Consider the following 56,634-nt stretch of genomic DNA (forward strand, 5'->3'; position numbering starts at 1 on the left):
AGATACGCTGGTCGAGCAGCACGTAGAGGTAGCCGCTGCGCAAGGTGCGCAGGCCCATCCGGGTTTGCGTGACGGGGTCACTGCCGGGACGGGTATCGGGTACCACGGCGCGGCGCAGGGGAAGGATGGGCAGGCCCTGGCGCTGGCAGGCTTTGCACGGGGTAAGGAGGAATTCGACTTCGGCGACGGCGTTGGCAATGTCTTGAGAAATGCTCATGAGGGATTTCAGGCTCGATCAAGATAAGCCTGCACACTAACGAGGAATCAATTCTCAGAGGAGCTGAGCGCTTCCTAAAACATTGTAGGAACTTTCGCCCAGATATTTGCCTTTTGCTGCAACCGCTGATTCAGCTTCTGCACGCTGATGCATGCCGCTTTCGATGACCCTGCAGAGCCACCCGATCCTCATGTTGATTCATCCGGCAAGGGAGGCCCCACTGGTAGATGCAAAGTGAATGTCAAAACGCGCTTGATAATGATTAGTTAGTTGAGGGTCTGCCCAGTTGCGCTACGCTGGAAAAGCATTGCCATGGCGCTTCACCTGCCCGCAGGAGCGCAACATGAACTTCCTTATCGAACAGGCCAGCGTACAAGGACGGCCAAGCTGGCTGGTGCATGCCTGTGGCATGACCTTCACCTTTCCCACCCAGGATTCGGCGCACGACTTTGCCAGCAAATTGGCAGAGCGGGTCGACACCCCCATCAATTGCCGGCGCAAACACTGACGTACTGGAATGCGCAGCCTGCTCGTTTGAAACATGGCCTGCGTCAGTTCAGAGCAACCCAGAGGGGCAGCGTATGAGTGGACGTGCACTGGAACCCATCGATCGCATTACCGAAGTGATGTTCGGCCTGTTGATGGCCACCACCTTCACCGGCACGCTGAGCGTGGCCACGGCCGGCCGGGAAGATGCCCGCCTGATGCTGATCGCGGCCTTTGGCTGCAACCTGGCCTGGGGTTTGGCCGATGCGGTGATCTACCTGTTGCGCACCTGGACCGAGCGGACCCACAGCCGGACCTTGCGGGCCCGGCTGCTCGCCGATGAACAAGGGCAGGAGGGGCGTCGGTTGATTGCCGATGCATTGCCGGCACGCATCGGCGAAGTGGTGGACGAAAACGGGCTGGAGCTGCTCAGGGTCCATCTGCTGCGCAACGGCCAGCAACCGATGCCGGCGCGGCTTGGCCTGCAGGATTTCAAGGCGGCACTGGCGACCTTTCTGCTGGTGGTGCTGGCGACCTTCCCGCTGGTTATCCCGTTCCTGCTGATTGCCCACACCGGCACCGCCATTCGCGTGTCGAACCTGGTCGCCCTGATCATGCTGTTCCTCGCCGGCTGGTTGCTGGCGCGCTACTCCGGGGGGCGCCGAGTGCTCACAGGAGTGATCATGTCGCTGATCGGGGTGGCGCTGATCCTGGCCATCATCGCCCTCGGTGGCTGAGTCAGGCGTCAGTATTTGATGTCCCGGGCGCGTTCGCGACCTTGCTGTTTGGTGTGGCGTTTGTCCTGGCGGCAACCGGCGTTGCTCTGCTGGTCGGCGTGGCGGCAGTCCTGCTTGGTCTGGCGCGCACCCTGGCGGGTTTCCTGGCGTACTTCGCGTGCTTGCTGGCGCCGTTCGGCACGGTCGGTAACGGCCGCCCAACCCTGCAACGTCGTGGCGCACAACAGCACCGCCAGACAAAAACGATAGGCTCTTGAAGTTGCCATGATCGGGCCTCCTGCTGGGTGGGTGGGTTGCTGCGAAGCGGTCAGGGCATGTTTAGTACAGTTGCGTTTCGATAGGCGATTTAGATTTAAAGGCAGTAAGCCTAGTTGCCATTAGTGCGTTGAAATCCAATACACCAAAGTGGTCGAAAATGGCGCCTTTGCTACCCTTACCGCACGGCAGCGACTGCCCGGTTTGCAACTCACCCTTTTCACGCGGTATGGCCAGATGGGGAATGCGATGCGCATGCCATTGTTATGCGTCTTGTCGGTCGTGTTGTGCCTTAACGGTGTTGCCAGCCTGGCGCTGGCCGAGGATGTACCGGCGCCCGACCCGGCGCCTGCGCAAGCCAAGCAGGCGGTGTTCAACCCGGAGCAGCTCGACCAGATGCTCGCGCCGATTGCCCTGTATCCCGATCCGCTGCTGGCCCAGGTGCTGATGGCGTCGACCTACCCGGGCGAGGTGACCGAGGCAGTGGCCTGGTCCAAGGCCAACCCCAAGGCCCAGGGCGATGACGCGGTCAAGCAGGTGGCCAACCAGACCTGGGACCCAAGCGTGCAGTCGCTGGTGGCGTTCCCGCAGGTGCTGGTGGTGCTCGGCCAGGACCCGGTCTGGGTCCAGCGCCTGGGGGACGCCTTCCTGGCCCAACCCGATGACGTGATGGCCGGCGTCCAGCGCCTGCGCCATCAGGCCCAGGCGGCCGGTAACCTGACCAGCAACCAGTACCAGAACGTCACCGTGCAGGCCGCGCCCGCAGCGGCCCCGGCACAGGCCAGCTCAGGTGGTTCGCAGAGCGCGCCGGCCAGCAGCGCCTCGACCAGCACCATCATCATCCAGCCTGCCGACCCGCAGGTGGTGTACGTGCCCACCTACAACCCGACCACCACTTACGGCACCTGGGCCTATCCGGCCTCGCCGCCGGTGTATTACCCACCGTCGCCGATGTACTACGCGGGCACTGCGCTGATGGCCGGGCTGGCGTTCGGCGCCGGCGTGGCAATCATCGACTCGGTGTGGGGCGATTGCGACTGGAACAACGGCGATGTCGATATCGACGTCAATCGCTACAACAATATCAACGGCAACAACCGCATCACCAACAACCAGAACAAGTGGCAGCACAACCCCGCGCACCGCGATGGCGTGCCATACCGCGACAACCGCAGCCGCCAGCAATACGGCCGCCAGCTTGATGGGGCCAGCCAGCGTGCGGCGTTCCGTGGCGATGATGCCCAGCGTGCCCAGGCCCGGGATCGCGCCCGCAGCTCAATGGACCGTGCGGGTATCGAGCGCCCGGCTACCAGCAACCGCGAAGCCCGCGACAGCGCACGCCAGGCCCGCGCCGAAGGCGGTGTTGGCAATCGCATGCAAGGTGCCAACGACAACGCACGCCCTGCCGATCGCCGCGCAGAGCCGCGCAACACGCGTGAAAACACCCGCGACAATCAGCAGGCGCGCAACCAGGTCAACCAACGTCGCCAGGGTGAAGGGCAGGGCCGTCAGATCGCGCAAAACCGACCGAGTAACACGGCAGGCCGGGCCCGCAACAATGCCTTCGACGGCGTGCGCTCACCGTCGCGTACCACGGCGCAGGCCAACCGCGGTCGTACCAGCCAGTCGTTCGCCCAGCGGCCCAGCGCCTCGCGCGCAGCGGGGCAGCAGGTATCCAGGCCCAGCGCCCCGGCGCGTCGCGGTGGTGGAGGTGGCCGTCGATGAACACCAAGACAACCCTTGCTGCGTTGCTGATCGGCCTGGGCATGGCCTGGACAAACCTGGCCACGGCGCAGGAGGCCTTCCCGACGCCGGAGAAAGCCGTCGAATCGTTCGTCCAGGCACTGGGCGTCGAGCACGCCGACGAAGCGCGCCTGACCCAGTTGCTGGGTGAAGACTGGCGCACCTACATCCCGCGTGAAGGCGTGCAGCGCAGTGACGTCGATGCCTTCCTGGAGCAGTACAAGGCCGAGCATCAGATCGACAAGCAGGGCGACAACAAGGCCATCCTCGCCGTGGGCCCTGAGCACTGGACCTTGCCCATCCCCTTGACCAAATCTGCCAACGGCTGGCGCTTCGACCTCAAGGCCGGCAGCGCCGAAATCCGTGCCCGGCGCATTGGCCGAAACGAACTGGCCGCATTGCAGTCGGTGCTCGCCTATCACGACGCGCAGATGGACTACGCCTCCAAGGACCGCAACGGCAACGGCGCGCTGGAATATGCCCAGCAGATCTTCAGCACGCCCGGCAAGCATGACGGCCTGTTCTGGGCAGACGAAGAGGGCGGCGAGATCAGCCCGCTGGGGCCGCTGTTCGGCAAGGACGTGGTGGGTGATGACTGGTACGGCTACCACTTTCGCATCCTCGATGGCCAAGGCCCGTCGGCACCGGGTGGTGCCTACAGCTACCTGATCGGCAACCAGATGAGCCGCGGCTTTGCCCTGGTCGCCTGGCCGGCGAAGTACAACGATAGCGGCGTCATGAGCTTCATGATCAGCCATGACGGGCAGGTGTTCGAAAAAGACCTGGGGCCGCAGGGCGACAAGGTTGCCAAGGCCATGAAACGCTTCGACCCGGATGACAGCTGGAAAGAGGTAGACGTCAGCGCCAGCCAATGACGGCCGGCGCGCGCACCGCCAACGGCAGGCTGAGTGAAAACTACCCGGTGCTGTTCCGCTTTGGTGCGCGTCTGCCTCAAGACAGGTCTGGTCGCACAGTTTTCATTCGGCAATCAGGTAAAAAAGTGTGCAGGTTGAACATGGAAGATTGTGCCGATTGCCTGTAAATTTCCCGTTTCCCGCGCGTGGCAAAAGCGGCCCGCATATTGCTCCCCTAGTCGCAACGACAACCCGGAGCACCGTGCCATGAGCTCACCCACCGAATTCCCGCTATGCGAAGCCCCATCCTCATCGCGCAAGGGGCTGCTGCCCATTGCCATGGTGCTGTTCAGCTTCACCTTCTTCACCGGCACCATGTTCGCCGGCGGCAAGCTGGGCATGGCCTTCAACTTTGTTGACATGCTGTGGGTCGCCGCCATCGGCAACACGCTGCTGGCACTGTATGCTGCGGCCCTGGCTTTCATCGCCTCGCGCAGCGGCTTGAACACCGTGCTGATGGGGCGCTTCTGTTTCGGCGAGGCGGGCAGCCGGCTTTCCGACTTCCTGCTGGGCTTCGCCGAACTGGGCTGGTACGCCTGGGGCACCGCGACCGTGGCGATCGTGCTGGTCAAGCTGTTGGGCCTGGCGGGTGGGTTCACCGTGCCCCTGATGGTGCTGTTCGGCCTGGGCTTCAGCATCACCGCGATCATCGGCTTCAAGGGCCTGGACCTGTTGTCGCGGGTATCGGTGCCGTTGATGTTCGCGTTGCTGGTGGTGTCGATGTACATCGCCACCGCCGATGCCGGCGGCTTTGCCGGCCTGGCGGCGGTGGTGCCCCATGAAACCATGACCTTCTCGGCCGCGGTGACCATGGTCTTCGGCACCTTCGCCAGCGGCGCTACCCAGGCCACCAACTGGACCCGGTTGTCGCGCAGCGGGCGGGTGGCGGTGGTGGCCAGCATGGTCGCCTTCCTGCTCGGCAATGGCCTGATGGTAGTGGCCGGGGCCTGGTGCGCGATGGTCTACCAGCAGGCCGACATCGTCGAAGTGATGATGCTGCAAGGCCTGTCGTTCGCGGCGGTGGTGATGCTCTGCCTGAACCTCTGGACCATCCAGGGGCCGACCATCTACAACGTCTCGGCCGCTGCCTGCCACCTGCTGCGCAGCGAGCGTCGACGCACCGCCACGCTGGTGGCGGCGGCGGTGGGCATCGTGCTGGCGATTGGCGGAATGTATGAAATGCTGATCCCGTTCCTGGTGCTGCTGGGTTCGATCATTCCGCCAGTGGGCGGGGTGATCATGGCGGACTTCTGGTACCGCCACCGCGGCCAGTACCCGGCGCTGGCTTCGGTGCAGCTGCCGCGCTACAACCTCATGGGGCTGGGCGCCTATGCGCTGGGTGCGGTGCTGGCCTACGCCTCGCCCTGGGTCGCACCGCTGGTGGGCATTGGCGCCTCGGCACTGTGCTACATGGTCATGCTCGAACTCAGCGGCCGGCGCCGGGCGCTGGGCCAGGCGGGCGTCGAGCCGTGAGCCTGGCGCTGGACGAGATCCTGCACCTGCCGGGCCTGCAGGAGATGGCCGTGCGTGCCGGCGCGCGTAACCTGCAGCGTCGGGTGCGCTGGCCCTATGTGGCGGAGAACGAAGGCATCGCCGAGTGGGTGATGGGCGGCGAACTGGTGTTCGTCACCGGCATCAACCACCCGCGTGGCGAGGCCAACCTGCTGAGCCTGGTCGAGGACGGCGAGGCTGTAGGGATTGCCGGGCTGGTGATCCTCACGGGCGGCACCTTCATCCAGACCATCCCGCCAGCGGTGATCGCCCGTGCCGAGCAACTGGGCCTGCCACTGATCGAGCAGCCCTATGCCTTGAAGATGGTGATCGTTACCCACCTGATAGGCACGGCCCTGGTGCAGATGAACCAGGTGCGCCGGTCGCGCAACGACATCCTCGGCCAGTTGCTCAGCGGTGACTACCCGAGCCTGGCCATTGCCCGCCAGCGTGCGGCGCACCTTGAACTGGCACTGGATGAGCCGCGTCGCGTGGTGGCGCTGCGCTTGCTGCACGTCGAGCAGTTGTTCGAGCACCATGGCCTGGCCCAGGGCGAGCGCCTCTGGCAGGCTACCCGCCAGGCCCTGGAAGACCAGCTCGAAGCCTGGTGCCGCGTACGACCGGGGACGGTCACCGCACAGTTGCCGGGCGACCTGCAGGTGCTGCTGCTGGAAGATGCCGCCGACCTGCCGCTGACCTTGGCTACACTGCACCGGCAACTGAGCGCGGTGGTGGGGGAGCTGGCGCTGTACATGGGCCTGTCGAGCCTGGCCGGCGATTGCGCCCATTACCGTCAGGCGCTCAGCGAGGCGCGCCAGGCCCTGGACGTGGCGCAACACCTGCACCCGGCCAACGGTTTTTGTGACTTCAGCGAGCTGGGTGTGCTGCGCCTGCTGCAAGGTATCGTCGACCGGTCGCTGATCGATGACTTCGTTGCCCAGACCTTAGGCCCGCTGATCACCCCCGGACGCAAGCAGCCGCATGTGCTGGTGCACACCCTCGACGCCCTGCTCAAGGAAAACGGCAACGGGCTCAAGGCCGCCCAGCGCCTTGGCCTGCACCGCAATACCATCAACCAACGCATTCAACGCATCGAACAACTGAGCGGGCAGTCTCTTGACGACCCGCTGTTCCGCATGAACGCTTCTGTCGCCATGCTGGTATGGCGCATGAACGAAGACCAAGGTAAGGAGTAACGCCATGAACATCATCAATGCCCGCCTGCGTGGCAAGACCGGCCTGTTCCGCATCGAGCTGGACGGCGAGCGCATCGCCGCCATCACGCCGCAGGCCGACGTGGCCGCGCTGGCCAGCCCGGATGACCTGGACGCCCAACAGAACCTGGTGGTGGCGCCCTTCGTCGAGCCGCACATTCACCTCGACGCCACCCTCACCGCGGGCGAGCCGAAGTGGAACATGAGCGGCACCCTGTTCGAAGGCATCGAGCGCTGGGCCGAGCGCAAGGAGATCACCACCCACGACGACATCAAGACCCGCGCCAAGAAGACCATCGGCATGCTGGCGGACCATGGCATCCAGCACGTGCGCACCCATGTCGACGTCACCGACCCCAAGCTCACCGCGCTCAAGGCCATGGTCGAGGTGCGCGAAGAGGTGCGCCATCTGGTCGACCTGCAGATCGTCGCCTTCCCCCAGGAGGGCATCGAGTCGTACGCCAATGGCCGGGCACTGATGACCGAAGCGGTGGCCATGGGCGCCGATGTGGTCGGCGGCATTCCGCATTTCGAGAACACCCGCGACCAGGGCGTGTCGTCGATCAAGTTCCTCATGGACCTGGCCGAGCGCAGCGGCTGCCTGGTGGACGTGCATTGCGATGAAACCGACGACCCGCAGTCGCGCTTCCTCGAAGTGCTGGCCGAAGAAGCGCGGGTGCGCGGCATGGGCGCGCGGGTCACCGCCAGCCACACCGTGGCCATGGGCTCCTACGACAACGCCTACTGCTACAAACTGTTCCGCCTGCTGAAGATGTCGGGCATCAACTTTGTGTCGTGCCCCACCGAAAGCATCCACTTGCAAGGCCGCTTCGACGGTTACCCCAAGCGCCGCGGGCTGACCCGCGTGGCCGAGATCGACCGCGCCGGGATGAACGTGTGCTTCGGCCAGGATTCGATCGTCGACCCGTGGTACCCGCTGGGCAACGGCAACATCCTGCGCATTCTCGAAGCCGGGCTGCACATCTGCCACATGCTCGGCTTTGAGGACCTGCAACGCAGCCTGGACCTGATCACCGACAACAGCGCCCGCACCCTCAACCTCGGCGAGCGCTATGGCATCGAGGTCGGGCGGCCGGCCAACCTGCTGCTGCTGTCGGCGCCGGATGACTACGAAATGGTCCGCAGCCAGGGCCATGCGCTGGTGTCGGTGCGCAACGGCAAGGTGCTGATGCGCCGCACGCCGGCGCAGGTCAAACGGCTTGCCTGACAGCTCGCGCTGCAGATCAGTATCGCGAAAATTGATACCAGCCAGCGTGAAACACGCCTCCTGCGCCTGACGGCTTTGCCGTATAAGGCCTTGATGCGCTATCGACGTCTGGATCTCAATCTGCTGGTCGCCCTCGATGTGCTGCTCGAAGAGTGCAGCGTCAGCCGGGCCGCGCAGCGCCTCAACCTTGGCCAGTCGGCTACCAGTGCCGCGTTGGGGCGCCTGCGCGAGCACTTTCAGGACCCGTTGCTGGTTCCGCTTGGGCGGGGGCTGGAGCCCAGCGCCCTGGCGCGGCAACTGGCGCCCAAAGTGCGTGAGGTACTGAGCCTGGCTGGCGAACTGGTCGAGACCACGACCGGCTTCGACCCGGCCCGTTGCGAGCGCCGTTTCGTACTGGTGGCATCGGACTATGTGGCCGCGACCCTGGTCCCGGCCCTCAGCCGTAACCTGGCGCGCCTGGCGCCCGGCGCAGCGCTGGTGGTGCGCGACCTGCCGTTGCCACGCGACGGTGATGTGGTCGCCGAGGCCCTCGACTACCGCCGCAGCGACCTGGTGATCGTGCCGCAGGCGCGCATCAACCCGCGCTACCCCCACGCGTTGCTGCTCAAGGATGAACTGTGCTGCATCGTCTGCGCCCGCGAGCCCGCCTACCATCAAGGCCTGAACCTGGCCGACTATTGTTGCGCAGGGCACGTGGTGCGCGAGTTCACCGATGGCCAGAACCTCTCGCTGGACACCCAGCACCTGCGCGAAACCGGTATCGAACGGCGGGTCGAGGTGGCCGTGCAGAGCTTCGCCCTGATGGCGGAATTCGTCGTTGGCACGCCGCGCATCGCCACCCTGTTCCGCCGCCAGGCCGAAGCGCTGGCGCGACGTTACCCGTTGCAGGTGTTGCCGTCGCCCGTTGCCTTTCCTTTGGCTTCGCAGGTGCTGCAATGGCACCCGCAGCAGGCCGCCGACCCGGCCCTGGCCTGGCTTCGCCAGCTGCTGGCGGAGCAGGCCCAAGCGCTGGATCAGGGTTGAAGGTCGCCGGTATCGCCGATCAGCCCGAGCGTTTCGATGGCCAGCAAGGCGCAGCGCTCGTCGTTGTCCGATGTGTCGCCACTGACCCCGATCGCGCCCAGTACACGGCCTTCGGCATCTCGCAGGAGAATCCCCCCCGGCATCGGGATCACTTCGCCCGCGGTGAGGCTGTTGATGGCAGCGAAGAATACCGGCATCGCCTGGGCACGGCGGGCCAGTTCGCGGCCGCCGAAACCCATGCCCAGGCAACCGCGGGCCTTGCCGGTGGCAATCTGCGTGCGCAGGAAGCTGGCCTGCTGGTCGCGCAGCACCGCCAGCGGATGGCCGGCGTGGTCGAGCACCGCAGCCGCCACAGGCTGCATGCCCAACGCCCGGGCGTGGTGAAGGGTGGCGAGGGCCAGTTGCACGGCCAGTTCGCAATCGAGGGCGGGCATGTTCACAGGCTCCATTTGCCGAGTTCGGCAACGCGGTCACGGGTATAGAGGTCGGTCCACTTCAGCGAGTTGAAGTCCGACACTTGCTTGGGGTTGTAGGCGGTGCGTTGCAGCCGCACCGGCTCGCCGGCCTTGTACACGGCCTGCAGGCGATCACGGTCCTGGAGGATGCGGATGTCGTCCAGCGGCGAGCCGTCGAGCACCAGCAGGTCGGCCTGTTTGCCCGGCTCCAGGGTACCCAGGGTCTCGCCGCGCGGCATCAGGCGTGCGCCGACATTGGTTGCGGCGAACAACGCTTCGGCCGGCGTGAAGCCCAGGCGCCGCACCAGCAATTCCAACTCGCGGGCATGCCATTCACCGTAGGGTGTGACGGCAAAACCGCTGTCGCTGCCGCAGGCAAAAGGTACGCCGGCAGCCTTGGCGCGCTTGAGCACTGGCGTGCCCAGCTCCAGGGTGCGAGCACAGTAGCCGGCGTAACCGGTGCTGATGGCGGGGTCGTGGGGCTGGCAGAAGTCCACGGTATTCTGCGGGAAGGTCATGGTCGGTGCCAGCACGCTGCCGGCTTCGAGCAGCGCCTCGATGCAGGCGTCGTCCATGTAGAAGGCGTGGAACACCAGGTCGACACCGGCCTTGGCCGCGTACATCACGGCTTCGCGGCCGTAGGCGTGGGTCGCGACGCGACAGCCGAGGCGGTGGGCTTCATCGACCATTTCGCGGGTTTCATCGGCGGTGAAGGCGGCGATAATCTCACCGTTGGGGCGCCGGTGGGTGCCGTCCATGGCGATCTTGATCAGGTCAACGCCATCCTTGGCTTGCTTGCGGATCTGCGCGATGGCGTCACTGCGGCTGGTGACCAGCGCGGCGGTGAAGTATTCCGGTGCGCCAACACGGCTGGGGAACCAGTCGTTGAGGCTCTGCCGGTTGGTGATCACGCGGCTGCTGGCGGCGATGCGCGGGCCCTCGAACAGCCCGGCGTTGACCGTGTTGCGCACGGCGATGCTGAGCTGGCCGCTGTCGCCGGGGCAGACCATCGAGGTCACGCCGGCAGCCAGCACGTGCTGGGCGAAGAACAGCCCGCGCAAGGCGCGGAATTCGTCGCTGGTCCAGATATCGATGTCTTCCTCGCTCTGGGCATTGCCGAACGCCAGGTGGGTGTGCACATCCACCAGCCCGGGCATGACGAAATGCCCTTTGACTTCGCGGTCGCCAGGCCGTGGCGGCGGCGCCTCGCGGGTCGGCCCGACATGGCGGATTACCCCGCCTTCGATGATCAGCGTGTGCAACGGGCGGGCCTGCAGGCCGGTGCCATCGAACAGGGTGGAGCAATGCAGGTGAAGGGCTGCCATGAACGAAACCTCCTCGTCTTGTTGTGTTGCGACAGGCTAGGCCGTGGGCATTGCCCGGCACCAACAGTTGCTGTCGATGCCCTGCCATCGACGCCATCGATAGCTGGCCCCGGCGCGCGCGCAATGAAAAACGGCGCCCGCAGGCGCCGTTTTGTACAGGGCAGTAGGTCAGTCGGTATGACCGCCAAGGGTCTCGGCTACCCAGTCGGCGATGTACTGGCCGGCATTGATGCTGTTGTCGAAGCTGGAATGCTGCACGCCGCCTTCGCGGTCGGTGAAGATCTTCAGCTCGCGCTTGGGGCTGTTGACGAGCTGCTCGTAAGTGCGGTGCGCCCATTTGAGCGGGATCTGCGAGTCCTTCTCGCCATGGGTGACCAGGAACGGCACGCGGATGCGATCGAGCACGCCGTCGAGGTGCACGTTCTCGGCGATGCGCATGAACGCGTCGATGTCCTTCGCCCCCCAGACCCACTGCACGTGCGCCCAGTAGTGGGGCACCGGGAAGTCGCCTTCCTTCTCCAGGCGACGTTTTTGCACATCGCGCCAGTCGTGGTTGGCACCCCACACCACGCCGCAGGCGAAGCGCGGTTCGAAAGCCACCGCGCGCGGGCAGTAATAGCCACCCAGGGACACGCCTTCCATACCGATGCGCCGCGGGTCGACCTCGGCGCGGGTCTCCAGCCAGTCGACCACGCGGCTGGCCCAGTGCTCGCTGTCGTAGCGCGCCGTCAGGCCCTGCAGGCGCAGCGCTTCGCCGGTGCCAGGCTGGTCGATGATCAGCGACGATACCCCGCGTTTGGCCAGCCAGGCGGGCAGGCCGACGCGGTATTTCATTTCCTTGGTCGAATCCAGGCCGTTGACCTGCACCAGCAGTGGCGCCGGGCCAGTCACGCCTTCTGCGCGTACCAGCAAGCCCGAGAGGTGCTTGCCCTCATAAGGGATCTCGACCCGCTCGCAGTTTTCCCTGGCCAGGTCGATACCGCGGGCGAAGGTCTCCAGAAAGCGCTGGTACAGTGCCGTGCGCCCCGGTGCGCCATGGGCCTGCAGGCGTTCGCAGGTGAGGTAGTAGGTGGCGGCGCGGTTGTATTTCTCGCCCGCAGAAAGGCGCCGGCCAGCGGCCTGGTCTTCCTCGGCCAGCGCACAGAGCTTGTCGGCCATGGTTGCCCAGGTTTCCCGGAAGGCTTGGCTACCTGCGGCGTCTGGCTGCCTGGCGGCGTCCTGCAACGGGGCGCACATTTGCTCGATCTCGCCCATGCGGGCGCCCATCTCGATGGCCAGGTCCACCGAGAGGTTCCAGACGTAATTGGTGGGGAAGTAACGGAACATTGTTGTTGTCCTTCTGCGGTCGTTGAGTCCGGCGCCGACGATTGCGGCAGGCACGCAAGGCGCGGTTCGAAGGTAAGGTACGCAGGCAGGGCAGGGCGGGGCCAATCGTGATCGGGGATGCGAGGTATCGCCAAACGCGATGCCCCGGCGCGCGGGCGCCGGCCGGGGCGATGGCTGCGGCTCAGGCGCTGGCGCGAAGCGGTGCCGGCTGCTGCTCGGCGCGCCGGATGAAGTCGCTGATGCGCTCGCGCAGCCAGCGGTGCATCGGGTCGCCCTCCATGCTGCGGTGCCAGAGCATGAACTCGCGCATCACCGGGATCTTCACCGGTGGCGGCAGGATGCGCAGGGGCAGGTAACCGGCGTACAGCTCGGCCAGGCGGCGGTGCATGGTGGCAATCCGTGCGGTGCCTACCAGCAACTGCGGCAGGGTGTTGAAGTCGTTGGTGATCACTTCCAGGCGCCGGTTGAAGCCGTACTGGCTCATGAACCAGTCTTCGATGCTCAAATGCCGGTTGCGGCCAAAGCCCACCGAGATATGCCCCATCTGCATGTACTGCTCCAGGGTCAGCTGCTCGCCGACCTCGGGGTTGTCGCGCCAGACCACGCAGACATGGTCTTCCTCGAACAGCAGTTGTGCCGGGTGGCCGTCGATGAGGTAGCGCTCGGGCACGATCATCATGTCGACCTCGCCGCGCATCAGCAGCTCGGCGCTGCTGTCGCCGGGGCTGATCATTTCGAAGGTGATGTGCGGCGCTTGCTGGTGGATGTTCTGGATGACCTGGGCGAACAGCACGCTGATCAGGTAGTCCGAGGCCACCAGGCGAAAGTGCCGCTTGCTGCTGGCCGGCTCGAACACCGGCTTGGCAGTGATCGAGGAACGGATGGTCAGCAGCACTTCGCGCACCGGCGCGGCCAGTTCCAGGGCGTAGGGCGTGGGCTGCATCTTGCGGCCAACCTGCACCAGCAGCTCATCCTCGAAAAACGTGCGCAAACGGCCAAGCACGCCGCTGGTGGCCGATTGGGTCATGTGCAGGCGTTCGGCGGCGCGGGTGATGTTCTGCTCTTCGAGCAGGATGTCCAGGGCGACCAGCAGGTTCAGATCCAGGTGGTGAAAGCGCATGTGATAGCTCTCGGTTCTTGTAGTTATTTTCGCGATACCTTCCCGCCGCATTGCCGATACGTCAATACCTGCGCGCCCTGCTAGCGGGCCAACGCCAGGCGCCATGGGCTGGCGCGCAGGTATCGCAATTGCCGATGCCTCGCATCCTGAGTCGCGATTGGTCACGCCACCCCGGCACCCAGCAACCTGCACGCCAGTCGAACGGCCGCTGCGCCGCCACGACCCAGAACGGTGACCCTGCCTCGCCGAATAACAATTTCAATGGAGTGGTAGCCATGAATATTCTTGGTCTCGATGCGCTGGTGTTTGGCGTCGACGATATCCAGGCCTGTGCCGATTGCCTGCGTGACTACGGCCTTACGGCCACCCGGCTGGATGCCGACGGTGGCCGCTTCGAGGCGCTGGACGGTACCGCGATCATCATCCGCCGCGGCGACGACAGCAGCCTGCCGCCGGCGCTGGGGCCAACCCCGTCGCTGCGCGAAACCGTCTACGGCGTCGCTTCGGCCGCCGATCTTGCGGCCATCGCCGATGAGCTGGGCCGTGATCGCGAAGTGCGCCGCGATGCCGACGGCGCGCTGCACAGCGTCGACGACCTGGGGTTTGCCATCGCCTTCCAGGTCACTTGCCGGCGTGCCTTCGAGGCGCCAGCCGACCTGACCAACGCCCCAGGCAGCGCGCCGCAACGCCCGCTCAACCAACTGGGCATTACCCTGGACATGCCGGCCCAGCCGCGGACCTTGTCGCACGTGGTGTATTTCGTGCCTGACGCGGCCAAGGGCGAAGCCTTCTACCGTGATCGCCTGGGCTTTATCACCACCGACAGCTTCAGCGGCGTCGGCCCGTTCATGCGCAGCGCCGGCATGGACGACCACCACTGCCTGTTCATGATCCAGACCCCGCCGCACATGCAGGGTTGCGAACACTTCACCTTCCACATGGGCAGCGGCACCGAGGTACTGCTGGCCGGCACGCGCTTCCAGCAGCGGGGCTGGACCAGCTTCTGGGGCCCTGGCCGACACCTGCTGGGCTCCAACTGGTTCTGGTACTTCAACAGCCCGCTGGGCTGCCACATCGAGTACGACGCCGACATGGACAAGCACGATGACGCCTGGGCCGCGCGCGTGGCGCCGATGTCGGCCGACAACTCGCAGCTGTTCCTGTTCAGCTCACGGGAGAAGTGGGCGCCGGGTGGCCCGCCGCCCAAGCAGGCTTGATCCGTGGGCTGCGTGGCGCTGTGTCGGCTGGACGAAGTGGTTGAAGGCCAGGCCCGTGGTTTCGACCCGCAGGGCCAGGGCACGGACAGCCTGTTCGTGCTTCGCCACGGCGGCCAGGTACGTGCCTACCGAAACCGCTGCCCGCACCTGCAGGTAGCGCTGGAGTACCGCAAGGACCGCTTTCTGAGTGCCGATGGCCAGTGGGTCATCTGCTATGCCCACGGCGCGCGTTTCAGGCCCGAGGACGGCACCTGCGTCCACGGCCCCTGCCGTGGCCAGGCCTTGCAGGCGCTGGAACATCAGCAAGTGGACGGCTGGCTGCTATTGCCGCTGGCGCAGCTCGAGCGCTGAGCTATCGCGCTGCGCGATAGGTCGCATCCCGCGACTCGATTGGTCAAAGCCCGGCGCAGCCGGGAAGCTGTGCCCAGCACAGGGAACGGCCGCCGCGCATGCCGGGGCGGACAACAAGAACAAGACGTGAGACATGCCATGAATACTGTGAACAACGTGCTGATCGTGGGTGGCGGGATTGGCGGGCTGTGCGCCGCCATCGCCCTGCGCCGCAAGGGCATTGCCGTCGACCTGGTCGAGCTGAAGACCGAATGGACCGTCTACGGCGTCGGCATCATCCAGCAGAGCAACGTGGTGCGCGAGATGCACCGCCTGGGCCTGCTCGATGCCTATCTTGACGCGGCCTACGCCTTCGAGGACGTGGCCATCTATACCACCGAGGGCCAGCAGCTGGCGCGCATTCCCGGCCAGCGCCTGGCCGGCCCGGATTACCCGGCCAACGTCGGCATCTCACGCCGTGCCCTGCACAAGGTGCTGAGCGAAACCGCCATCGAACTGGGTACCCAAGTTCGCCTGGGCACCTCGGTGGAGCGCTTCGAACAGGACGACAGCGCAGTGGATGTGCTGTTCAGCGACGGTAGCCACGGCCGCTACGGGCTGCTGGTCGGCGCCGACGGGCTGTTCTCGAAAGTGCGCGGCTTGCTGTTCGGCGACCGCTACCAGCCGCGCTTCACCGGCCAGTCGGTGTGGCGCTACAACTTCCCGCGGGCTGCCGGCATCGACCACCTGGCCAACTACCAGGGGCCTTCGGGCAACGCCGGCCTGGTGCCGCTGGCCGATGACCTGATGTACCTGTTCACCACCTCCCATGAGCCGGGCAACCCGTGGATGGAACCCGCCACGCTGGCCGATGGCCTGCGCCAGCGCCTGGCCGGTTTCGGCGGGCTGATCGGCGAGTTGCGCGCGCAGATCGTCGACAGCGCCGACGTGGTCTACAAGCCGCTGGAAGCGGTGTTCGTCGATGAGCCCTGGTACCGCGGCCGCGTGCTGCTGATTGGCGATGCCGCGCATGCCACCACGCCGCACCTGGGGCAGGGCGCCGGCATGGCCATCGAAGATGCGGTGGTGCTGGCCGAAGAGCTTACCGCTGGCGGCCACCTGGAGGCGCAACTGCAGCGCTTCATGGCCCGGCGTTTCGAGCGTTGCAAGTACATCAGCGAGATGTCCCTGCTGGCCGGCGAGAAGGAAGTCCAGCGCGATCCGTCGTTCGACCGCATCGGCCTGGTCAAGCAGATGCTGGAGGTCACCGCGCGGCCGATCTGATGCCGCAGAACCGGCGCTGCCTGCCTGGCTGGCGCGCCCGCTCATACGCCAACACCGACGCACAATAACAAGAAAGAGGAAACCCCGATGTTGACTCGCAAAGGAGCACCCGCACGGCCATTGCCGTCGCTCAAACCCATCAGCCTGGCGCTTTTCGCGCTGGCCGCCAGCCAGGCCCAGGCCTTCGAATTCGCCACCGGCGACCCCGACCTGCGGGTGCGCTGGGACAACACCCTGAAATACAGCGCCGCCTGGCGCACCCAGGATGCCAGCAGCAAGCTCACCGAGGGCCAGGCCGCGCTGAACCTGGACGACGGCGACCGCAACTTCGACAAGGGCCTGATCTCCAACCGCCTGGACCTGCTGTCGGAACTGGACATCACCTACCACAACATCGGTGCGCGGGTCAGTGGTGCAGCCTGGTACGACGATGTCTACAACCAGGGCACCGACAACAACGAGCCCAGCCGCGCCAACAGCTATTCGGTCGACTACGACGAATTCACCGACGACACCCGCACGCTGCACGGACGCAAGGGCGAGCTGCTCGACGCCTTCATCTTCGGCAAGACCGAGATCGGCAACATGCCGCTGTCCGGCCGCCTGGGCCAATACGCCATGCAGTGGGGCGAAAGCCTGTTCTACGGCATGAACGGCATTGCCGGGGGCATGGCGCCGGTGGACGTGGTCAAGGGCCTGTCGGTGCCCAATACCCAGTTCAAGGAGCTGATCCGCCCGGTGCAGCAGATCTCCGGGCAGTTGCAGCTCACCCCGGATGTCTCGGTGGGGGCCTACTACCAGTTCGAATGGGAGGCCAACCGCCTGCCAGCGGCGGGCAGCTACTTCTCCACGGACGACTTCTTCGGCGACGGCGCCGAGCGCATGTTCGTCGGCTCGCCAGTGTTCCCCGGCGGCCAACCGCTGGCGTTCTTCCATGGCAATGACAAGCAAGCCAAAGACTCGGGGCAGGGCGGCCTGCAGGTACGCTGGCGCACCGAGACTGTCGACTGGGGCGTGTATGCCATTCGCTTCCACGACAAATCGCCGCAGCTCAACGTGCGCCCGGACTTCGCCAACCTCGACCCGGTCAGCGGCAAGGCCGGCGAGTTCTACTGGGTGTACCCCGAAGGCATCGAGGCGCTCGGCGCCAGTTTCTCCACCACCCTGGGCAACTTCAACCTCGCTGGCGAGTTGTCCACGCGCTGGAACCAGCCGCTGGCCTCCACCAGCCAGCATGCGCTGGCCGTGGGCGAAGTGATCGACAACGCCGACAACCCGCTGTATGCCACCGGCCGCACGTTGCACGCCAACTTCTCCTGGCTGGCCAGCCTGGAACCGAACTTCATCGCTGCCGAGTCGAGCTTCCTCGGCGAGATCGCCTGGAACCGGGTAATGAGCGTGAGCAAGAACGCCGACGCCGTCGACCCCAATGCCGACCGCGACGCCACCAGCCTGCGCCTGGTGTTCGAGCCGATGTACCGGCAGATCCTGCCCGGCCTCGACCTCTCGGTACCGCTCGGCGCGAGCTACACCAACGGCGCATCGATGGCGTTGGGCACCGGCTTTGGCAGCGATCACGGCGGCGACCTGAACATCGGCCTGAAGGGCAACTACCTCAATACCTGGAGCCTGGGCCTGACCTACACGCACTACTACGGCCCGGAGAACACCTTCCTCGACGCCGACAACCACTACACCTTCGAACAGTCGCTCAAAGACCGCGACTTCATCGCCTTCACCGTCAGCCGCACCTTCTGACCGAGGACTACCCGATGAAACACAACAATAAAGTCGTTTCCCTGCTCACTGCCCTGAGTGCCTCGCTGCTGTTCGCCCACGGCGCCGGTGCCGCGGTGACCGCCGAGCAGGCGGCCACCCTCAAGAGCACCCTGACCCCGCTCGGTGGCGAGCGCGCCGGCAACGCCGACGGCAGCATCCCGGCCTGGAACGGTGGTTACACCAAGGCCGACCCGGCCTACAAGGAGGGCGGCAAGCGGGGTGACCCGTTCGCCAGCGACAAGCCGCTGCTGACCATCACTGCGCAGAACCTGGGGCAATACGCCGACAAGCTGACCCCGGGCGTCCAGGCGATGCTCAGGAAGTACCCGGACAGCTACCGGCTGGACGTGTACCCGACCCACCGCAGTGCGGCCGCGCCGCAATCGGTCTACGACGCCACCTTCGCCAACGCCACCAGCGGCAAGCTGGTGGACGGCCCTGCCGGCCCCATGCCCGAAGGCGCGGCCGGGGGCATTCCGTTCCCGATCCCGGCCAATGGCGTGGAAGCCATGTGGAACCACCTGCTGCGCTGGCGGGGGGCCTCGTGGCACGCCAGCTTCAACCAATACCTGACCACCGCCGACGGCAAGCATGTGCTGACCAACGATTCGCGCGCCGACCTGCAGATGCCCTGGTACCTGCCGGGCGGCGGTGGCGACAAGGGCGTGTTCTGGTCCATTCGCATGACCAACGACGGCCCGCCCCTGCGTGCTGGCGAAGCCATCACCGGGCTGGAGAACCTCAACGCCGACAAAGCCGCCGTGTGGACCTACCTGCCGGGCCAGCGCCGCGTGCGCCGCCTGCCCAACGCTTGCTGCGACACGCCGACGCCGGCCACTGCCGGGGTCATGAGTTTCGATGAACTGTACGTGTTCAACGGGCGCCTTGACCGCTTCGACTGGAAGTTGCTGGGCAAGAAGGAGATGTATATCCCCTACAACGCCAACAAGGTGTTCACCGCCGCCAGCGCCGAAGCGCTGCTCGACCCGCACCACCTCAACCCCGCCTCGATCCGCTGGGAATTGCACCGCGTATGGGTGGTCGAGGCGACCCTGAAGAGCGGCCAGCGTCATGTGATGCCACGCAGCACCTACTACCTCGACGAGGACACCTGGGCCGCCGTATTGGGTGAGCGCTACGACGCCCGCGAGCAACTGGCCAAGGTGGTCTGGACCTCGCCGGTGGTGCTGCCCGACCTGCCTGGCGTAGTGACCCTCACCAACGGTTTCTACGACCTGCTCTCCGGCGCCTGGTTCGCCGGTGACCTGTTCGCCGGCAAGAACGAGCAGTACCGCATCGTGCCGCCGTACAAGGAATCGGTGTTCACCGCCGACGCCATGGCCGGGGAAGGCGTGCGCTGAGCGGGCGCCTTGCGCCCGGGTTTTACCGACAACAAGAACAAAAGGTAGCGTGCGATGAACAAGATGCTCTATGGCTGGCTGCTGGCAGCCTGTTGCGGGCTGCCCCCGGCCTTTGCCGGGGATGGCCTGGAGGTGCTCTCGCAGCCGGCGGTGCAGGGCACCCAGGCGCTGCATGCGGTGCTGCAGGATGTGACGCTGGCCGGTGCGCGCCTGGTGGCGGTGGGCGAGCGCGGCGTGGTGCTGCTCTCCGACGACAACGGTAAGCGCTGGCGCCAGGCCACGGGCGTACCGGTCAGTGTCAGCCTGACTGCCGTGCAGTTCGTCGACGCGCGCCAAGGCTGGGCGGTCGGCCATGCCGGTGTAGTGCTGCACAGCGAGGATGCCGGCGAACACTGGACCTTGCAGCTCGACGGCAAGCGCGCCGCCGCCCTGGAGCTGCAGGCGGCCGAGGCCTCGGCAGACCCACGTCGGGTGTCTGCGGCGCAACGGCTGCAGGCCGATGGCGCGGACAAGCCGCTGCTGGCACTGAACTTCGCCGACGCCCGGCACGGCATGGTCGTCGGCGCCTATGGGCTGGCCCTGAGTACCCAGGACGGCGGCCGCACCTGGGCGTCCAGCATGGGGCTGCTGGCGAATGACCGCGGGCTGCATCTGTATGCGCTGGCGCGTCAGGGCGCCAGGTTGTACGTCGCTGGTGAACAGGGCCTGCTGTTGCGTTCGCCTGATGGCGGCGCCCACTTCGAGGCGCTGCAGGGGCCCTACGACGGCAGCTATTTTGCCGCCACTGTGCTGCCCGGTGGCCGGCTGCTGGTGGGTGGCTTGCGTGGTTCGCTGTTCGCCTCCGATGACGGCGGCGACAGCTTCCAGGCGCTGGCCAACCCGGTTCCGGCATCGCTCAACGGCATGCGCGTCGCCGGGGACCAGCTGTTGCTCGCCAACCAGGCGGGGATGCTGCTGCGCAGCGGCCTCGACGCCTTTGCCGCGCAGCCATTGCCGGTCACCGACGGCCTGCCGCTGACAGCGGCCACCACGGCTGCCGATGGCGCCATCATCGCTGTCGGCATGGCCGGTGCCCGCCGCCTGGACACTTCTTCCCTTTCCACCACGACGGACTGAGCCATGTACGCCATGAATTCACCTGCGCCGTCCAGCGGCCGTCTCGATGACTTCGACAGCACGTCCGGCTCGCTGCTGGAGCGTGCGCTGTTCAACCATCGGGCGCTGGTCCTGCTGCTGTGCCTGGCCGCGACCGTGCTGCTCGGCTGGCAGGCCTCGCGCCTGACCCTCAACGCCAGTTTCGAGAAGATGATCCCGCGCGATCATCCGTACATTCACAACTACCTGGAGCACCGCCAGGAGCTCGCCGGCCTGGGTAACGCAGTGCGTATCGCCGTGGCCAATCCGCGCGGCAGCATCTATGACCCGGGCTACCTGCACAGCCTGCAACAGCTTAACGATGCGGTGTACCTGTTGCCTGGGGTAGACCGTGCGGCTATGAGGTCGCTATGGACACCTTCCACCCGCTGGACCGGGGTGACCGAGGAAGGCCTGGAAGGCGGGCCGGTGATCCCTGACGGCTATGACGGTGGGGTGGCGAGCCTGGCAGCGCTCAAGCGCAACATCGAGCGTTCCAACGAGATCGGTCAGTTGGTGGCCTTCGACCAGCGTTCGAGCATCCTCTACGTGCCGCTGCTGGCGCACACCCCAGACGGCCAGGCCTTGGACTACATCGCCTTCGCCCAACAACTGGAAAACCTGCGCGAGCGATTCCAGGCGCAGGGCGTGGAGATTCACATCACCGGCTTTGCCAAGGTGGTGGGCGACCTGATCGACGGCCTGCGGCAGATCCTGCTGTTCTTCGCCGCCGCCATCGCCATCACCGCCGTGGTGCTTTACTGGTACACCCGCTGCGTGCGCAGCACCGTGCTGGTGGTGGTGTGCTCGCTGGTGGCGGTGATCTGGCAGCTCGGCCTGTTGCCGCTGCTGGGCTACGAGCTCGACCCGTATTCGGTGCTGGTGCCGTTCCTGGTGTTCGCCATCGGCATGAGCCACGGCGCGCAGAAGATGAACGGCATCATGCAGGACATCGGCCGTGGCATGCATCGCCTGGTGGCGGCGCGCTTCACCTTCCGCCGGCTGTTCCTGGCCGGGCTGACCGCGCTGCTGTGCGATACCGTGGGGTTTGCCGTGCTGATGATCATCCAGATCCAGGTGATCCAGGACCTGGCCGTCATCGCCAGCCTGGGCGTGGCGGTGCTGATCTTCACCAACCTGATCCTGTTGCCGGTACTGCTCTCCTACGTTGGCGTCAGTGCCCGCGCGGCGCGGCGCAGCCTGCGTGCCGAACAGGCGCAGGCGAGCGGGGCGCGCAAGCATGCGCTGTGGCGTTTCCTCGACCTGTTCACCCAGCGTCGCTGGGCGGCCGGGTGCATTGCAGTGGCGGCGCTGATGGCCGCTGGCGGCTATGCCGTGAGCCTGCACCTGAAGGTCGGTGATCTCGACGCCGGTGCTCCCGAGCTGCGCGCCGATTCGCGCTACAACCGCGACAACGCCTTCGTTACCCGGCATTACGGTGCCAGTAGCGATGTGTTCGCGGTGATGGTGCGCACCGCGCCCGGTGGCTGTTCGGCCTACGGGACGCTGAAGCGCGTGGATGACCTGGACTGGCAACTGCGCGGCCTGCCAGGCGTGGACACGATCAATTCGCTGGCGCAACTCAACCGCCGGGTGCTGGTCGGCCTCTCCGAAGGCAGCCCGAAGTGGTACGAACTGGTCGACAACCAGGCGACCCTGAACATGGTCACTGCCAACGCCCCCCGCGGCTTGTACAACGACGATTGCAGCCTGCTGACGCTCTACGCCTACCTCACCGACCACAAGGCCGACACCCTGGCGCGCGTGGTGGACAGCGTCCAGGCGTTCGCCCAGGCCAACGACAGCGAGCAGGCCAGCTTCCTCATGGCTGCCGGCAGTGCGGGCATCGAGGCGGCCACCAACCAGGTGGTGAAACAGGCCAACCGCGACATGCTCTGGTGGGTTTATGGCGCGGTGATCCTGCTCTGCCTGGTGACCTTCCGTTCCTGGCGCGCGGTGCTCTGCGCGGTATTGCCATTGGTGCTTACCTCCCTGCTTTGCGAAGCGCTGATGGTCGCGCTGGGCATTGGCGTGAAGGTGGCGACCCTGCCGGTGATCGCCCTGGGTGTCGGTATCGGCGTGGATTACGCGCTGTACGTGATGAGCATCGTGCTGGCCCAGCTGCGCCAGGGCGCGAGCCTGTCCGAGGCCTATTACCGCGCGCTGCTGTTCACCGGCAAGGTGGTGATGCTGACCGGTATCACCCTGGCCATTGGCGTCGGCACCTGGATCTTCTCGCCGATCAAGTTCCAGGCCGACATGGGCGTGCTGCTGGCGTTCATGTTCGTCTGGAACATGGTCGGTGCGCTGATCCTGTTGCCGGCGCTGGCCTACTTCCTCCTGCCGCAACGCCAGACCTGTACGCAGCAGGCTGTGGCGCTTGAACCCACCCTGCGAAAGCGCGAGCAGGACGCCCGCTTTGGCGCGCTCAAGGAGATCAGCCATGGCCGCTGAACGCACTGTCGGCAGCGCCCAGGCGGCGTTGCTGCTGTTTGGCAGCTGCCTGCCGGTACTGGGTGCGGTGCTGATTGCGCCGGTGCTGCCACGCATGCAGGCGCACTTTGCCGAGACACCGGGCGTTGCCGTGCTGGTACCGGTGGCCTTGACGCTGCCGGCCCTGGTGATCGCCTTGCTGGCGCCGCTGGCAGGTGTCCTGGCTGACCGTGTCGGGCGGCGCCCGTTGCTGCTGGCGAGCATGCTGCTGTACAGCCTGTGCGGGGTGTTGCCGCTGTGGCTGGATTCGCTGGGCCTGATCGTCGCCAGCCGCGCCGGTATCGGCCTGGCGGAAGCCGGCATCATGACCTGCTGCACCACGCTGATGGGTGACTACTTCGACGGCCAACGCCGGGAGCGGCTGTTTGCCTTGCAGATGGTGGTCACCTCGTTGTCGGCGGCGTTGTTCATGGGGGTGGGCGGCGCGCTGGGCGAGAGCGACTGGCGCACACCGTTCGCCCTCTACGCCGTGGGCCTGCTGTGCTTGCCGCTGATGGCCATGTGGCTGTGGGAGCCGCGTGCCTGCGCTATTGCGCCCGAAGCGACGGTACGTTCGCGCTTTCCATGGGCTGCCCTGGCACCGTTGTACCTGCTGACCGGGCTGGCCGGCATCAGCCTGTTCATCGTCCCGGTACAGGCCGGCTACGTGCTGCAGTTGTTGCATGTCGATGCCCCTGGGCAAGTGGGCCTGGCCATGGGCGCCAACCAGCTCGGTGTGTTGGCCGGCGCCCTGGCATTTCGCCTGCTGGCGCGCCTGCCGGCGAGCTGGCTGCTGGCCCTGGGGTTCGCCACGGCCGGGACGGGCGGTGGCCTGATGGCCCTGGCGAACAGCCATGCCCTGGTGGTGCTGGCGGTGCTGGTCAATGGCCTGGGCGTTGGCCTGCTGCTGCCGACATTGATCACCCGGGTGATGCAGCAGGTCGGCTTCGAGCAGCGTGGCCGCGCCACGGGCGGGTTCACCGCGGCGATCTTCGCCGGTGAGTTCATCAGCCCTTTGCTGGTGTTGGCACTGACCGCTGGCGTGGCTGCGCAACTGCCCCATGCGTTGCTGCTGGTTGCCTTGGGGCAGCTGGTGCTGGCGCCGGCGTGCCTGCTGTTGATGCGCCGTGCGCGCGCGGCGGCAATGGCCGGTGCCCGATGAGGGGCGGCGCCTTCATCAGCGGACAGAATCTTAGGGTCGACGGTGGCACGACCATCGGCGACGGCAATTGAAAGGAGACAACATGCAAGCGCTTCCTGCATTCAAACGCGTGGTCACTGGCCACGATGCCCAAGGCCAGGCGGTTGTGGCCAGCTGTGGCCCGACGCCGAACAACTTCCCGCTCAAGGCGGTACCCGGCACGCTGTTCTACGAGGTATGGAACAGCAGCGCCAGCCCGGCACTGCTGGATAACGGCGATGACCCTACGGCCCAGCCGCTGCAACTGAGCCCAGGTCCACTGGGCAGTGTGATCCGTGTGGTCGACATCCCGCCGGACAGCGTGCAGAACCAGGTCAGCGCCGAAGCGGCAGCGGCTGCCTTCGCCGAGATCGGCGAAGCCAGTGCCGGGACGGGCAAGGCCGACTCGCGGCATAAACTGATGCACCGCACCCAGACGCTGGACTACGGCATCGTCACCGAGGGCGAAGTGTGGCTGGTGCTGGACGACGGTGAGGTGCATCTCAAACGCGGCGACATCGTGGTCCAGCGTGGCACCAACCACGCCTGGAGCAACCGCAGCGAGCAGATGGCGCGAATGGTCTTCATCCTGCTCGACGGCCGCTATGCAGACGACCTCAAGGAGTTACTGGCATGAAGCTCGCGTCGCTTGACGATGGCAGCCGTGACGGCCGCCTGCTGGTGGTGGCCCGTGACCTTGGGCGGGCCGCCGAGGCCAGCGGCATCGCGGCCACCTTGCAGCTTGCGCTGGAAAACTGGCCGCAGGTCGAAGCCCGCTTGCAGGCGCTGTATCAGCGGCTCAACGATAACGCGGTGGCAGACGCCTTCGACCTTGACCCGACGCGGCTGGCTGCGCCCCTGCCGCGCGCCAGCCAGTGGCTGGACGGCTCCTGCTTCCTCAGCCATGGCGCGCTGATGCAGAAAGCCTTCAACCTCGACCCGATCGAAGGCGTCGAGCACACGCCGCTGATCTATCAGGGGGCCAGTGATGACTTCCTCGGGGCGCGTGCGGACATCCCGTTGCCCAGCGAAGCGCACGGTATCGATTTCGAGGGCGAGTTTGCCGTGCTGCTCGACGACGTGCCCATGGGTTGCCCGGCCGAGCAGGCCTTGCAGCATGTGCGCCTGGTACTGCAACTCAACGACGTCAGCCTGCGCGCGCTGGCGCCGCGGGAAATGAAGACCGGTTTCGGCTTCCTTCAGGCCAAGCCTGCCACCAGCTTCGCGCCGGTTGCAGTGACCCCGGATGAGCTCGGTGAAGCCTGGCGCGATGGCCGGGTGCACCTGCCGTTGCAGGTACAGTGGAACGGTGAGTGGTTTGGTCATCCCCACGGCGGCGCCATGCACTTTGGTTTTCACCAGTTGATCGCCCATGCGGCGCTGACACGGCGCTTGAGCGCCGGCACGCTGGTCGGCTCGGGGACGGTTTCCAATGCGGATCGCAGCGTAGGGTCGGCGTGCCTCGCCGAGCGCCGCGCCATCGAAACCATCGCCTCGGGTGCGCCGCGCACCGCCTTCATGCGCTTTGGCGACCGAGTGCGCATGGAGGCCCGGGGTGGCAACGGTGAGGTGCTGTTCGGTGCCATTGATCAGCGCGTGGTGCGGGGAGGTTGGCCATGCGAGTAATGGTCACCGGTGCCAACGGCTTCGTCGGTCGTCAGCTGGTGCAGCGCCTGTTGCAGGCCGGTGAAGTGCGCGGGCAGCGTATCGAGGCGTTGCTGGTGCTGGACCAGGCACTGGATGGCTTGCCCGAGGATGCTCGGCTGCGCCGCCATCACGGCAGTGTGACCGACACCGCCCTGCTGCGCCGGGTGCTGGCCGATGGTGTCGATGTGGTCTTCCATCTGGTCAGTGTGCCCGGTGGTGCGGCCGAAGCGCAGTACGAACTGGGTTACCAGGTGAACCTGCAGGCCAGCCTGGAGCTGCTCAATCAGTTGCGCAACCCGCGCTGCCCGCCCGTGCTGGTGTACGCCAGCAGTGTCGCGGTGTATGGCGGCGAGCTGCCGGCACGGATGGACGAAGACCAGCCGGCGTCACCGCAGCTTTCCTATGCGGCGCACAAGCGCATGGTGGAAATCGCCTTGCAGGACCTGGCCCGCCGCGGCGAGGTCGATGGCCGCGCATTGCGCCTGCCCGGTATCGTCGCCCGGCCGCGCGAGCCCAACGGTTTGCGTTCGGCGTTCATGAGCGACCTGCTGCACGCCTGCGCGGCAGGGGAGGCCTACACCTGCCCGGTTTCAGCCGACGCATGTGCCTGGTGGATGTCCGCGCGCTGCTGTGTGGACAACCTGCTGCACGCGGCAGAACTGGACGCCCCTGGCAGCCAGTGCATCTGGCAACTGCCGGTGCTGCACTTGTCCATCGCCCAGGTGCTGGCGGGCCTGGCCGAGCGTTTTGGCCAGGCCAACCTCGCGCGCATTACTTTCGACCCCGACCCGCAACTCGAAGCCCTGTTTGGCCGCTATCCGTCACTGCGCAGCCGACGGGCGCGTGAACTGGGCTTTTGCCATGACGGTTCGGTCGCCGGCCTGTTACGCAACGCCCTTGACCTGCCAACGCGGCGCAGCCGCAGCGTGGCCATTAGCAAAGGATTCATCGCATGACCCTGAACAAGCGTCGCCTGCTGGACCTGTCCGTGACCCTGGACAACAACCCTTACACCGATCCGCCGCCGTTGCTGCCGAAGATCGACTACATGGATCACCAGCAAGGCTGGCCGGAAATGGCGGCCATGTTCCCCGGGCTGCGCAAGGAGGACCTGCCGGGGGCTGAGTCGTGGGCCGCGGAGCGCCTGCAGATCACCACGCACAGCGGCACGCACATGGATGCGCCCTGGCACTACGCGTCGACCACCGACGGTGGCAAGCCGGCGTTCGGCATTGACGAACTGCCACTGGAGTGGTGCCTGCAGCCAGGCGTGAAGCTGGACTTTCGCGACTTGCCGGATGGTCACGTGGTCACGGCGGCGGAAGTCGAGGCCGAGCTTGCTCGCATCGGCCATGCATTGCAGCCGTTGGACATCGTGCTGGTAAACACCCGGGCCGGCAGCCAGTTCGGCCAGCCCGGCTACCTGGAGGCCGGGGTCGGCATGGGGCGCGAGGCGACGCTGTACCTGCTGGAGCGGGGCGTGAGAGTGGTTGGCACCGATGCCTGGAGCTGGGACGCGCCGTTCAAGTACACCCGCGAGCGCTTTACTGAAACGGGGGATGCCTCGCTGATCTGGGAGGGGCACAAGGCCGGGCGTGACATTGGGTATGGGCAGATGGAGAAGCTGGCCAACCTTGAGCAACTGCCGGCGTACGGCTTCCTGGTCAGCTGCTTCCCTTACAAGATCCGCCATGCCTCTGCCGGTTTTGTCCGGGCGGTAGCGATCTTCGATGAGGGGGCAGTGCCGTAGTCTGCGGGGAAAGGGCCTAGCGCCCCAGCAACTGCCCCACCAGCCACTGCCCGGCGGGCCCCAGTGCCCGCTGGCGCGACCAGGCCACATCCATGGCCACCCGCCGCGGGTAGCCGGCCATGGGCAACTCCACCAGGCCACTGCCAAAGCGCGCCACCAGTGCCTTGGGCAGTTCGGCCCAGCCGAAGCCGCGCACGGCGAACTCCAGCAAGGTCAGGTAGTCCGGTGCCGACCAGGCCTGGCCGTGGCCGTGGGGCAGGCTCGGGGCGTAGGTCTTGATGTACAGCTGGCGCTCGTTCTCCAGGTGCTCCGGCTGCAACGCCGGCAGCTTCGCCAGCGGGTGTTCACTGCTGGCATACAGGCAGAACTGCGCCTGCTCGGGCAGCCGCGCCACGCTGACATCGGCCGGGTAACGGTCCTGTGCGGCGAGGATGCCGATATGCGCCAGGCCTTGCTGCACCAGGTCGATCACGTCGGCGTCTTCGGAAGGGCCACAGCGCAGTTCGGTGTGCGGGTATTGCTCGGCGAAGCGGCTCATCGCTACGCCCTGGAAGGTCATGCTGTAGCTGTCGGACATCACCACTGACACCAGCGGTTCGACCTGGTCAGCCAGGCGCACGGCCAGCGCATCCAGCCTGGCGCTGGCATCGAGGATCGCCTCGACGTGGTTCAGCACCTGATGGCCGGCCGCATTAAGCGTGGGGTGTCGGCCAGCGCGATCGAACAGCGGGCAACCGATGTCGGCCTCGAAGTTGGCGATGGCGATGCTGATGGTCGACTGGCTCTTGCGCAGCTTGCGCGCGGCGGCGGAGAACGAACCGAGGGCGGCGGCTTCGACAAAGGCGACGAGGGCTTCGGGGGAGTAGCGCATGGGTATCGATAAAAACCATGGATGAATGGCCATGAGTATCGATCCGGTCAACGTGCGAGGCAAGCATGCGCTTGGCAGATGCCCACGTTCCGTGCGGAAGGTGGGCATCGCAGCGCTACGGCCAGGGCTTACTTTGCGCCTGCCACGCTAGCGGCTTCAGCCTGCTCGCGCTGGCGCTTGCGGCCGATCACCAGCACACCCATGGCGGCCAGGGTGCACAGTGTCGCCAGGGGCATCAATGCCAGGGCGTAGCTGTTGGTGGCGTCGTGGATGGCACCGTAGACGTTGACCATCAGGCCGCCACCGATCAGGTTGGCCATGGCGCCGACGGCCGCCAGCCCGGCGGCTGCCGTGGACGAGGACAGCCAGCCGGAGACCAGTGCCCAGAAAGGGCCTTTCATCGAATAGGCACCCACCAGCACCATGGTCAGCATCACTACCGTGGCCGCTAGTGAGGACGTGAACAGGGTCATCAGCAGGCCGGCGGCGATCAGCAGCATGGTCATCGCGGTGTGCCAGCGGCGCTCGCCGGTGCGGTCGGAGCTGCGCCCCCAGATGATCATCGCGACCGAGGCGATGCCATAGGGGATGGCATTGACCAGGCCGATCTGCATGGCGCTGAGGCCGAAGGTTTTCAGCAGTTGCGGCGCCCAGACGCTCATGGTGCTGCCAGCGGCGGAAGCCCCGGAGTAGATCAGCGCCAGTACCCAGATGTCCTTGTGGCGCAGCAGCTTCCACAGCGAGATATGGCCGATGGCGGTCTTCTTGGCGGCCTCGGCGGCCAGCCTTTGGGTGAGCCAGCCACGTTGCTCGTCGCTCAGCCACTTGGCCTGTTCGGGGCGGTCGGTCAGTACGAACAGGCAGGCGATGCCCAGCAGGACTGCCGGTATGCCTTCGAGGATGAACAGCCAGTGCCAGCCGCGCATGCCCATCCAGCCATCCAGGCTCAGCAGCAGGCCGGACAGCGGTGAGCCAATGAAGTTGGCGGCCGGGATCGCCACCATGAACAGCGCCACCATGCGTGCACGGTAGGCAGACGGCAGCCAGTAGGTGAGGTAGAGCAGCACGCCTGGGAAGAAACCGGCTTCGGCGGCGCCAAGCAGGAAACGCATCACGTACAGCGAGTTGGCGCCCTGGACGAACGCCGTACCGGCGGAAATCAGGCCCCAGGTGATCATGATGCGGGCGATCCAGATCCGCGCGCCATACCGTTGCATGGCCAGGTTGCTGGGCACTTCGACCAGGAAGTAGGAGAAGAAAAACAGGCTGCTAGCAAAACCGAAGACCTTGGCCGAGAGTTCCAGGTCGTGGTTCATCTGCAGCGAAGCCATGCCGATGTTGCCGCGATCGATGATCGCGATCAGGTAGCAGATGATCAGAAAAGGCAGCAGGCGCCAGGCAACACGGTGCATGGTGCTGCGTTCGAGGTCGTCCGGCGTGGATGTAGCTGAAGTCATGGTGCTCTCCAATTGTTTTTTTTCTGGAGTGACGCGTGGTGAAGGCGCCGCTTCTCGCAAAGCGGCGCGAGAGGGCTGCAATCAGCTGTCGATCAGGTGGCGGTTGACCACGCAACGCGGGTCCAGGGCGTTGCCCGCCAGCAGGTCCAGAACCTGCCTTACACACACCAGGCCAACACGGTCACGGGCTTCGCTGGTGTTGGCGCCGATGTGCGGGGTGGCGACCAGGGTCGGCAAACCCCACAGCGGGCTGTCGGCCGGTGGCGGCTCGGGGTTGAAGGTGTCCAGGCCGGCACCGGCCAGGCGACGCTCGCTGAGTGCTTGTATCAGGGCGTCGGTGTCGATCAGCTCGCCGCGGGCAGTGTTGATCAGGATGGCGCCTGGACGCATGCGCGCGAGCTGGTCAGCACCGATCAGGCCGTGGTTGGTCTCGGTCAGCGGGCAGTGCAGGCTGATGATATCGCTTTCGGCCAGCAGGCGATCGAAATCTTCTTCGCGCTCGACATGGGCGCGTTCCGGCAGTTGCTTGAGGTAAGGGTCGAACACCTTGACCTTCATTCGCAGCGGCGCCACCAGGTCCATCAGAACACTGCCGATCGAGCCCAGGCCAATCAGGCCCAACGTCTTGCCGGACAGCTCTATGCCGTTGGCCGAAGCCTTGTCCCAGTGACCTTCACGCATACGTGCATCGAGCAAGGCGGTCTGGCGGGCGACGCTGAACATCAGGGCAAAGGCATGTTCGGCCACCGACTGTGCGTTGGCACCCACCGCAATCGACACCGGCACCCCGCGTTCAGCGGCGGCTTGGATATCGATGGTGTTGAAGCCGACGCCGTGCTTGGCGATCAGCTTGAGCTTCGCGCTGGCCTCGATCATCGCGCGGGTCAGGCTGCCCTGGCGAACCACGATGGCATCGGGCTGCTCCGCGCGGATGATGGCCACCAGCTCTTCTGCCGGCAGGTAGGGCGTGGTGGGGACGACCCGGAAGCCCTGGTCGGCGGCAAGTTGCATGGCCTCGGCAGCAAGTTCGGGGCCGGTAATCAGAATGGTACGGGACATCGTGAACACCTTTTTTATTGTCAGGGCAGTCGCTACGGCTCAGGCGGCGATGGAATAAACCCTACCATAATGAAACGGCGTTGCAATGAAATAAATCAAGCGCCCGATAAGCCCATGCTTCTGGCAAAAAAAACCGATTGAAAAAGGAATAATGCAATGCCATTCTAAAAAACAGATTCGGCGGCCGCCGATGACATCGAATAACATCAATAGAGGTATGTCACATGAGCATTGGCTTCCAAGTGCTTGAGCGCACGCGCAAAATTGGCGAAGAGTGGGTTGGCCGCTACCGTGAGGTTCCGGTCGCCAACGTCAGCGATTCGATGAACCGCATGACCGCAGGCGGTGCCCGTCTGCGTCCCATGCATCGTGAAGGTGTGCTGTGTGGCCCGGCCCTCACCGTCAAGGCGCGTCCAGGTGACAACCTCATGCTGCACTACGCCCTCGACATCGCTCAGCCGGGCGATGTGATCGTGGTCGATGCCGGCGGCGACCTGACCAACGCCCTGATTGGCGAAATGATGGTGGCTTATGCAGTCAAGCGCGGTGTGGCCGGCATCGTCATCAATGGTGCCATCCGTGATGCGGCCAACATCGGAGCTGGCGACTTCCCGTTATTCGCCGCCGGTGTGTCGCACCGTGGCCCATACAAGGACGGCCCGGGCGAGATCAACGTGCCGATTGCCATTGATGGTATGGTGATCGAGCCGGGCGACCTGGTGATCGGCGATGAGGATGGCTTGCTGTGCGTCCCGTACGACCAGGTTGCCGATGTCTATGCCCGTGCCACGGCCAAGCATGCTGCCGAAACTGCTCAGATGGAGCACATTGCCCAAGGCACCAACGACCGCTCCTGGGTCATTGAGTCCTTGAAGAAGAAAGGCTGCCTGCTGCCAGTTTGACCCGTTGAACTGCTGCGTACCTTGCGATGGGGTGCGCAGCGGGCGCTGGGCTGGCGCGGGTCTAATGAGGATTCGCAGACTTGACCGATTCACCGTCGTCCCATCGTAACCCGTGGCCTTCGGCCGTCCGGGCGCTCGCCCACCGCAATTTTCAGATCTATTTCGCCGGCCAGGGCGTTTCCACCCTGGGCAAGTGGGTACAGCAGGTGGCGTTGGCCTGGCTGGCCTATCACCTCACGGGTTCGGCCGTGCTGCTGGGGCTGATCACCTTTCTTTCACTGGCTCCGCAACTGCTGATCGGCCCGCTGGCCGGTGCCTGGATTGACCGGCATGACAAGCGTCGATTGCTGATCATCGTGCAAGTGATCCTGACCTTGCAGTCGTCGGTGTTGGCGCTATCTACCTGGCTGGGCTGGGTCGATGGCCCGGTGATCGCCGGCATGGCCTTGCTGCTGGGTTTGCTGAACGCCCTGGAAACACCGTTGCGCCAAGCCTTGATCGGCAGCTTCGTCGATGACCCGGCCGACCTGCCCAATGCATTGGTGCTCAACGCCATGCTGATCAACGGCGCGCGCTTTGTCGGGCCGCCACTGGCCGGGGCACTGATCGCCCTCGCTGGCGAGGCGACCTGCTTCGCGCTGACGGCCATAGCTTTCCTGGCACTGCTGTTCGGCTTGCTGAAGGTGCGCGGTAGCGCCAGCCCAAAGGCCAGTGGCTCGACTGCCCAAGTGTTTCGCGAGGGGCTGGCATACATGTGGCAGACCCGCAATGTGCGCCAGCTGCTGGTCAACGTGATCATGGTCAACCTGTTTGCTTCCTGCTATGCAGCGCTGTTGCCAATCTTGGCCAAGGCGGTGTTTGCCGGTGATGCGCGGGTGTTGGGTTGGCTGTGGGGGGCGGCGGGCGCTGGCGCCTTCGTGGCCACTCTGGTATTGGCGGTGGGCGGTGCATTGCCTCGGCTGCGCCAGTTCACCGATGCCGGGGCGCTGCTGTGCGCGGTCGCCCTGGTCGGGCTATGGTTGGCCGGCGGGCTGCCATTGGCGTTGCTGGCGCTGGCGTTGCTGGGATTTGGCATCACCTTGAGCAATGTCAGCACCAACATGCAGTTGCAGAGCGGTGCGCCGGGCCACCTGCGTGGCCGGGTCATCGCTTTCTACATCGCCATGCGCTTTGGCTTCGAGGCCTTGGGCGGAATGATCGCCGGGCTGGTCGCAGCCCGCTGGGGGGCGCCGGCGACCCTGGGGATCGCCGGTGCCGTGCTGGTGCTGGGGTTGCTCGGGCAGTACGGCATGCGCCGCCGCACCTGACCGGTCAGGCAGCCTGACCCTGGCCTTGCGGCGTTTGTTGTTTGGCCGGGTCACCCAGCCAGAGCATCAGGCAGGTGCCGATCAGCAGGATCGACGCTACGGCGAAGAACGGCACGGTGAAGCTGTGCGTGGCATCCTTGATCAGGCCTATCAGGAACGGCCCGGTGAAGCCGCCAAGGTTGCCGATCGAGACGATCATTGCCAGGCCGCCTGCTGCGGCGCGGCCGGTGAGGAAGGTCGAGGGAATCGCCCAGAACGTGGCCTGGAACGACAGGATGCCGGCCACGGCCAGGCACAGGCTGGCGATCTTCAATTGCGGCTGGTCGATCAGTGCAGCACTCACCAGGGCCAGGGCAGCGAAGGCCAGCGCGCTGACCACGTAGGGCAGGCGGTGGCTGCTGCGATTGGCCAGGCGCGCCCATAAGGTCATGGCCACGGCGCCTAGCAGGTAAGGCAGCGCCACTACCAGGCCGACCACGCCACTGGAAATACCCAGGCTCTTGATGATCTGCGGCAGCCACAGGCCGATGCCGATGGAACCGACGATGCAGCAGAAGTTGATGGCCGCCAGGGTGAACACTTTGGGATTGGTCAGTGCGGCGCGCAAGGTGTTGCCGTGGGAGGCACCGATGGCCTGTTGCTCCTGGCACAGGCGCCGGGTCAGCCAGGCCTTTTCCCGTGGGTTCAGCCACTTCGCCTTGGCCGGGGTGTCGACCAGCACGAACAGGCAGGCAATACCCAGCAACACGGCGGGCATCGATTCGGTGACCAGTAGCAGTTGCCAGTTCTTCAGGCCCCAGACGCCGTGTTGTTCCATCAGCCAGCCCGACAGTGGCGAGCCGACGATGTTGGCGACCGGGATGCCCAGCAGGAATGCTGCGGTAGCTTTGGCTCGCCATTTACCGGGGAACCAGTAGGTGAAGTACAGGTACACCCCTGGCGTGAAGCCCGCTTCGGCAAGCCCCAGCAGGAAACGCGCGATGCTGAAGCTGATGGGGCCGGTGGCGAACGCCGTGGCCATGGAAATCAGCCCCCAGGTGATCATGATCCGGGCAATCCACACCCGTGCGCCAAAGCGCTGCATCAGCAGGTTGCTGGGGATCTCGAACATGAAATAGCCGAAGAAGAACAGGCCGGCCGCCCAACCGAACATCGTAGCGGTCAAGCCCAGGTCCTGGTTCATGCTGATGGCGGCGAAGCCGACATTGGTGCGATCGAGGTAGCTGATCACGTAGCAGATGAAGATGAACGGCACCAGGCGCCACAGCACGCGGCGCATCAGGCGTTCGCCCTCGGCGTCGCTCAGCGGCGCCTGGGCAGCAGGGGTTTCGTGGGTCATGTCGTCACTCTTTTGTAGTTGTTGTGTGCGCAGACGGGCGCGGCTCAGCTGTGGGAATACATCGGTAGACCGGGAGTGCTGGTACGGACCTGAAGAATGCTGCCGGTCTCGGACTCGGTGATGAACAGGGTCTGCCCGTCGTCGCCACCAAAGGCCAGGTTGGTGTTGCTGATGCCGGCGCAGGAAACGATACGTTGCAGCGGCTCGGCGACTTTCGACAGCTTCCACACCGAGCCGAAGCCGGTGTGGGCGATGTACAGGTTGCTTTGCGCATCCAGTGCCAGGCCATCCGGCCCGCCCAGGCCGCCGTGCAACTGAGCGAACACGCCCACCTTGCCGATGATCGAACCGTTGCCCAGCGGGATGCGCCAGATCTGCTGGGCGCGGGTCACGGCCACCAGCAGGTGATTGAGGTTGGGGTCGTAGACGATGCCGTTGGGGCTGGGAATGGTGCTCAGCAGGCAGCTCAGGTTGCCGCTGGCGTCGAACTTGTAGACCCGGCCCGTGGCGTCCTGCAGGCCGGTTTGGCCCTGGTCGGTGAAATACAGGTCACCGTTCGGCGCGAACACCAGGTCGTTGACGCCTTTGAAACCTTCGGAACCGGCCGAGTCCAGCAGTGCTTCGATGGCACCGGTATGAGGGTCGAGCAGCATGATCCCGCGCTTGTAGTCGGTGATGAAGATGCGCCCATCCTGATAAATCTTCAGGCCGTTGGGCCAGCCATCGTACTGGCAGACCAGCTCCCATTCGCCCTGGGGCGAGATGCGGAAGATTCGCCCGTTGGGAATGTCGGTCACGTACAGGCGCCCCTGGCGGTCGAACGAAGGCCCTTCAAGGAACGAGTCGATTGCCCGTCCTTGGCGATTGGCATTGGCCCAGGCAGATGGGCGCGGGTCGCGGAAGCGCTCGGGCAAGCGCGTGAAGACAGTGGTTTCGACGGTGGGTGGGGCAGCGAAAAAACTCATGAGGGCTCCTGGCGGCAAGGGGCGCGTGAGCGTCCAGGTCATTGTTGTTTGCTTTGTTTAATGCAATGCCATTTCAAAATAAATCATGCTGTGACGAAAGGCGATTAATTTCGTCGCTTTTTGTCGGCCTGTTGACGAGACGTCGGTTTTTGTGAGCTTCTATAAAGGAAATGGCGTTCTAAAATAAAAACAATGGAGTTTGCGATGCAACAGCACTCATGGCGTATGCCGTGCCGTCCTTCTCGGCCTTTTAAAAACCTCTCGATTGTCCTTGCCCTTGCCGCCAGCGGTGGCCTCATGGCGCCGCTTGCGCAAGCGGGTTTTCGTTCCGACAGCCATGCCAACCTGGCGATGCGCAACTTCTACTTCAACAGTGATAACCGCGACGGTGCCGCCAAGCCTTCGAAGACCGAGGAATGGGCGCAGGGCTTCCTGCTCGATCTGCGTTCGGGGTACACCAGCGGGGTGATCGGTGTCGGGGTGGATGCGACCGCCATGCTGGGTGTCACCCTGGACAGCGGCCGAGGCCGGCACGCGGGCAGTACGATGATTCCCTCCGATGGCGAGCGTGCGGTGGACCAGTGGGGCAGTGCGGGCGCGACCCTGAAGCTGAAAGCGAGCAAGAGTGAGCTGCGGGTCGGCCAGTTGATGCCAAAGATGCCGGTGTTGGTGGCCTCGGATGGTCGGCTGCTGCCGCAGACCTTCCAGGGCGTGCAGCTGCAGTCGAAGGAGTTCGACAATCTGATGCTGATCGGCGGTGCGCTTGACCGCGCCCGGGGCCGGGCTTCCACCGACCTGACCGGCATGGCCGTAAGTGGCGGCACCCAGGAAAGTGACCGTTTCTATTTTGCCGGTGTCGATTACCGTGCCAGCGATGCGCTCATGCTGCAGTACTACGCGGGTGAATTGCAGGACTATTACCAGCAGCACTTTGCTGGCCTCAATCACACCCTGGCACTGACTGACGACAGCTCGCTGACGACCGACCTGCGCTACTTCCGCACCCGCTCGGACGGTGCCAACGGCAGCGCCTCGGGGCGCGCGCAGGGCTATACCGTAGGCGGCTACACCACCGACGGAGACGGCCAGATCGACAGCGACCTGTGGAGCGCGGCGTTCACCTACCGCCTGGGTGGTCACTCGCTTTTGCTGGGCTACCAGAGCGTCTCCAACGACAGCAACTTCGTGCAGATCAACCAGGGGTCGATCGACAAGGGGGCCGGTGGCAGCAGCCTGTACCTGTGGACCGACAAGATGCTGCTGAGCTTCACCCGTGCTGGCGAGCGCACCGGCTTTGCGCAGTATGGCTACGATTTCGCGGCGCTGGGTGTGCCCGGCCTCAAGGCCTCGATGATGTACCTCAAAGGTGACCACATCCAGACCACGAGCGGTGCCGAGCAGTCGGAGTGGGAGCGGGACTTCTCCCTGGACTACGTCATCCAGAGCGGTACTTTCAAGGGGCTGGGCGTGGCTTGGCGCAATGGCATGTCCCGCAGCGAAGCGGCCCGCAATGGCGATCAGAACCGCGTGATCGTCAACTATACCGTGGCCTTGTTCTGAGCCATCAGCAGGAGGATAGAAGGGCAAAGAGCATGGCCCCGCGCTCAGGTGTGGGGCCGCCTGGCCGGCAGGCGCGATGACCGGCCGGCTGGTCTTGTCCAGGCTTCTTCACCGTCAATGATGTTGGTGCCGCATCGGCTCTTGCTGGCATGATGGCGGTTGCCAGGGCATTCGCAGATAATGATTTATCTGGGCCCTGACAAAGACTTGGGCAATTCAAAGGTGAGGATCTACTGATGGTTAATGTTCGGCCGCGTCCCGCGGTGAATGGCGTGGCTTCGGCTGACCGCGTGCTGACAGTGCTCTCTGCATTCCAGGTGGGAGACACGTCTTTGACCCTCGTAGAGCTTGTCGAGCGTACCGGACTGATCAAAAGTACCATCATGCGTTTGATGGTCTCGCTGGAAAATCATGGTTTCGTCAATCGCATGGCAGATGGGCGCTACCAGCTGGCCAGCGAGGTCATGCGGCTTAATGCGGTGTATGAGGAAGGCATCGATCTGGAGCGTCATGTGATGCCCAGGCTGCATCTGTTGGCAGAGCGTACTGGCGAGACGGCCTCGTTCTACGTGCGTCACGGCGCTTACCGGATGTGCCAGTATCGAGTGAATTCACCCCATCGACTGCGGATGCACGTTCAGCCCGGCGACATGCGACCGATGGACGACGCTGCTGGCGCCCAGGCTTTGCGTACGCCGTTCGCGAGCGGTATCGCCATGCAACGGCCGTTTTTCTCCATGGGGGCCACAGACCCGCATGCCGCATCAGTAGCCTTTCCCGTATACGGCGCTGGCGACGAGTTGGTCGGTGCACTGGTGCTTTCCGGCCCTTCCAGCCGGCTCACCCCGGAATGTGCCGCTGCCTTCAACGACATCTTCTTCGACGCTACTCGCGACCTGATGCGCAGCCTTGGCTGCAAGGCCGCAGATGGGAACGTCACGACCGCTGGGTGATGGAGATTGTGTGCCTCGCTCAGCAGTTGGAGGCGCACTCCATAAGCCAGTCGATCAATACCTGTAACCTTTTCGGCATCGGGTCGTGATGCGGGTACACCAGGAAGTAACCGTAGCTTGAAGCATCCACAAAGTCGCCGAACGGCAGAACCAGCTCACCTCGCGCAATACGCTCTCTGACCAGTTGCTCCCGGCCAATGGCAATGCCGGCGTGATTCAGCGCAGCGAGCGTGCACAGGTCTGAACGATCGAATGTGAGGAATCGGCGTGGGAGTTCAATGCCGGCACCTTTACTGCTGGCCCAGAGCTGCCACTCTGCATCGAATGCGGCGTTGTCCCAGGCCGCAACGTCATGCAAGGCGGTGCACTGCTCTACCTGGTGCGGGTCACCTGCCAATGCATGGGTTTCTGCGTAATGGGGCGAGCACACCGGGGCGATCCGCTCGTTCATCAGGTGGATGCTCTGCAACCCGGGATGGTGGCCATCCGAGTAGCAGAGGACCAGGTCGATCTTGCGTGTGCGGTAGTCGATGCTCTCGTTACCGACCCTGATATCCAGCTGGATATCAGGGTAGCGGGCGCTGAACTGAGCGAGCCGCGGCACCAGCCAGCACTGTGCTACGGACGGGCGTACATACAAGGTCAGTTGGCCAGCGACCTCGGCGTGGGCGCGCTCCTGCACGGCCTCGCCGAGGTCGTCCATGGTCCGCTGCATCACGGTGAACAGGCGCTCGCCGTCTTCGGTGAGGCTGACCTTGCGCGGCATGCGGTGAAACAGCTTGAACCCCAGCTCATCTTCCAGACGGTTGATGCGATGGCTTACGGCACTGGCGGTCAGGCACAGCTCATCGGCTGCGCGAGCGAAGCTCAGGTGCCGTGCGGCCACCAGAAACACATGCAGGCTGCCCAGGTGCGAGCCGTTGAGTTTCACTGGGGTACCGCTGCCGGGCCTGTTCATTGAAGGCTTCGTCCTTTCGCCAGGTAGGCGTTGAACTCATCGTCCGGCACCATGCTGCCACCCGTTCCCCAGACCAGGTGGGTAGCCTGGCGCAGTTGCGCCGGGGTGTAGCCCAGGCGAGCCAGATAGTCGCTGGCCTGCAGTACCCGAGCCATGCCGGGTACGCCGGCCAGCGCAGAGGGTTCCAGCTTGACCTTGTCCTGTTCGAAGGCAATCACCATCAGCCGGTACAGTTCTTCGTCGGTCACGGTGTAGTAGCCATCGATCAGCCGCTGCATGGCTTTGCCGACGAACCCGGAGGGTCGTCCGACCGCCAGGCCGTCGGCGGCGGTGATGTTGTCGATGCCAAAGTCTTGCACGCTGGTTTCGTCGTGCAGGCCGGTGTACACCCCCAGCAGCATGCACGGCGAGTGGGTAGGCTCGGCGAACACGCAGTGCACGGCATCGCCGAATACCAGCTTCAAGCCGAAGGCGACGCCGCCAGGGCCGCCGCCAACACCGCAGGGCAGGTAGACGAACAGTGGGTGATCGGCGTCCACCTTGATGCCGGCCTGGTCGAATTGTCGAGCCAGGCGCTCGGCGGCGACGGCATAGCCCAGAAACAGTTGTGGGGAGTTCTCGTCGTCAACGAAATAGCAGCTGGGGTCGGACGCTGCCTGCTGGCGGCCTTGCTCGACGGCAACGCTATAGTCCGACGCGTGTTCAACCACCGTGACACCGTTGGCGCGCAGCTTGTCCTTTTTCCACTGCCTGGCGTCGGATGACATGTGCACACTCACCTGGAAGCCCAGCTTCGCGCTCATGATGCCGATCGACAAGCCCAGGTTACCGGTCGAACCCACGGCGATCTTGTACTGGCTGAAGAACGCGCGCGCCTGCTCGCTGGCCAGCAGGGCATAGTCCTCGGCGGGCGTGATCAGGCCGGCTGCCAAGGCCAGGTCTTCAGCGTGCTTGAGCACCTCGTGGATGCCGCCACGGGCCTTGATCGAGCCTGAAATGGGCAGGTCACTGTCGGCCTTGAGCCACAGGCTACCCACGTTCTGCAGTGATCCTTGTTCGACAAGCTGTTGGCGAAGCTGCGGCAGCGGGGCGATGTGCGACTCGATAACCCCGCCGGCACCCGCCGTTTCGGGGAACACGTTGGCGAGGTAGGGCGCGAACCTCTGCAGCCGCTCACTCGTAGCCTGCACATCTGCAGCGGTCAGGCCCACGTCGCTCAGCGCGTCTGACGCCTTGGCAATACCCGGGTTGAACCAGCTGGTTTCTTTCAGGGCGACCAGGTCGGCGATGATCGGGTGGCTTTGTTGCCAGGCTTGTAGGGTTTTTCCGTGAATCATGATTTCACCTGTAGCGCAGTCTTTGCACAGTAGATCAGACAATTTTCGAAAGCAGCAGGGTCAGGCACAAGGCAATCACCGAGGCCAGCACGGTCGCTGCGGTAAATTTTTTCAGCGCATCGCTCAGCGACAGGCCGAGGTATTCCTTCACGACCCAGAACGCCGAGTCGGTAATGTGCGTCCAGCCAATGGCCCCGGCACCGATGGCGATCACCAGGATTTCCCGGTTGTATTCGGGGTGTTGGCCCAGCATCGGCAGCACCATGCCGGCCGCGCTGATCATGGCCACCGTGGCCGAACCGACCGCAAAGTGCATGATCCCGGCGATCAGCCAGGCGAGGATGATCGGGTTGAGCTGGGTCTGGTTGAGCACGTCAGCCAGTGCCTTGCCGATGCCGCTGCCCACCAACATGTCGTTGAAGGCGCCGCCGGCTCCGATGATCAGCAAAATGCCGGCCAGGGGCGGGAAGCAGCGCTGGGTCAGGTTGAGCAACTGCGCCATGTCCAGACCACGACGCAGGCCCAGCGCCCAGTAGGCAAACACCACCGACAGCGCCAAAGCGATCAGCGGATTGCCAATGAAGGCAACCCATTCGTAGAGCGAGGTGCCTTTGGCCAGCACGGTGACTGCCAAGGTCTTGCCGACCATCAGCAGCAGCGGCAGCAGCACCGTGGCCAGGGTGATGCCGAAGGAGGGTAGCGGTTGGTCGTCGGCCTGGGGCTCGCTGCGTGCGGCAAGGAAGGCCTGTTGCGCTGGCGTCGCGCCACGGTTGCAGGCAAAGCGTACCCAGATAGGGCCGGCGATGATGGCGGTGGGCAGGCCAACGATCAGGCCGTAGAGGATAACCGTGCCGATATCGGCATTGAGCATGCCGGTAATGGCCGTGGCAGCCGGGTGCGGCGGCAGGATGCAGTGCACCACCATCAGCGAGGTAGCCAGCGGCACGCCGAGGTACAGCATGCTGATGCGGGTTTGCCGGGCGACCACGTAGATCAGCGGAATCAGCAACACGAAGCCGACTTCGAAGAACACCGGGATGCCGGCGATGAAGCCCACCAGCATCATGGCCCATGACGCATTGCGTTCGCCCAGCAGGTTCAGCAGCGTGGTGGCGATGCGTTTGGCCCCGCCTGATTCTTCCAGCAGTTTGCCGAGGATACTGCCCAGGCCGATAATGCCGGCGAGAAAGCCCAGCGTGCTGCCCATGCCCTTTTCGAACGCGGCAACCATGGCCGTTGGCGGCATGCCGGTGCCGATACCGACCACCAGGCTTGCCGCCAGCAGGGCGAGGAAGGGGTGGACCTTGAGCTTGCTGATCATCACCACGATCAGGAGTATCGCGGTGCCCAGGACGATTAACGAGAACGTTGGAGTCATCTTGTAGTTATCTCTGTCGCTGATCGCTTCCGTGCGAGCTTCTTGTTGGTTTCCAACCATTAGATTTCAGCGATTTGATCGACTCAAACGATCACTTCTCAAGGCACAGGTGAACTCAAGTCACCCATGGCATCAAGTTGGCATTCAGGCTGTGTGCTAGAAGAGGTACAGGAGAGGTGTTGGCGCGGAAGGTCGAGCAGAGGCGGGGCGTAGCGGCTATTCACCGATAGCGGCCTGGTGGCCGCTGGTGTCAACAGGTTGGGCTGCTACAGCAGATCTTCGTTGTAGCAGCCCGCCTGTCAGTGATGCGATCTTTGCGGGGCAGGGCAGGTGTCGCGGATCACTTGATCAGCGGCACACCACTGAGTTTCTGCAGCTCGTCGAAGTCGATGTCGGCGCAGATCTCTACCACTTTCAGGCCATCGGCGGTCACTTCCAGCACGGCCAGGTCGGTGTAGATACGGCTGACGCAGCCGATGCCGGTCAGCGGGTAGGTGCACTCGGGCACCAGCTTGCTTTCGCCGGACTTGGTCAGGTGGTCCATCATCACGAACACCTGGCGGGCGCCGGTGGCCAGGTCCATCGCGCCGCCCACGGCGGGGATCGAACCTTCGGCGCCGGTGTGCCAGTTGGCCAGGTCGCCCTTGACCGACACCTGGAAGGCGCCCAGCACGGCGATGTCCAGGTGGCCGCCACGCATCATCGAGAACGAGTCGGCGTGGTGGAAATAGGCACCCCCGGTGAGCAGGGTCACGTGCTGCTTGCCGGCGTTGATCAGGTCATCGTCTTCCTCGCCCGGCGCCGGGCTTGGGCCCATGCCCAGCAGGCCGTTCTCGCTGTGCAGGAACACTTCCTTGTCGCCCAGGTAGTTGGCCACCAGGGTCGGGGCGCCGATGCCCAGGTTGACGTACGCGCCTTCCTGGATGTCCGCGGCCACGCGCTGGGCCATCTCGGTGCGGGAGAGCTTTTTGGTGATGGTCATGGCAGGCCTCAGACAGCGTTGGCGATCGAAGAAGCGGCAGCGCCGGAAACGGCGACCACGCGCTGGACGAAAATACCCGGGGTGATGATGTGTTCCGGGTCCAGTTCACCGAGCTCGACGATCTGGTCGACCTGGGCGATGGCGGTCTTGGCGGCCATGGCCATGATCGGGCCGAAGTTGCGGGCGGCCTTGCGGTAGGTCAGGTTGCCCCAACGGTCACCCTTGTGCGCCTTGATCAGCGCGAAGTCGGCGTGCAGCGGCATTTCCAGCACGTACTGGCGGCCGTCGATCTCACGGGTTTCCTTGCCTTCGGCCAGCAGGGTGCCGTAGCCGGTCGGCGAGAAGAACGCACCGATGCCCGAACCCGCTGCGCGGATACGCTCGGCCAGGTTGCCTTGCGGTACCACTTCCAGCTCGATCTTGCCGGCACGGTACAGTTCGTCGAACACGTAGGAGTCGGACTGGCGCGGGAAGGAGCAGATGACCTTGCGCACGCTGCCGGCCATCAGCAGAGCGGCCAGGCCGATCTCGCCGTTGCCGGCGTTGTTGCTGATGATGGTCAGGTCGCGGGCACCGGTGGCGATCAGGCCATCGATGAGTTCGGACGGCATCCCGGCGGTGCCGAAGCCACCGACCATGATGGTCGAACCGTCGGTAATCCCTTCCACCGCGCTGGCGATGGACTCAAACGTTTTATTGATCACAGCGAGCTCCTGGTTCTTCCTGGAGTATGGATTGTCGACCTGGCCGCGTGCTGACGCGGTGGGGCCATTCAGCGCTTGGCGTTGTGTGCTGACTTGCCTATAGCGTGCCGCAATACCGTGCAACAGTAGAGAGGGTGGAGAGGAATTTGTGCGATTACCGAACAGTTGTGCGATTTCTGAGCGGCTCGGATCCGGTGCATTCACTCGGATGCAAACGACGGTCGTTCGGCGAACCAGGCCACCGCCAGCGCCTTGAACGCCTCAGCCGAAGGCGTCAGCGGGTAGCGTTGATCATGCGCCAGGACGATGCTGTGGGTGGGCAGGTTCTCTTCGGTGGGCCGACACACCAGCGCTTGTCCATCGTAACTACGGTCACCAAATGGCCGGGTATAGATCAGCGCCACGCCAAACCCGTTGGCGACCAGGCTGCGCTGCAGCTCGAAGGTGCGCACACGGTGCACAACGGCGGGTGACAGGTCGTAAAAGCTGAACAGGTCCAGCACATGCTGCCAGCTTTGCGCCTGATCGGTGACGACCAGGGTGTATTCGCAGAGTGCTTTGAGGCTGACCCGTGGCTGCTTGGCCAAAGGGTGATCGGCCGCCAACAGTACCTGAGCGGTCAACTGGCACAGCTGCGTGCATTGAGTGTTCGGTGGCAACCCCAGGTCGTAGGTGATCGCCAGCTCTATCGCCCCTTCACTGAGCCGCTTGCCCACATAGTCGAAGCTGCCATCACGCATGTCGACCGTGACCCTCGGGCAGGACTCCTGCATCCGCCGCACGATTTGTGGCAGGCAATAGGGCGCCAGGTCTTCAAAGCATCCGACTACCAACTCGCCGACGCACTCGCCTGCAGTGGCATTGATCTCGGCGAAGGTCTGAGCCTCTGCCAGCACGCGACGGGCCTGGGCCATGACGGTACGACCGAATGGGGTCAGCGAGATGCCCAGGCCCCGTTGGCGTATGAAAATCGATTGCCCCAGCACCGCCTCCAGTTCGGTGATCGCTGCCGAGATCGAGGGTTGTGAAACATGAAGCTCCATGGCCGCAGTGGTCAGGTTTCCGTGCTTGGCCGCTGCGAGCGCATAGCGCAGTTGTCGCAGTGTGAACTTCATAGGTTTTTCCTTTGTGATGCATCAGGACTTATTATTTTATCCTTTTTTTACATTGTGAAATATTTCTCCCACGCAGTGCTCACCAAGGCAAGGCACGTCAGCCATTCTGGCGTCCCTCTTTGGGCCGGATGCCCTCCAATACTGCAATCATTGTTCTTGTTTGGGAGCGTCACAATGACAATTACAAAGGCTCTGCTGACCACGACACTTTCTTTCGGGCTGCTGGCGTCGGCTGGCGCCAGCCAGGCGGCCAGCTGGTGCGAATCTGGCAAGCCGGTGAAATTCGCCGGTTTGAACTGGGAAAGCGGGATGCTGCTCACCGACGTGATGCAGTTCGTGCTGAAAAACGGTTACGGCTGCGATACCGATAGCCTGCCGGGTAACTCCATCTCCATGGAAAACGCCCTGAGCAGCAACGATATCCAGGTGTTTGCCGAAGAGTGGGTGGGGCGCAGCGAGGTCTGGAACAAGGCTGCGGCTGCCGGCAAGGTCGTCGGCGTCGGCGCGCCGGTCGTGGGTGCGGTCGAAGGCTGGTATGTGCCGCGTTATGTGATCGAAGGCGATGCCAAGCGCAAACTCGAAGCCAAGGCACCGAACCTCAAGCGCATCGCCGATCTGGGGCAATACGCCCAGGTCTTCAAGGACCCGGAAGAACCGGACAAAGGGCGCTTCTACAATTGCCCGGCCGGCTGGACCTGCGAGCTGGACAACAGCCAGATGCTCAAGCAGTACGGCCTGGAAAACAGCTATACCAACTTCCGCCCGGGCACCGGCCCGGCGTTGGATGCCGCCGTGCTGTCGAGCTACAAGCGTGGCGAGCCGATCCTCTTCTACTACTGGTCGCCGACGCCGCTGATGGGCCAGGCCGACCTGGTCAAGCTGGACGAGCAGCCCGGCGTGGATAAATCCGTGACCATCAAGGTGGGTGTGTCGAAGGCCTTCCACGAGCAGGCGCCGGAACTGGTGGCGGTGCTGGAAAAGGTCAATCTGCCGATCGACTTGCTGAACCAGAACCTCGCGCGCATGAGCAAAGAGCGTATCGAGTCGCCGGAGCTGGCCAGGTTGTTCCTCAAGGAGCACCCCGAAGTCTGGCACAGCTGGGTCAGCGAAGACGCAGCCAAAAAGGTAGACGCGGCACTCTGAACTTGTGGGTTTATCCGGCGGTTTTGCCGGATAGACCCACGACGGTCCGCTCCATGCACTTGCTCGAGACAATTCCATGTTTCCCAAGAACTTCACGTTTTCCATTGCCGACTGGGTCAATGGCTGGGTCGATGCGCTGGTAAGCAACTACGGTGATGTGTTCCGGCACGTCTCCGACACCCTGTTGTGGGCCATCGTCAACCTCGAAGGCCTGCTGCGCGCAACCCCCTGGTGGCTGGTGCTGGCCATCGTCGCCGGTATTACCTGGCACGCTACCCGCAAGGTCGTGACCACTGCGGTGATCGTCGGTTTGCTGTTCCTGGTCGGTGCAGTAGGCCTCTGGGACAAGCTGATGCAGACCCTGGCGTTGATGCTGGTGGCCACGCTGATCTCGGTCCTGGTTGGCATACCACTGGGTATCCTGTCGGCGCGCAATGACCGCCTGCGGGCGGTGTTGATGCCGCTGCTCGACATCATGCAGACCATGCCCAGCTTCGTGTACCTGATTCCGGTGCTGATGCTGTTCGGCCTGGGCAAGGTGCCGGCGATCTTTGCCACCGTCATCTATGCCGCCCCACCCCTGATTCGCCTGACCGACCTGGGCATTCGCCAGGTGGATGGCGAGGTCATGGAGGCGATCAATGCCTTTGGCGCCAATCGCCTGCAACAGTTGTTCGGCGTGCAGCTGCCACTGGCGTTGCCGAGCATCATGGCCGGTATCAACCAGACCACCATGATGGCCCTGTCGATGGTGGTCATCGCCTCGATGATCGGTGCCCGTGGCCTGGGTGAAGACGTCCTGGTCGGCATCCAGACCCTGAACGTGGGCCGCGGCCTCGAAGCAGGCCTGGCCATTGTGATTCTGGCGGTCGTGATCGACCGCATTACCCAGGCCTATGGCCGGCCGCGGCATGGGGTGGGCAAATGAGCGCCAAGCAGATGATGAACAAGATCGAAGTCAAGAACGTCTTCAAGATTTTCGGTGCGCGCGCCGAAGAGGCCCTGAAGCTGATCCGCCAGCAAAAAGCCAAGGATCAGGTGCTCGCCGAGACCGGCTGCGTGGTCGGGGTCAACGACCTTTCGTTGTCCATCGGCAGCGGTGAGATCTTCGTGATCATGGGGCTGTCGGGCTCGGGCAAGTCGACCCTGGTGCGCCACTTCAACCGCCTGATCGACCCCACCAGCGGTGAGATCCTGGTCGATGGCGAGGACATCCTGCATTACGACATGCAGGCCCTGCGCGAATTCCGCCGGCACAAGATCAGCATGGTGTTCCAGAGCTTCGGCCTGTTGCCGCACCGCACCGTGCTGGACAACGTCGCCTATGGCCTGAAAGTCCGTGGCGAGAGCAAGGCCACGTGCAGCGAGCGGGCCCTGCACTGGATCAACACCGTGGGCCTCAAGGGTTACGAAAAATCGTACCCGCACCAGTTGTCGGGCGGCATGCGCCAGCGCGTCGGCCTGGCCCGTGCCCTGGCCGCCGACACCGACATCATCCTGATGGACGAAGCCTTCAGCGCGCTCGACCCGCTGATTCGCGCCGAAATGCAGGACCAGCTGCTGGAGCTGCAAAAGACCCTGCACAAGACCATCGTGTTCATCACCCACGACCTCGATGAAGCGGTGCGTATTGGCAACCGGATTGCCATCCTCAAGGACGGTCGCCTGATCCAGGTCGGCACGCCAAAGGAAATCCTCTACCAGCCTGCAGACGACTACGTTGATCGTTTCGTGCAGCGCCGCGTAGCTTCGCTTTAAGGAACCGCGTGTATGTCGTTTGCCGAAAAAATCATCATCGCCGATGCGCCCGTTCGCTGGCAGGACGTGGTCGCCGTGGCGCGGCATGGGGCCAAGCTTGAGCTGGCCCCATCGGCCTGGGCGCGGATCGACAACGCCCAGGCGATTGTCCAGCGCATCGTTGCCAGCGGTGAGCGCGCCTATGGCGTCAACACCGGGCTTGGCGCCTTGTGCAATGTCTCGCTGCAGGACGAGCAACTCAGCCAGCTGTCGCGCAACACCTTGCTCAGCCATGCCTGTGGCGTGGGTGCCGCGCTGTCGGACGAGCAGACCCGGGCGATCATGTGCGCGGCGGTCATCAATTTCAGCCAGGGCCGTTCCGGCTTGCAGCGCAAGGTAGTCGAGGCGCTGCTGAGCCTGCTCAACCAGCACATCACCCCGCAGGTGCCGAAACAGGGGTCGGTGGGGTACCTGACCCACATGGCACACATCAGCATCAGCTTGCTGGGCGTGGGCCAGGTCAGTTATCGCGGCCAGATCGTGCCGGCGCAGCAAGCCTTGGCCGAGGTCGGCCTGGCGCCGGTCAAGCTCGGCGCCAAGGATGGCCTGTGCCTGGTCAACGGTACCCCGTGCATGACCGGCCTGAGTTGCCTTTCCCTGGACGATGCCACGCGCTTGAGCCAATGGGCGGACGTGATCGGTGCCATGAGTTTCGAAGCCCTGCGCGGCCAGCTCGATGCCTTCGACGCGGAAATCATCGCGCTGAAGCCGCACCCCGGCATGCAGCGAGTGGGCAGTAACCTGCGCCGCTTGCTCGACGGCAGCGAAGTCATTGCCAGCAGCCATGGCATTCGCACCCAGGACGCCTTGAGCATTCGTTCGATTCCGCAGGTTCATGGCGCCGCCCGCGATCAGCTGGCACACGCTGCGCGGCAGATCGAAACCGAACTCAACTCCACCACTGACAACCCGATGTTGCTGGGTACCCCCGAGGCGTATCGGGTGGTTTCCCAGGCGAATCCGCACGGCCAGTCGGTGGCCATGGCGGCCGACTTGCTGGCCATCGCGGTGGCCGAGATCGGGGCGATTGCCGAGCGCCGTCTCGACCGCCTGATCAACCCGTTGGTCAGCGGCTTGCCGGCCTTTCTGGTCAGCCAGCCGGGGGTGAATTCGGGGATGATGATTGTCCAGTATGTGGCCGCTTCACTGTGTGCGGAGAACCGTCAGCTGGCGCAACCGGCAGTCATCGACAACTACGTCACCTCCGGGTTGCAGGAGGATCACCTGAGCATGGGCACCAATGCCGGGTTGAAGCTGCACCGCGCCCTGGAGAACTGCACGCAGATCCTCGCCATCGAATACCTGTTGGCGGCCCAGGCGTTCGAGTTCCTCAAGGAGCAGCGCTTTGGCGCAGGGACCGACGTTGCCTGGCGGTTGTTGCGCGAACGGGTCCCGGCCTATGCCCAGGACCGTTGGCTGGCCCCGGATATTGTCAGCAGCGCAGCGCTCTTGAAGGATCCTGGGCTGCTGGGTGCTGCGTTTCCTGGGTTGTTATGACGTGACATCGGCTGCGCCTGTGAGATCGAGCGCCGCCCGCGCGGCGCTCGATCTCACAGGCGCCACAAACCTCTCGGCGTACGCCTTGTAGCATTGATAAAACCGATAGCTTCTATGTCGCAAGTATCAGTTCCATCAAAGAAAATGTGACCCACGACGCAATCACATGATGGAATCTGCCATGAAAAAAGCCTCTTTCACCGAACGCATGGTCCATGCCGTCGGCTATGAAATCTTCGCTGTGCTGCTGTGCGCCCCCTTGCTCTCGTGGATCATGGGCAAGTCGCTGGCCACGGCCGGTACCCTGGCGGTCACCCTGTCGGTGATCGCGATGATCTGGAACATGCTCTACAACGCGCTGGTCGACCGTTTCGTCGCCACCCCGCGCATCCAGTGGAAAGCGCTGACGCGCTTCACACATGGCCTGGGCTTCGAGGCGGGGCTGGTGGTCTGGTGCCTGCCGGTGGCGGCCTGGATGCTGGAGATCTCGCTGCTGCAGGCGTTCATGGTCGAGCTGGGCTTCTTCGTGATCATCCTGCCCTACACCGTGGTGTACAACTGGGCGTTCGACCGGGCCCGGCACTTCATCCTGCAGCGCCGGGCCATGGCCTGAGGCCTCAGAAGTGCTTGCTGACAGCGGCGACCACTGTGGCGCTGCAGACATCGTCGAAGCCATAGCTGCTGGCGCATTCGGCCTGCGACAGGTTGGTGTCCATGTAGCTGAGGCGCCAGGTGAGCCCGAGCAATTCGCGGGTGAACCTGGCTTCCCATTCACTGTAGGCATCGCGCGACTGGCCGCTCTGTGACCAGTAACTCGGGTCCTTGAAGTCGACGCGGCCGTAGCGCAGCTCCAGGCCGACCTCCAGCGGCAGCACCGTGTGGTAGCCCACGAAGGTGTAGAGGCTGTCCTGATCCTTGCCGTACTGGGTGGTGGCATCGTTGGCATAGTACGCCGCGAGCTTGAAACCCTGCACATCGAGGATGGCGTAGAGTTCGGACAGGTTGTATCGGCTCTCCTTGGGGTAGGTGTACCTGAGATAGCCCAGGTCCAGGTTGACCTGCTCAGCAATCTGCCAGGCCCAGCCACCGTAGTAGTCCACCTCCTGGCGGGTCTTGCTGCCAAAGCCGAAATCGACATTCGAGGTCCAGGCGCCCATATACAGGCCGCTGGCATGGCTGAGCATGACGTCAGCCTGCGCGGCCGGGGCGCCCTGGGTTTGCGAGATGCCGCGGCTGCGGTAGTCACTGACGGCGGCCAGGTCGATGTCGACCGCGAAGTCATCGTTGATCGGCAAGGCGATGGCGGCGGGGGCGAGCGCGGCGCAGCCGAGTGCGCACACGGCGGCCAGGGTAGCGTGCTTCATGGTCATCCCTATCTTGTGTTGTGGTTGTTGTGGCAGATAGAAAAGGCGGCATGCCTGGGCTGGCATGCCGTGCAGGTAACAAGAGGCGCAGCGGTTTACCTGGCGTAGACCTGGCGGCCGCCAAAGTAGGTGGCCAGCACCTGGGTCTCACCCAGTTGCTGGTCGTTCACCGCGAGCACGTCACGGTCGAGGATGACGAAGTCGGCCTGCTTGCCCGCGCTCAGCGTGCCGATCTGCTGCTCCAGGCCCAGGGCCTTGGCGGCGTTGGCGGTGTAGGCATACAGCATGGTCTGGCGGTCGAGGCGTTCATCGGCATTGAGCACGCCTTGCTTGCCTTTGCGCGTTGACGCCTGGGCGATGGCCTGCCAGGGGCTGGGTGACGACACCGGCCAGTCGCTGGCGCCGGCGATGGTTGCGCCATTTTTCTGCAGCGAATGGGCCGGATATTGGTAACGGAACGCCGTTGCGTCGACGTAGGGCTTGACCATGTCGACGGTGTAGTCGTCGCCGGCGGCCCACAGCAGTTGCATGGATGCAATCACGTCGAGCGCCTTGAAACGGGCGAAGTCCTGCGGGTTGACCAGTTGCAGGTGGGTAATCGAATGGTGGATGCCGCTGTTGCCGGCCTTGCGCGCCTGCTCGACGCCGTTGAGTGCCTCGCGCACCGCACGGTCGCCGATGGCGTGGATGTGCACCAGCCAGCCGCGCTGGTCGGCGGCGCTGACCAGCTCGCCGAAATGTTGCGGGTCGATCAGCAGTTCGCCCGGTTTATGGGTGTTGTGGTAGGGCTTGAGCAAGGCGGCCGATTGCGCAGGGTATTCGAGCACGCCGTCGGCGAACACCTTGATGCCCGGCAGGGTCAGGTTCGGTACGCCGGCGAACTGCTTGCGCACGTTGTCGATGGTCTGCAGGTCGGCGGGGGTGCTTTTCGGGTTGACCACCAGCAGTGCGGCGACATGCGCGTTCAGGCCGCCTTGCTCGGCGAGGGCCTTGTAGGCGGGCAGCACGCCCACGGTCTGGTCGGTGGGCTTGATGGCGAAGATCGCCTCGCCGGGCATGCTGTTGGCGGCCGGGTCCATCCAGGCCGTGATGCCCAGGCTGTTGTTGAACTGCACCGCGGCCTGGGCACCCTTGAGCAGGGTGGCGGCATCGGCCTTTGGCAGTACGCTGGCGACCCGGTCCCAGCCGGCGTCGACCAGGAAGCCACTGGGCTGGCCATCGTCGAAGCTACCGATGGTGTCTTGTTCCTGCTTGCTCAGGGTGGCCAGCAGCGCCTTGTCAATACCGGCGCGTTTGAGCATGGCCTGGTTGGCCCAGGCAGTGTGGTAGTCCTCGCCGATGAACACGATGGGCGTGGTGGCCCACTCGCCTTGGCTGAAGCGCTCATTCAGCGCCTTGGCCTGGGCCCAGTAATTCGAGCTGACGCCGAGGACTTGCAGCACATCACCATGGCGCGCGCGCCCGTCGTCGCGCCAGGCGCGCAGGCGGGTTTCGAACTCATCCAGCGCTATCGCTTCGCCGCCCATGTCGGCGCCACTCAGTTGCAGGCCGCCGAAGATGGCGTGGGAGTGGGTATCGATCAAGCCTGGCGTGACACGCTTGCCTTGCAGGTCGATCACCTGGGTCTTTGGGTCAGCGAGGGCCCGCGCCTGGGCGTCAGAGCCCACGGCGACGATCTTGCCGCCTTCGATAGCGATGGCCTGCGCCTGCGGGTTGCTGCGGTCGGCGGTGAAGATCTTGCCGTTCACCAGCACCAGGTCGGCAGCGGCCAATACGTGCCCCGAGGCAAAAGCCACGGCCAACGCCAGCAAACCAGGTAGACATCTCGACATGTGTAGCCTCTTGTATTTATTGGTGTGAGGCGAGCCTACCCAGCGCAGGCTTAGCATAGAATCGCCAGAACGCTAAAAAGCCTTTTGCCATTCAGGAAAAACCGCATGGACACCTTGGGTGCGATTTCGATGTTCGTCGCGACGGCCGAGCACGGCAGCTTCAGCCGTGCGGCCGAGGCACTGGGCAAGACGCCTTCGGCCCTGACCAAGGCGGTCACGCACCTGGAGCGCGAGCTGGGCAGCCAGCTGTTCGAGCGCAGCACGCGGCGTATCGTGCTGACCGAAGCGGGCCGGCTGTACCTGGAAACCGCCCGCCAGGTGTTGAAAAGCCTGCACGAGGCCGGTGAAGAGATCAGCCAGCTGCAGGGGGTGTCCGGCACCTTGCGCCTGACCGCACCACTTGCTTTTGGCCGGGCGTTCCTGGCCGACGCCTGTGCCGGCTTCATGCGCGACTACCCGCAGATCCAGCTGCGGGTGGAGTTGTCCGACGCCTTTGTCGACCTGATCGAAGCCGGTTATGACCTGGCGTTGCGCGAAGGGCACAGCGACCTGCCGGGCCTGATTGCCCGGGTCATCGGCAAGAACCGCATCTTTCTCTGTGCCAGCCCCGGCTACCTCGAACGCAACCCGCTGCCGGTGACGGCGCACAGCATTGGCCAGCACCAATGGCTCAAGTACATTCACCCGGCGCTGGATGCCAAGTTCTGGTGGATGCAGTGCGACGGCGTGCGCATGCGCCTGCCGTATCCGCAGAAGGCGCGGCTGGAAAGCGACAACTACGACTTGCTGCTGCGCAACGCGCTGGCAGGGCACGGCATCCTGCATACCCCGGAGTGGAGCGTGCGCCGTTACCTGCAGGAGGGGCGATTGGTGCGGGTGTTGGAGCACTGCGTGATCGAACCGGATGCATTCGGTGAAGACATCCTGGCGGTCTACCCCAGCCACCGGCGCGCCAGCGGCAAGGTGCTGGCATTCATCGACTACCTGCAGGGCTATTTGCAGCGGTTGTGAGGTGCAGGCTTGCGTAGGGCTTGGGTTGTGCGGAGTTTTTGAGATCGAGCGCCGCGCGGCCGGCGCTCGATGTCACAGCCGCAACAAGGGTGACGACAAACACTCACGTCCCCACCCCAGCCTGTGAGAGGATGTCCATCCCCCGAGCCAGGACCCCGAACGCAGCCTGATGAAGACACCAAAACGAATCGAACCACTGATCGAAGACGGCCTGGTCGACGAAGTACTGCGGCCATTGATGAGCGGCAAGGAAGCGGCCGTCTACGTGGTGCGCTGCGGTGCCCAGGTACGCTGCGCCAAGGTCTACAAAGAGGCCAACAAGCGCAGCTTCCGCCAGGCCGCCGAATACCAGGAGGGCCGCAAGGTCCGCAACAGCCGCCAGGCCCGGGCCATGGCCAAGGGCAGCAAGTACGGCCGCAAAGAGGCCGAAGACGCCTGGCAGAACGCCGAAGTGGCGGCGCTGTTCCGCCTGGCCCATGCCGGTGTGCGGGTGCCCAAGCCGTACGACTTCCAGGACGGCGTGCTGCTGATGGAACTGGTGACCGACGCCGACGGCGATGCCGCGCCACGCCTGAACGACGTGCACCTCGAGGCCGAAGAGGCCCGTGAGTACCATGCCTTCGTCATCCGCCAGATCGTGCTGATGCTCTGCGCCGGCCTGGTGCATGGCGACCTGTCCGAATTCAACGTGCTGCTTGGCCCTGACGGCCCGGTGATCATCGACCTGCCACAGGCGGTGGATGCGGCGGGCAACAACCATGCGTTCAGCATGCTGCAGCGGGACGTGGCGAACATGGCGCATTACTTCGGGCGCTTCGCCCCGGAGCTCAAGGCCACCCGCTACGCCGATGAAATGTGGGCGTTGTACGAAGCCGGCGAACTGCGCCCGGACAGCCCGCTGAGCGGGCAGTTCGAGGAGGACGACGAGGCGGCCGACGTAGCCGGGGTGATGCGCGAGATCGACGCCACCCTGCGCGATGAAGCCCGCCGCCGTGCGGCGCGGGATGAGGCTGAACATGGGCCGGCCAAGGCTGAAGAGCCGACGCCGCCCTGGATGCAATGACGGCCTGAGCGCAGCGGCTCTGCAGAGCAGATCGCCTTGTTTGGGGCTCCACCTTTCTCTGGGTAGGGTGGGGCTCTGAAGGCACTGGCATGTCACTGAACTGAGTGCCAGTAATAACGGCTTCAAAGTTAATATCCCTGCATATATTCCTACTTTGCAGGTAATAAATTCCTACGCATAAATTCCCTATTCTCGGAAACCTCCTACAGGATAAGTCTGGCCTGTGTAGGGCTATTATCCTATTGCCAAGCGCTATTATCTGCCCTTGTTCAAGCCCGCATGGGGTGGGCAGGTGTCCGATCTGTCTGAAGTCGAACAGCTCAATCATGAGTGCGTAACTGAAGATTGGCCATTTTCAGTTGTGCAAATACTGACGGTGGTTGACGAATGCTGAAGGGTTATGCGGTTCGGTTATATTTTATGGGCTGGCAAACGCTGAGAGTCTGTGCTGGTTTGTTCTTGGCGATGCGGGTCATTTTATATGTTTGGTTGATCTATTATGCGTATACAAAACCAGCGCAATCTTATGAGCCATCTCCAGTTGTCTGCGGGAAGATGGCGGGCGAGGTGTATGAGTTCTCCCGGCTCTATTTTCCATTTTGGCCAGAATACGAAGAAGGGTTTTCAAAGGGTCCTTACTATGTAAGGAAAAATGACTGCGATATCAGTATTAAGTCAATTTTCATTGCGATGAAATGGCCGAAGTTGGAACCGGCAGAAAATCATCGGATTTATGAACGGCTTTTGGATCGGGGAGGTCTGTTGGTTGCAGTTACTCCGATTGTGGCCATTGAAAACGACCTGCGGCAATGGCGAGACCATTTACTGGAAATGCGCTCATTTGGGGAGGCGCCAAGTGTTGCATATGACAGTCAGCTAGGTCTCTATCGAAATGTGGGAAGCGATTATTCTTGGGGACGGCGAAGCAGAAGAATCTTTTGGAGCGAAGAGCTCGGGGAGGTTTCCTCTGTCACCATTTGCAATTGGCAAGCGCGGGAACCCGATTTCTATGCTTGTGAAATGGTATTTTTGATAAGCGGGACTTTGAAGGTGCAAGTTACGATGTCGCCAGAAAAATTTGTGCAATGGCACGAGGTTAGGCGTGCGCTCGAAGCGTTTCTTGTCAGTCGCAAGAAAGCTGGGTGATGTGTGGTTGATCAAGGAGGCTGCCACCCCGCAAGCAGCCAGTACCAACCTGCTTGCCGAGGCGCCCATGCAGCGCTGGGAATCGACCATTGCCGTCGCGGCATGATCCAGCTCAAGCGCCGGGCGGTACGAAGCCTGCCCACTCCCACAGGAAACAGCTTATTATTTCAGACGCAAGGCATAATCTCGTCATTCGGCCTTTTCACTGGCGCTCGACAGGCATAAGGTATACGCCGTTAAAAAATGCCCTGGAGCTGTCATGTCCAACCGTTTCCCTTCCGTTCGCCCCCGCCGCCTGCGCCAGAACGAATCCCTGCGCACGATCTTCCAGGAAACCGAATTCCGCCTGGAAGACCTGATCCTGCCGATTTTCGTCGAGGAAGGCATCGATGACTTCGTGCCGATCACCAGCATGCCGGGTGTCAACCGCATTCCGGAAAAACGGCTGGCCCAGGAAATCGAGCGCTATGCCCGTGCTGGCATCAAGTCGGTGATGACCTTCGGCGTGTCGCACAACCTGGACGCCACCGGCAGCGACACCTGGAACGAGAACGGCCTGGTTGCGCGCATGTCGCGCATCTGCAAGGACACCGTGCCGGAAATGGTGGTGATGTCCGACACCTGCTTCTGCGAATACACCAGCCACGGCCACTGCGGCGTGCTGCACGACCATGGCGTGGACAACGACGCCACCCTGGCCAACCTGGGCAAGCAGGCGGTCATCGCCGCCGCTGCCGGTGCCGATTTCATCGCCCCGTCGGCGGCGATGGACGGCCAGGTGCAGGCCATCCGTAGCGCCCTGGACGGTGCCGGCTTCCACGACACTGCGATCATGGCTTATTCCACCAAGTTCGCCTCGTCGCTGTATGGGCCGTTCCGTGAAGCCGGAGGCACCGCGCTCAAGGGCGACCGCAAGAGCTACCAGATGAACCCGATGAACCGCCGCGAAGCGGTGCGTGAGTCGCTGCTCGACGAGCAGGAAGGGGCCGATGTACTGATGGTCAAGCCGGCGGGTGCCTACCTCGACGTGATCGCTGACATCCGCGCCGCCTCGCGCCTGCCGCTGGCGGCGTACCAGGTGAGTGGTGAGTACGCGATGATCAAGTTCGGCGGCCTGGCCGGTGCCATTGACGAAGGCCGGGTGGTGCGTGAAAGCATCGGCGCGATCAAACGTGCCGGTGCCGACCTGATCCTGACCTATTTCGC

General features: G+C 64.2%; 53 protein-coding genes (1 of these 53 only partly in view). 34 read left to right on the forward strand and 19 right to left on the reverse strand.

Annotation, left to right across the window (positions count from 1 at the left end):
• Positions 1–217 (reverse strand): toxin VasX (locus tag F6X59_RS20075; RefSeq protein ID WP_152957769.1); only part of this gene is annotated, 217 nt, incomplete at its 3' end.
• Positions 218–560: 343 nt separating this feature from the next.
• On the opposite strand from F6X59_RS20075, the gene F6X59_RS20080 reads away from it, so the two are divergent.
• The gene (locus tag F6X59_RS20080) at positions 561–725 is read left to right on the forward strand and encodes a hypothetical protein (RefSeq protein WP_178120118.1); all 165 of its coding nucleotides are present in this window, start codon (positions 561–563) and stop codon (positions 723–725) included.
• Positions 726–798: 73 nt separating this feature from the next.
• Positions 799–1,440, forward strand: a complete 642-nt coding sequence (locus tag F6X59_RS20085) for a VIT1/CCC1 transporter family protein (protein WP_152957770.1) — start codon at positions 799–801, stop codon at positions 1,438–1,440.
• Positions 1,441–1,448: 8 nt separating this feature from the next.
• On the opposite strand, the gene F6X59_RS20090 is transcribed toward F6X59_RS20085, so the two are convergent.
• The gene (locus tag F6X59_RS20090) at positions 1,449–1,706 is read right to left on the reverse strand and encodes a hypothetical protein (protein ID WP_152957771.1); all 258 of its coding nucleotides are present in this window, start codon (positions 1,704–1,706) and stop codon (positions 1,449–1,451) included.
• Between the two features lie 238 nt (positions 1,707–1,944).
• Here F6X59_RS20090 and F6X59_RS20095 point away from each other — a divergent pair, with 238 nt between their 5' ends.
• The 6 genes from F6X59_RS20095 (at position 1,945) to F6X59_RS20120 (ending at position 9,308) form a co-directional block, all read left to right on the forward strand.
• Positions 1,945–3,420, forward strand: a complete 1,476-nt coding sequence (locus F6X59_RS20095; RefSeq protein ID WP_152957772.1) for a DUF3300 domain-containing protein — start codon at positions 1,945–1,947, stop codon at positions 3,418–3,420.
• The gene (locus F6X59_RS20100) at positions 3,417–4,313 is read left to right on the forward strand and encodes a DUF2950 domain-containing protein (protein WP_152957773.1); all 897 of its coding nucleotides are present in this window, start codon (positions 3,417–3,419) and stop codon (positions 4,311–4,313) included. The genes F6X59_RS20095 and F6X59_RS20100 overlap by 4 nt, the downstream gene beginning before the upstream one ends.
• Positions 4,314–4,559: 246 nt before the next feature.
• Entirely contained in the window at positions 4,560–5,825 is a 1,266-nt protein-coding gene (codB, locus tag F6X59_RS20105) for a cytosine permease (RefSeq protein WP_152957774.1), read from the forward strand.
• Positions 5,822–7,039 (forward strand): PucR family transcriptional regulator, encoded by a 1,218-nt coding sequence (locus F6X59_RS20110; RefSeq protein WP_372240460.1) that lies wholly within the window; start codon positions 5,822–5,824, stop codon positions 7,037–7,039. The genes codB and F6X59_RS20110 overlap by 4 nt, the downstream gene beginning before the upstream one ends.
• 4 nt (positions 7,040–7,043) lie before the next feature.
• On the forward strand, positions 7,044–8,285 hold the full coding sequence (gene codA, locus F6X59_RS20115; RefSeq protein WP_152957775.1) for a cytosine deaminase: 1,242 nt from the start codon (positions 7,044–7,046) through the stop codon (positions 8,283–8,285).
• Positions 8,286–8,378: 93 nt separating this feature from the next.
• Positions 8,379–9,308: a LysR family transcriptional regulator gene (locus F6X59_RS20120; RefSeq protein WP_152957776.1), complete on the forward strand. Its 930-nt coding sequence runs from the start codon at positions 8,379–8,381 to the stop codon at positions 9,306–9,308.
• Here the strand turns inward: F6X59_RS20120 and F6X59_RS20125 are convergent.
• From F6X59_RS20125 to F6X59_RS20140, 4 genes are all read right to left on the reverse strand, one after another.
• Positions 9,299–9,742 (reverse strand): heme-binding protein, encoded by a 444-nt coding sequence (locus F6X59_RS20125; RefSeq protein WP_152957777.1) that lies wholly within the window; start codon positions 9,740–9,742, stop codon positions 9,299–9,301. The genes F6X59_RS20120 and F6X59_RS20125 overlap by 10 nt on opposite strands.
• Before the next feature lie 2 nt (positions 9,743–9,744).
• Positions 9,745–11,088, reverse strand: coding sequence for an amidohydrolase family protein (locus F6X59_RS20130; protein WP_152957778.1), 1,344 nt, complete (start codon positions 11,086–11,088; stop codon positions 9,745–9,747).
• Positions 11,089–11,256: 168 nt separating this feature from the next.
• The gene (locus tag F6X59_RS20135; RefSeq protein ID WP_152957779.1) at positions 11,257–12,414 is read right to left on the reverse strand and encodes a S9 family peptidase; all 1,158 of its coding nucleotides are present in this window, start codon (positions 12,412–12,414) and stop codon (positions 11,257–11,259) included.
• A gap of 181 nt (positions 12,415–12,595) precedes the next feature.
• A complete protein-coding gene (locus F6X59_RS20140) occupies positions 12,596–13,534 on the reverse strand; it encodes a LysR family transcriptional regulator (RefSeq protein WP_152957780.1) in 939 nt (312 codons plus the stop codon).
• Between the two features lie 275 nt (positions 13,535–13,809).
• On the opposite strand from F6X59_RS20140, the gene F6X59_RS20145 reads away from it, so the two are divergent.
• The 12 genes from F6X59_RS20145 (at position 13,810) to F6X59_RS20200 (ending at position 27,688) form a co-directional block, all read left to right on the forward strand.
• Positions 13,810–14,751 (forward strand): VOC family protein, encoded by a 942-nt coding sequence (locus F6X59_RS20145; protein WP_152957781.1) that lies wholly within the window; start codon positions 13,810–13,812, stop codon positions 14,749–14,751.
• Positions 14,752–14,754: 3 nt separating this feature from the next.
• Positions 14,755–15,102: a Rieske (2Fe-2S) protein gene (locus tag F6X59_RS20150; protein ID WP_372240461.1), complete on the forward strand. Its 348-nt coding sequence runs from the start codon at positions 14,755–14,757 to the stop codon at positions 15,100–15,102.
• 138 nt (positions 15,103–15,240) lie between these two features.
• Positions 15,241–16,365, forward strand: coding sequence for an FAD-dependent oxidoreductase (locus tag F6X59_RS20155; protein ID WP_152957782.1), 1,125 nt, complete (start codon positions 15,241–15,243; stop codon positions 16,363–16,365).
• 87 nt (positions 16,366–16,452) lie between these two features.
• Positions 16,453–18,123, forward strand: coding sequence for a DUF1302 domain-containing protein (locus F6X59_RS20160; protein WP_152957783.1), 1,671 nt, complete (start codon positions 16,453–16,455; stop codon positions 18,121–18,123).
• 14 nt (positions 18,124–18,137) lie between these two features.
• Positions 18,138–19,505, forward strand: a complete 1,368-nt coding sequence (locus F6X59_RS20165; RefSeq protein WP_152957784.1) for a DUF1329 domain-containing protein — start codon at positions 18,138–18,140, stop codon at positions 19,503–19,505.
• Positions 19,506–19,559: 54 nt separating this feature from the next.
• Positions 19,560–20,621 (forward strand): YCF48-related protein, encoded by a 1,062-nt coding sequence (locus F6X59_RS20170; protein ID WP_152957785.1) that lies wholly within the window; start codon positions 19,560–19,562, stop codon positions 20,619–20,621.
• A 3-nt stretch (positions 20,622–20,624) separates the two neighbouring features.
• Positions 20,625–23,093 (forward strand): RND family transporter, encoded by a 2,469-nt coding sequence (locus F6X59_RS20175; RefSeq protein WP_152957786.1) that lies wholly within the window; start codon positions 20,625–20,627, stop codon positions 23,091–23,093.
• Complete coding sequence (locus F6X59_RS20180; RefSeq protein ID WP_152957787.1) at positions 23,083–24,273, forward strand: MFS transporter; 1,191 nt, start codon at positions 23,083–23,085, stop codon at positions 24,271–24,273. Before F6X59_RS20175 ends, F6X59_RS20180 begins: the two co-directional genes overlap by 11 nt.
• An 82-nt stretch (positions 24,274–24,355) precedes the next feature.
• Positions 24,356–24,928, forward strand: a complete 573-nt coding sequence (locus tag F6X59_RS20185) for a cupin domain-containing protein (protein ID WP_152957788.1) — start codon at positions 24,356–24,358, stop codon at positions 24,926–24,928.
• The gene (locus F6X59_RS20190) at positions 24,925–25,917 is read left to right on the forward strand and encodes a fumarylacetoacetate hydrolase family protein (protein ID WP_152957789.1); all 993 of its coding nucleotides are present in this window, start codon (positions 24,925–24,927) and stop codon (positions 25,915–25,917) included. Before F6X59_RS20185 ends, F6X59_RS20190 begins: the two co-directional genes overlap by 4 nt.
• Positions 25,908–26,894: an NAD-dependent epimerase/dehydratase family protein gene (locus F6X59_RS20195; RefSeq protein WP_152957790.1), complete on the forward strand. Its 987-nt coding sequence runs from the start codon at positions 25,908–25,910 to the stop codon at positions 26,892–26,894. Before F6X59_RS20190 ends, F6X59_RS20195 begins: the two co-directional genes overlap by 10 nt.
• Positions 26,891–27,688 carry a cyclase family protein gene (locus F6X59_RS20200; protein WP_152957791.1) on the forward strand — a complete coding sequence of 266 codons (798 nt, stop codon included), beginning with the start codon at positions 26,891–26,893 and terminating at the stop codon, positions 27,686–27,688. The genes F6X59_RS20195 and F6X59_RS20200 overlap by 4 nt, the downstream gene beginning before the upstream one ends.
• Before the next feature lie 16 nt (positions 27,689–27,704).
• Here the strand turns inward: F6X59_RS20200 and F6X59_RS20205 are convergent, their stop codons facing one another.
• The 3 genes from F6X59_RS20205 to F6X59_RS20215 all read right to left on the reverse strand — a co-directional run bounded on the left by F6X59_RS20205 (position 27,705) and on the right by F6X59_RS20215 (position 31,075).
• On the reverse strand, positions 27,705–28,559 hold the full coding sequence (locus tag F6X59_RS20205; protein ID WP_152957792.1) for a LysR family transcriptional regulator: 855 nt from the start codon (positions 28,557–28,559) through the stop codon (positions 27,705–27,707).
• Positions 28,560–28,687: 128 nt separating this feature from the next.
• Complete coding sequence (locus F6X59_RS20210; protein ID WP_152957793.1) at positions 28,688–30,016, reverse strand: MFS transporter; 1,329 nt, start codon at positions 30,014–30,016, stop codon at positions 28,688–28,690.
• A gap of 81 nt (positions 30,017–30,097) precedes the next feature.
• Positions 30,098–31,075: a hydroxyacid dehydrogenase gene (locus F6X59_RS20215; RefSeq protein WP_152957794.1), complete on the reverse strand. Its 978-nt coding sequence runs from the start codon at positions 31,073–31,075 to the stop codon at positions 30,098–30,100.
• A gap of 224 nt (positions 31,076–31,299) precedes the next feature.
• Here F6X59_RS20215 and F6X59_RS20220 point away from each other — a divergent pair, with 224 nt between their 5' ends.
• Positions 31,300–31,977 carry an RraA family protein gene (locus F6X59_RS20220; protein ID WP_152957795.1) on the forward strand — a complete coding sequence of 226 codons (678 nt, stop codon included), beginning with the start codon at positions 31,300–31,302 and terminating at the stop codon, positions 31,975–31,977.
• Positions 31,978–32,057: 80 nt separating this feature from the next.
• Positions 32,058–33,284: an MFS transporter gene (locus F6X59_RS20225; RefSeq protein ID WP_152957796.1), complete on the forward strand. Its 1,227-nt coding sequence runs from the start codon at positions 32,058–32,060 to the stop codon at positions 33,282–33,284.
• A gap of 4 nt (positions 33,285–33,288) precedes the next feature.
• On the opposite strand, the gene F6X59_RS20230 is transcribed toward F6X59_RS20225, so the two are convergent.
• Together F6X59_RS20230 and F6X59_RS20235 are read right to left on the reverse strand one after the other, a co-directional pair.
• Positions 33,289–34,623: an MFS transporter gene (locus tag F6X59_RS20230; RefSeq protein WP_152957797.1), complete on the reverse strand. Its 1,335-nt coding sequence runs from the start codon at positions 34,621–34,623 to the stop codon at positions 33,289–33,291.
• A gap of 44 nt (positions 34,624–34,667) precedes the next feature.
• Entirely contained in the window at positions 34,668–35,588 is a 921-nt protein-coding gene (locus F6X59_RS20235; protein WP_152957798.1) for an SMP-30/gluconolactonase/LRE family protein, read from the reverse strand.
• Positions 35,589–35,885: 297 nt separating this feature from the next.
• Between F6X59_RS20235 and F6X59_RS20240 the strand changes: the two genes are divergently transcribed.
• Positions 35,886–37,148: an OprD family porin gene (locus tag F6X59_RS20240; RefSeq protein WP_256669380.1), complete on the forward strand. Its 1,263-nt coding sequence runs from the start codon at positions 35,886–35,888 to the stop codon at positions 37,146–37,148.
• Between the two features lie 236 nt (positions 37,149–37,384).
• Positions 37,385–38,101 (forward strand): IclR family transcriptional regulator, encoded by a 717-nt coding sequence (locus F6X59_RS20245; RefSeq protein ID WP_152957799.1) that lies wholly within the window; start codon positions 37,385–37,387, stop codon positions 38,099–38,101.
• Between the two features lie 19 nt (positions 38,102–38,120).
• Here the strand turns inward: F6X59_RS20245 and dsdC are convergent, their stop codons facing one another.
• From dsdC to F6X59_RS20275, 6 genes are all read right to left on the reverse strand, one after another.
• A complete protein-coding gene (gene dsdC, locus F6X59_RS20250) occupies positions 38,121–39,059 on the reverse strand; it encodes a DNA-binding transcriptional regulator DsdC (RefSeq protein WP_152957800.1) in 939 nt (312 codons plus the stop codon).
• A complete protein-coding gene (locus F6X59_RS20255) occupies positions 39,056–40,396 on the reverse strand; it encodes a D-serine ammonia-lyase (RefSeq protein ID WP_152957801.1) in 1,341 nt (446 codons plus the stop codon). Before F6X59_RS20255 ends, dsdC begins: the two co-directional genes overlap by 4 nt.
• Positions 40,397–40,430: 34 nt before the next feature.
• Entirely contained in the window at positions 40,431–41,774 is a 1,344-nt protein-coding gene (locus F6X59_RS20260) for a gluconate:H+ symporter (RefSeq protein ID WP_152957802.1), read from the reverse strand.
• A gap of 340 nt (positions 41,775–42,114) precedes the next feature.
• Complete coding sequence (locus tag F6X59_RS20265) at positions 42,115–42,756, reverse strand: 3-oxoacid CoA-transferase subunit B (protein WP_085677045.1); 642 nt, start codon at positions 42,754–42,756, stop codon at positions 42,115–42,117.
• Between the two features lie 8 nt (positions 42,757–42,764).
• Positions 42,765–43,460 (reverse strand): 3-oxoacid CoA-transferase subunit A, encoded by a 696-nt coding sequence (locus F6X59_RS20270; protein WP_027916915.1) that lies wholly within the window; start codon positions 43,458–43,460, stop codon positions 42,765–42,767.
• A 200-nt stretch (positions 43,461–43,660) separates the two neighbouring features.
• On the reverse strand, positions 43,661–44,575 hold the full coding sequence (locus tag F6X59_RS20275; RefSeq protein WP_152957803.1) for a LysR family transcriptional regulator: 915 nt from the start codon (positions 44,573–44,575) through the stop codon (positions 43,661–43,663).
• 174 nt (positions 44,576–44,749) lie between these two features.
• Here F6X59_RS20275 and F6X59_RS20280 point away from each other — a divergent pair, with 174 nt between their 5' ends.
• The 5 genes from F6X59_RS20280 to F6X59_RS20300 all read left to right on the forward strand — a co-directional run bounded on the left by F6X59_RS20280 (position 44,750) and on the right by F6X59_RS20300 (position 49,625).
• Positions 44,750–45,718 carry an ABC transporter substrate-binding protein gene (locus F6X59_RS20280; RefSeq protein WP_152957804.1) on the forward strand — a complete coding sequence of 323 codons (969 nt, stop codon included), beginning with the start codon at positions 44,750–44,752 and terminating at the stop codon, positions 45,716–45,718.
• Between the two features lie 76 nt (positions 45,719–45,794).
• A complete protein-coding gene (locus tag F6X59_RS20285) occupies positions 45,795–46,646 on the forward strand; it encodes a proline/glycine betaine ABC transporter permease (protein WP_152957805.1) in 852 nt (283 codons plus the stop codon).
• The gene (locus F6X59_RS20290; protein WP_152957806.1) at positions 46,643–47,476 is read left to right on the forward strand and encodes a glycine betaine/L-proline ABC transporter ATP-binding protein; all 834 of its coding nucleotides are present in this window, start codon (positions 46,643–46,645) and stop codon (positions 47,474–47,476) included. The genes F6X59_RS20285 and F6X59_RS20290 overlap by 4 nt, the downstream gene beginning before the upstream one ends.
• A gap of 12 nt (positions 47,477–47,488) precedes the next feature.
• Positions 47,489–49,012 (forward strand): histidine ammonia-lyase, encoded by a 1,524-nt coding sequence (hutH, locus tag F6X59_RS20295; RefSeq protein WP_152957807.1) that lies wholly within the window; start codon positions 47,489–47,491, stop codon positions 49,010–49,012.
• A gap of 181 nt (positions 49,013–49,193) precedes the next feature.
• The gene (locus F6X59_RS20300; RefSeq protein WP_152957808.1) at positions 49,194–49,625 is read left to right on the forward strand and encodes a multidrug/biocide efflux PACE transporter; all 432 of its coding nucleotides are present in this window, start codon (positions 49,194–49,196) and stop codon (positions 49,623–49,625) included.
• A 4-nt stretch (positions 49,626–49,629) separates the two neighbouring features.
• On the opposite strand, the gene F6X59_RS20305 is transcribed toward F6X59_RS20300, so the two are convergent.
• Positions 49,630–50,376: a TorF family putative porin gene (locus tag F6X59_RS20305; protein WP_152957809.1), complete on the reverse strand. Its 747-nt coding sequence runs from the start codon at positions 50,374–50,376 to the stop codon at positions 49,630–49,632.
• Between the two features lie 95 nt (positions 50,377–50,471).
• Entirely contained in the window at positions 50,472–52,208 is a 1,737-nt protein-coding gene (locus F6X59_RS20310) for an amidohydrolase (RefSeq protein WP_152957810.1), read from the reverse strand.
• A 105-nt stretch (positions 52,209–52,313) separates the two neighbouring features.
• Here F6X59_RS20310 and F6X59_RS20315 point away from each other — a divergent pair, with 105 nt between their 5' ends.
• The 5 genes from F6X59_RS20315 to hemB all read left to right on the forward strand — a co-directional run.
• Positions 52,314–53,219, forward strand: a complete 906-nt coding sequence (locus tag F6X59_RS20315) for a LysR family transcriptional regulator (RefSeq protein WP_152957811.1) — start codon at positions 52,314–52,316, stop codon at positions 53,217–53,219.
• A gap of 169 nt (positions 53,220–53,388) precedes the next feature.
• Positions 53,389–54,282 carry a PA4780 family RIO1-like protein kinase gene (locus tag F6X59_RS20320; RefSeq protein ID WP_152957812.1) on the forward strand — a complete coding sequence of 298 codons (894 nt, stop codon included), beginning with the start codon at positions 53,389–53,391 and terminating at the stop codon, positions 54,280–54,282.
• Between the two features lie 387 nt (positions 54,283–54,669).
• On the forward strand, positions 54,670–55,428 hold the full coding sequence (locus tag F6X59_RS20325; protein ID WP_152957813.1) for a hypothetical protein: 759 nt from the start codon (positions 54,670–54,672) through the stop codon (positions 55,426–55,428).
• Positions 55,403–55,534, forward strand: coding sequence for a hypothetical protein (locus F6X59_RS28740; RefSeq protein ID WP_256669381.1), 132 nt, complete (start codon positions 55,403–55,405; stop codon positions 55,532–55,534). The genes F6X59_RS20325 and F6X59_RS28740 overlap by 26 nt, the downstream gene beginning before the upstream one ends.
• A gap of 153 nt (positions 55,535–55,687) precedes the next feature.
• A protein-coding gene (hemB, locus tag F6X59_RS20330) for a porphobilinogen synthase (protein ID WP_060507473.1) crosses the window boundary here: on the forward strand, positions 55,688–56,634 show its 5' portion. It continues 28 nt past the right edge of the window; the window shows 947 of its 975 coding nt (coding positions 1–947); the start codon lies at positions 55,688–55,690; the stop codon falls past the right edge of the window.

The organism is Pseudomonas sp. MN1F (genome assembly GCF_009391885.1).
Taxonomy (GTDB): domain Bacteria; phylum Pseudomonadota; class Gammaproteobacteria; order Pseudomonadales; family Pseudomonadaceae; genus Aquipseudomonas.

Coding starts and splice junctions, on each gene's coding strand:
- F6X59_RS20200 (WP_152957791.1), top strand. CDS start 26,891: ATGACCCTGAACAAGCGTCGCCTGCTGGACCTGTCCGTGACCCTGGAC.
- F6X59_RS20320 (WP_152957812.1), top strand. CDS start 53,389: ATGAAGACACCAAAACGAATCGAACCACTGATCGAAGACGGCCTGGTC.
- F6X59_RS20135 (WP_152957779.1), bottom strand. CDS start 12,414: ATGTTCCGTTACTTCCCCACCAATTACGTCTGGAACCTCTCGGTGGAC.
- F6X59_RS20170 (WP_152957785.1), top strand. CDS start 19,560: ATGAACAAGATGCTCTATGGCTGGCTGCTGGCAGCCTGTTGCGGGCTG.
- F6X59_RS20190 (WP_152957789.1), top strand. CDS start 24,925: ATGAAGCTCGCGTCGCTTGACGATGGCAGCCGTGACGGCCGCCTGCTG.
- F6X59_RS20275 (WP_152957803.1), bottom strand. CDS start 44,575: ATGAAGTTCACACTGCGACAACTGCGCTATGCGCTCGCAGCGGCCAAG.
- codB (WP_152957774.1), top strand. CDS start 4,560: ATGAGCTCACCCACCGAATTCCCGCTATGCGAAGCCCCATCCTCATCG.
- F6X59_RS20100 (WP_152957773.1), top strand. CDS start 3,417: ATGAACACCAAGACAACCCTTGCTGCGTTGCTGATCGGCCTGGGCATG.
- F6X59_RS20195 (WP_152957790.1), top strand. CDS start 25,908: ATGCGAGTAATGGTCACCGGTGCCAACGGCTTCGTCGGTCGTCAGCTG.
- F6X59_RS20130 (WP_152957778.1), bottom strand. CDS start 11,088: ATGGCAGCCCTTCACCTGCATTGCTCCACCCTGTTCGATGGCACCGGC.
- F6X59_RS20245 (WP_152957799.1), top strand. CDS start 37,385: ATGGTTAATGTTCGGCCGCGTCCCGCGGTGAATGGCGTGGCTTCGGCT.
- F6X59_RS20180 (WP_152957787.1), top strand. CDS start 23,083: ATGGCCGCTGAACGCACTGTCGGCAGCGCCCAGGCGGCGTTGCTGCTG.
- F6X59_RS20080 (WP_178120118.1), top strand. CDS start 561: ATGAACTTCCTTATCGAACAGGCCAGCGTACAAGGACGGCCAAGCTGG.
- F6X59_RS20325 (WP_152957813.1), top strand. CDS start 54,670: ATGCTGAAGGGTTATGCGGTTCGGTTATATTTTATGGGCTGGCAAACG.
- F6X59_RS20215 (WP_152957794.1), bottom strand. CDS start 31,075: ATGTCCCGTACCATTCTGATTACCGGCCCCGAACTTGCTGCCGAGGCC.
- F6X59_RS20145 (WP_152957781.1), top strand. CDS start 13,810: ATGAATATTCTTGGTCTCGATGCGCTGGTGTTTGGCGTCGACGATATC.
- F6X59_RS20165 (WP_152957784.1), top strand. CDS start 18,138: ATGAAACACAACAATAAAGTCGTTTCCCTGCTCACTGCCCTGAGTGCC.
- F6X59_RS20160 (WP_152957783.1), top strand. CDS start 16,453: ATGTTGACTCGCAAAGGAGCACCCGCACGGCCATTGCCGTCGCTCAAA.
- F6X59_RS20265 (WP_085677045.1), bottom strand. CDS start 42,756: ATGACCATCACCAAAAAGCTCTCCCGCACCGAGATGGCCCAGCGCGTG.
- F6X59_RS20255 (WP_152957801.1), bottom strand. CDS start 40,396: ATGATTCACGGAAAAACCCTACAAGCCTGGCAACAAAGCCACCCGATC.
- F6X59_RS20285 (WP_152957805.1), top strand. CDS start 45,795: ATGTTTCCCAAGAACTTCACGTTTTCCATTGCCGACTGGGTCAATGGC.
- F6X59_RS20085 (WP_152957770.1), top strand. CDS start 799: ATGAGTGGACGTGCACTGGAACCCATCGATCGCATTACCGAAGTGATG.
- dsdC (WP_152957800.1), bottom strand. CDS start 39,059: ATGAACAGGCCCGGCAGCGGTACCCCAGTGAAACTCAACGGCTCGCAC.
- F6X59_RS20300 (WP_152957808.1), top strand. CDS start 49,194: ATGAAAAAAGCCTCTTTCACCGAACGCATGGTCCATGCCGTCGGCTAT.
- F6X59_RS20210 (WP_152957793.1), bottom strand. CDS start 30,016: ATGACTTCAGCTACATCCACGCCGGACGACCTCGAACGCAGCACCATG.
- F6X59_RS20305 (WP_152957809.1), bottom strand. CDS start 50,376: ATGAAGCACGCTACCCTGGCCGCCGTGTGCGCACTCGGCTGCGCCGCG.
- F6X59_RS20235 (WP_152957798.1), bottom strand. CDS start 35,588: ATGAGTTTTTTCGCTGCCCCACCCACCGTCGAAACCACTGTCTTCACG.
- codA (WP_152957775.1), top strand. CDS start 7,044: ATGAACATCATCAATGCCCGCCTGCGTGGCAAGACCGGCCTGTTCCGC.
- F6X59_RS20220 (WP_152957795.1), top strand. CDS start 31,300: ATGAGCATTGGCTTCCAAGTGCTTGAGCGCACGCGCAAAATTGGCGAA.
- hutH (WP_152957807.1), top strand. CDS start 47,489: ATGTCGTTTGCCGAAAAAATCATCATCGCCGATGCGCCCGTTCGCTGG.
- F6X59_RS20230 (WP_152957797.1), bottom strand. CDS start 34,623: ATGACCCACGAAACCCCTGCTGCCCAGGCGCCGCTGAGCGACGCCGAG.
- F6X59_RS20290 (WP_152957806.1), top strand. CDS start 46,643: ATGAGCGCCAAGCAGATGATGAACAAGATCGAAGTCAAGAACGTCTTC.
- F6X59_RS20260 (WP_152957802.1), bottom strand. CDS start 41,774: ATGACTCCAACGTTCTCGTTAATCGTCCTGGGCACCGCGATACTCCTG.
- F6X59_RS20240 (WP_256669380.1), top strand. CDS start 35,886: ATGGCGCCGCTTGCGCAAGCGGGTTTTCGTTCCGACAGCCATGCCAAC.
- F6X59_RS20140 (WP_152957780.1), bottom strand. CDS start 13,534: ATGCGCTTTCACCACCTGGATCTGAACCTGCTGGTCGCCCTGGACATC.
- F6X59_RS20315 (WP_152957811.1), top strand. CDS start 52,314: ATGGACACCTTGGGTGCGATTTCGATGTTCGTCGCGACGGCCGAGCAC.
- F6X59_RS20185 (WP_152957788.1), top strand. CDS start 24,356: ATGCAAGCGCTTCCTGCATTCAAACGCGTGGTCACTGGCCACGATGCC.
- F6X59_RS20120 (WP_152957776.1), top strand. CDS start 8,379: ATGCGCTATCGACGTCTGGATCTCAATCTGCTGGTCGCCCTCGATGTG.
- F6X59_RS20155 (WP_152957782.1), top strand. CDS start 15,241: ATGAATACTGTGAACAACGTGCTGATCGTGGGTGGCGGGATTGGCGGG.
- F6X59_RS20310 (WP_152957810.1), bottom strand. CDS start 52,208: ATGTCGAGATGTCTACCTGGTTTGCTGGCGTTGGCCGTGGCTTTTGCC.
- F6X59_RS20125 (WP_152957777.1), bottom strand. CDS start 9,742: ATGCCCGCCCTCGATTGCGAACTGGCCGTGCAACTGGCCCTCGCCACC.
- F6X59_RS20175 (WP_152957786.1), top strand. CDS start 20,625: ATGTACGCCATGAATTCACCTGCGCCGTCCAGCGGCCGTCTCGATGAC.
- F6X59_RS20205 (WP_152957792.1), bottom strand. CDS start 28,559: ATGCGCTACTCCCCCGAAGCCCTCGTCGCCTTTGTCGAAGCCGCCGCC.
- F6X59_RS20095 (WP_152957772.1), top strand. CDS start 1,945: ATGCGCATGCCATTGTTATGCGTCTTGTCGGTCGTGTTGTGCCTTAAC.
- F6X59_RS20280 (WP_152957804.1), top strand. CDS start 44,750: ATGACAATTACAAAGGCTCTGCTGACCACGACACTTTCTTTCGGGCTG.
- F6X59_RS20090 (WP_152957771.1), bottom strand. CDS start 1,706: ATGGCAACTTCAAGAGCCTATCGTTTTTGTCTGGCGGTGCTGTTGTGC.